Origin of the sequence: Pseudomonas sp. EGD-AK9, from assembly GCF_000465935.2 — a bacterium.
Lineage (GTDB): Bacteria > Pseudomonadota > Gammaproteobacteria > Pseudomonadales > Pseudomonadaceae > Aquipseudomonas.
The window spans coordinates 1-41,199 of sequence record NZ_AVOF01000462.1; the positions used below are offsets into that span (position 1 = coordinate 1).

Genomic DNA, 41,199 nt, shown 5'->3' on the forward strand with positions numbered 1-41,199 from the left:
CCGCCACCGACTGGTCGATCTCGCCGGCCAGACGCTGGATGGCGCCGACCTGGGTCTCGACCAGGGCGCGGCCGCTGACCGTTTCCTGGTTGACGCTCTGCGCGCTGCCCACCGCGGCGGCGCACCTGATGAAGACCAAGGGCATCAGCTGGGTGATAGTCGGCGCCGACCGCATCACCGCCAACGGCGACGTGGCCAACAAGATCGGCACCTATCAGCTGGCGGTCAACGCCATGCACCACGGCGTGCGCTTCATGGTGGTGGCGCCCAGCTCGACCATCGACATGGCGCTGGAAAGCGGCGAGGACATCGTCCTGGAGGAGCGTGACGGCGCCGAGCTGCTGGAGGTCGCCGGGCAGCGGGTGGCGGCGGAGGTGGCGGTGGTCAATCCGGTGTTCGACGTGACGCCTGCCGATCTGATCGATTACATCGTGACCGAGAAGGGTGTGGTCGAGCGCCCGGACAGCGCCAAGATGGCCCAGTTGATGTGTCGCAAGCGTCTGCACTGAGCTGGCTGTGTGGCTTCGCACAAGTTGAGGCGGTGTCGTTCGCGGCGTCCATCGGCGCTCGACCCTCGCCATTCGCGGTGGGCTGGCCCGCCGTCCTCTCGTCCCGCCCTGGGCCGGTTCCGGGGTAGGTGTGCGGCACGCTTTGTGGTAATCTCCGGCAGTTTTCAAGGGGGCTGCTAGCGGCCGCCTTCACTGCATCGAATCGTGGCATAACTCGTTGATTTGTCGTGAGTCGCTGATGGCCTGAGGCCATGGCGACGTACTCCATGGCGTTCAGGAAGAATGACGCGGAGTTTCACCAGAAAAAGGAACCAGGCTTCTCATGGGCGAACTGGCCAAAGAAATCCTCCCGGTCAATATCGAAGACGAGCTGAAACAGTCCTACCTCGACTACGCGATGAGCGTGATCGTCGGGCGTGCACTGCCGGACGCGCGCGACGGCTTGAAGCCGGTGCACCGTCGCGTGCTGTTCGCGATGAGCGAGCTGGGTAACGACTGGAACAAGCCGTACAAGAAGTCCGCCCGTGTGGTCGGTGACGTGATCGGTAAGTACCACCCGCACGGCGACACCGCCGTGTACGACACCATCGTGCGCATGGCCCAGGACTTCTCCCTGCGCTACATGCTGGTGGACGGCCAGGGCAACTTCGGTTCGGTGGACGGCGACAACGCCGCGGCCATGCGTTACACCGAGGTGCGCATGGCCAAGCTGGCGCACGAGCTGCTGGCCGACCTGGACAAGGAAACCGTCGATTGGGTGCCCAACTACGACGGCACCGAACAGATTCCGGCGGTGATGCCGACCAAGGTGCCGAATCTGCTGGTCAATGGCTCGTCCGGTATCGCCGTGGGCATGGCCACCAACATCCCGCCGCACAACCTCGGTGAAGTGATCGACGGCTGCCTGGCGCTGATCGACAACGCCGACCTGACCGTCGACGACCTGATGCAGTACATCCCGGGTCCCGACTTTCCCACCGCCGGCATCATCAATGGCCGCGCCGGTATCATCGAGGCCTATCGCACCGGTCGCGGGCGCATCTATATCCGCGCCCGCGTCGAGGTCGAGGACATCGACAAGGTCGGCGGCCGCCAGCAGCTGGTGGTCACCGAGCTGCCGTACCAGCTGAACAAGGCGCGTCTGATCGAGAAGATCGCCGAGCTGGTCAAAGAGAAGAAGATCGAAGGCATCACCGAGCTGCGCGACGAGTCCGACAAGGACGGCATGCGCGTGGTGATCGAGCTGCGTCGTGGCGAAGTGCCGGACGTGGTGCTGAACAACCTGTACGCCCAGACCCAGATGCAGAGCGTGTTCGGCATCAACGTGGTGGCGCTGGTCGACGGCCAGCCGAAGACGCTGAACCTCAAGGACATGCTCGAGGTGTTCGTCCGTCACCGCCGCGAAGTGGTGACCCGGCGTACCGTCTACGAGCTGCGCAAGGCGCGCGAGCGCGGTCATATCCTCGAAGGCCAGGCGGTCGCCCTGTCCAACATCGACCCGGTGATCGAGCTGATCAAGGCCTCGCCGACCCCGGCCGAAGCCAAGGAGCGCCTGATCGCCACCGCTTGGGAATCGTCTGCCGTGGAGGCCATGGTCGAGCGCGCCGGCGCCGACTCCTGCCGCCCGGAAGGCCTGGATGCGCAATACGGCCTGCGCGACGGCAAGTACTACCTGTCGCCGGAGCAGGCCCAGGCCATCCTCGAGCTGCGCCTGCACCGCCTGACCGGCCTGGAGCATGAGAAGCTGCTGGCCGAGTACCAGGAAATCCTCCAGCTGATCGGCGAGCTGATCCACATCCTGACCAGCCCCGAGCGGCTGATGGAAGTGATTCGCGAGGAGCTGGAGAAGGTCAAGGCCGAGTTCGGCGACGCCCGCCGTACCGAAATCGTCGCTTCGCGCATGGATCTGACCATCGCCGACCTGATCACCGAAGAAGAGCGCGTGGTCACCATCTCCCACGGCGGCTACGCCAAGAGCCAGCCGCTGGCCGCCTACGAGGCGCAGCGCCGCGGCGGCAAGGGCAAGTCGGCCACCGGGGTGAAGGACGAGGACTACGTCGAACACCTGCTGGTCGCCAACAGCCACGCCACCCTGCTGCTGTTCTCCAGCAAGGGCAAGGTCTACTGGCTGCGCACCTTCGAGATTCCCGAGGCGTCGCGTACCGCGCGCGGTCGTCCGCTGGTCAACCTGTTGCCGCTGGACGAGGGCGAGCGCATCACCGCGATGCTGCAGATCGACCTGGAAGCCCTGCAGCAGAGCGCCGGCGCCGACGAAGACCTGGACGACGAAGGCGTGCTGATCGAAGGCGAAGTGGTCGAGGCCGAAGCGCCTGCCGCCGAGCCGGCCGAAGACGGCGAGACCGAACTGGCCAACGACGAGCCGACCGGCGCCTACATCTTTATGGCCACCGCCTTCGGTACCGTGAAGAAGACCCCGCTGGTGCAGTTCAGCCGTCCGCGCAGCGCCGGTCTGATCGCGCTGAAGCTGGAGGAGGGCGACACCCTGATCGCCGCGGCCATCACCGACGGCGCCAAGGAAGTCATGCTGTTCTCCGACGGCGGCAAGGTCATCCGCTTCCAGGAAAAACACGTGCGTATCATGGGCCGTATTTCCCGTGGCGTGCGCGGCATGCGCCTGCCGGAAGGTCAGCGTCTGATCTCCATGCTGATCCCCGAAGCCGGCGCGCAGATCCTCACCGCCTCCGAGCGCGGTTATGGCAAGCGTACCCACCTGGGCGACTTCCCCCGTCGCGGTCGCGGCGGCCAGGGCGTGATCGCCATGGTCAGCAACGAGCGTAACGGCAAGCTGGTCGGCGCCATCCAGGTGCAGGACGGCGAGGAAATCATGCTGATCTCCGACCAAGGTACCCTGGTGCGTACCCGCGTCGACGAGGTCTCCAGCTCCGGCCGCAACACCCAGGGCGTGACCCTGATCAAGCTGGCCAAGGACGAGACCCTGGTCGGCCTGGAGCGGGTGCAGGAACCGACCGTTGTCGAGGACGAGGAGCTGGTCGAAGGCGAGGAGGGCGCCGAAGTCGCCGAATCCGCCGAGGCGCCGGTCGCCGACGCCGAGGACGGCAGCGAGGAGTGAAGTCGGGCTCCGTGGGGGCTTTAGCCGCGATTGTCGCCGCTGAAGCGCACCCACAGGCGCGGTGACAGTGTGGACATGCCATCGCCTGGTGGTGGCGTTCTGTGAATCTGAGAGAGACAGACGTGAGCAAGCGAGCTTTTAACTTCTGCGCCGGCCCGGCCGCGCTGCCGACCGCCGTACTGGAACGCGCCCAGGCCGAGATGCTCGACTGGCAGGGCAAGGGCCTGTCGGTGATGGAAATGAGCCACCGCAGCGACGAGTACGTGGCCATCGCCAGCCAGGCCGAACAGGACCTGCGCGACCTGCTCGCCGTGCCCAACGACTACAAGGTGCTGTTCCTTCAGGGCGGCGCCAGCCAGCAGTTCGCCGAGATTCCGCTGAACCTGCTGCCGGAAGACGGCGTGGCCGATTACGTCGAGACCGGCATCTGGTCGAAGAAGGCCATCGAGGAAGCGCGTCGCTACGGGCGCATCAACGTCGCCGCCAGCGCCAAGGCGCACGACTACTTCGCCATCCCGGGGCAGAACGACTGGCAGCTGTCGAAAGATGCCGCCTACGTGCACTACTGCAGCAACGAGACCATCGGCGGCCTGCAGTTCGACTGGGTGCCGCAGACCGGCGATACCCCGCTGGTGGCGGACATGTCCTCGGACATCCTCTCGCGCCCGCTCGACGTCTCGCAGTTCGGTCTGATCTACGCCGGCGCGCAGAAGAACATCGGCCCCAGTGGCCTGGTGGTGGTGATAGTGCGCGAGGACCTGCTCGGCCGCGCCCGCTCCAGCTGCCCGACCATGCTCGACTACAAGGTCTCGGCCGACAACGGCTCGATGTACAACACCCCGGCCACCTATTCCTGGTACCTGTCCGGCCTGGTGTTCCAGTGGCTCAAGGAGCAGGGCGGCGTCGAGGCCATGGAGCGTATCAACCGCGCCAAGAAGGACCTGCTGTACAAGGCCATCGACGGCAGCGATTTCTACAGCAACCCCATCGCCCACAACGCCCGTTCCTGGATGAACGTGCCGTTCCGCCTGGCCGACGAGAAGCTGGACAAGGTCTTCCTCGCCGGCGCCGACGCGCGCGGCCTGCTCAATCTCAAGGGCCATCGCTCGGTGGGCGGCATGCGTGCCTCCATCTACAACGCGGTCGGGATGGATGCGGTCGAGGCGCTGGTGGCCTATATGGCCGAGTTCGAGAAGGAGCATGGCTGAGATGTCCGAGCAGGAACTGCAGGCCCTGCGCCTGCGCATCGACAACCTCGACGAGCGCATCCTCGAGCTGATCAGCGACCGCGCGCGCTGCGCCGAAGAAGTGGCGCGGGTGAAGATGAAGGAGCTCAAGGAAGGCGAGTCGCCGGTGTTCTACCGCCCCGAGCGCGAGGCCCAGGTGCTCAAGCGCATCATGGAGCGCAACCAGGGCCCGCTGGGCAACGAGGAAATGGCGCGGCTGTTCCGCGAGATCATGTCCTCCTGCCTGGCCCTGGAGAACCCGCTGAAAGTCGCCTATCTCGGTCCCGAAGGCACCTTCAGTCAGGCCGCGGCGATGAAGCACTTCGGTCACGCGGTGATCAGCGTGCCGATGGCGGCCATCGACGAGGTGTTCCGCGAAGTGGCCGCCGGTGCGGTGAACTTCGGCGTGGTGCCGGTGGAGAACTCCACCGAGGGTGCGATCAACCACACCCTGGACAGTTTCCTCGAGCACGACATGGTGATCTGCGGCGAAGTCGAGCTGCGCATCCACCATCACCTGCTGGTCGGCGAGACCACCAAGACCGACAAGATCACCCGTATCTATTCCCACGCCCAGTCCCTGGCGCAGTGCCGCAAGTGGCTGGATGCGCACTACCCGAATGTCGAGCGCGTGGCGGTCTCCAGCAACGCCGACGCCGCCAAGCGGGTCAAGAGCGAGTGGAACAGCGCGGCCATCGCCGGCGACATGGCGGCCAATCTGTATGGCCTGACCAAGCTGGCCGAGAAGATCGAGGACCGTCCGGACAACTCCACGCGCTTTCTCATCATCGGCAGCCAGGAAGTGCCGCCGACCGGCGACGACAAGACCTCGATCATCGTCTCCATGCGCAACAAGCCGGGTGCGCTGCACGAGCTCCTGGTGCCGTTCCACAATAACGGCATCGACCTGACCCGCATCGAGACTCGTCCTTCGCGCAGTGGCAAGTGGACCTACGTGTTCTTCATCGATTTCGTCGGTCACCACCGCGACCCGCTGATCAAGGACGTGCTGGAGAAGATCGGCCAGGAGGCCGTGGCGCTCAAGGTGCTGGGCTCCTATCCGAAGGCGGTGCTGTAACCCCGCGCCCTCGTAGGAGCGGCTTTGGCCGCGATGTTCGCGACTGAAGTCGCTCCTGCGAGGCCTGTGGCGCTCGGTCGAGACAATGAGGTTTGTGATGAGTTGCGATTTCCTAGCCCTGGCCCAGCCGGGCGTGCAGAAGCTGTCCCCCTATGTGCCGGGCAAGCCGGTCGACGAGCTGGCCCGCGAGCTGGGTCTGGATCCGGCCGGTATCGTCAAGCTGGCCAGCAACGAGAACCCGCTCGGCCCCAGCGCCAAGGTGCTGGCGGCGATCCGTGCCGAACTGGACGAGCTGACCCGTTATCCGGATGGCAATGGCTTCACCCTCAAGACCGCGCTGGCCGCCCGCTACGGCGTGGGCGCGGCGCAGGTCACCCTGGGCAACGGCTCCAACGACATTCTCGAGCTGGTCGCCCGCGCCTACCTGGCGCCGGGGCTTAACGCCGTGTTCAGCGACTACGCCTTCGCCGTCTACCCCATCGCCACCCAGGCGGTCGGTGCGCAGGGCAAGGTGGTGCCGGCCAGGGACTACGGCCACGACCTGGACGCCATGCTCGCGGCCATCGACGCCAATACCCGCGTGGTGTTCATCGCCAACCCCAACAACCCGACCGGCACCTGGTTCGGCCCGGCGGCGCTGGAGGCTTTCCTGGCCAAGGTGCCGGAGTCGGTGCTGGTGGTGCTGGACGAGGCCTATATCGAATACGCCGAAGGCGATGAGCTGCCGGATGGCCTCGATTACCTGGCCCGCTACCCGAACTTGCTGGTTTCACGCACCTTCTCCAAGGCCTATGGCCTGGCGGCGTTGCGCGTGGGCTATGCGATCAGCTCGCCGGCCATCGCCGATGTGCTCAACCGCGTGCGCCAGCCGTTCAACGTCAACAGCCTCGCGCTGGCCGCCGCCTGCGCGGCGCTCGCCGATGCCGAGTACCTGGCCGAGAGCCGTCGCCTCAACGACACCGGCATGCAGCAGCTGCAGGACGGCCTGCGCGCGCTGGGTCTGAGCTGGATTCCCAGCAAAGGCAACTTTATTGCCGTCGACTTCGGTCGCGACGCCGCGGCGATCAACCAGGCGCTGCTGCGCGAGGGCGTGATAGTGCGGCCGATGGCCGGCTATCGCATGCCCCATTTCCTGCGCGTATCCATCGGCCTGCCGCAGGAGAACGCGCGCTTCCTCGAGGCCCTGGCCAAGGTGTTGTCGGCGTGACTGTCACCGCAGTGCAATCGAGCGCCTCTAAGATCGGCCGCCTGGTGGTGGTCGGCCTCGGCCTGATTGGCGGCTCCTTCGCCAAGGGCCTGCGCGAGCGTGGCCTGTGCCGCGAGGTGGTGGGCGTCGATCTGGATGCCGAGTCGCGGCGCCTGGCGGTGCAGCTGGGCGTGGTCGATCGCTGCGAGACCGATCTGGCCGCCGCCTGTCAGGGCGCCGATGTGATCCAGCTGGCGGTGCCTATCCTGGCCATGGAGAAGCTGCTGGCCGAGCTGGCCAAGCTCGATCTCGGCGATGCGGTGCTGACCGACGTCGGCAGTGCCAAGGGCAATGTGCTGCGCGCCGCGCGCTTGGCCTTCGCCGGCAAGAAGGTGCGGCTGGTGCCGGGCCATCCCATCGCCGGCTCCGAGCAGAGCGGGGTGGAGGCGGCCAAGGCGACGCTGTTCCGCCGCCACAAGGTCATCCTGACGCCTTGCGAGCACAGCGACGAGGCGGCCCTGGCGCTGGTGGAAGGCCTGTGGCGCGAGCTGGGTGCGGATGTCGAGTCGATGGAGGTGGAGCACCACGATCAGGTGCTCGCCGCCACCAGCCACCTGCCGCACCTGCTGGCCTTCACTCTGGTCGACTCGCTGGCCAAGCGCAGCGAGAACCTGGAGATTTTCCGTTACGCCGCCGGCGGCTTTCGCGACTTCACGCGGATCGCCGGCAGCGATCCGGTGATGTGGCACGATATCTTCCTCGCCAACCGCGAGGCCGTGCTGCGCACCCTGGACACCTTTCGCGACGACCTCGACGCCCTGCGCGACGCGGTCGACGCCGGGGATGGGCATCAACTGCTGGGCGTGTTCACCCGCGCCCGTGTGGCCCGCGAACATTTCAGCAAAATTCTGGCCCGCAGGGCCTATGTGGACGCTATGCACTCGACCGATCTGATTTTCCTGGCAAAACCCGGTAGCAGCCTGTCCGGACGCATTCGCGTCCCTGGTGACAAGTCCATCTCGCACCGCTCGATCATGCTCGGCTCGCTGGCCGAAGGCACCACCGAGGTCGAGGGCTTCCTCGAAGGCGAAGACGCCCTGGCCACCCTGCAGGCCTTCCGCGACATGGGCGTGGTGATCGAAGGCCCGCACCACGGTCGGGTGACCATTCATGGTGTCGGCCTCAATGGCCTGAAGGCGCCGGCCGGCCCGCTGTACATGGGTAACTCCGGCACCTCCATGCGCCTGCTCTCCGGCCTGCTCGCCGCGCAGCCGTTCGACACCACCCTGACCGGCGACGCCTCGCTGTCCAAGCGTCCGATGAACCGCGTGGCCAAGCCGCTGCGTGAAATGGGCGCGGTGATCGAGACCGGCCCGGAAGGGCGTCCGCCGCTGACCATCAAGGGCGGCCAGCGCCTGACCGGCATGGACTACGAGATGCCGATGGCCAGCGCCCAGGTCAAGTCCTGCCTGCTGCTGGCCGGCCTGTACGCCGCCGGCAAGACCTCGGTGACCGAGCCGGCGCCGACCCGCGACCACACCGAGCGCATGCTGCGCGGCTTCGGCTACCCGGTCAGCGTGGAGGGCAGCACCGCCACCGTCGAATCCGGGCACAAGCTCAGCGCCACCCGTATCGAAGTGCCGGCCGATATTTCCTCGGCGGCCTTCTTCCTGGTGGCGGCGAGCATTGCCGAAGGTTCCGAGCTGGTGCTCGAGCACGTCGGCATCAACCCGACCCGCACCGGGGTGATCGACATCCTCAAGCTGATGGGCGGCGATATCAGCCTGGAGAACCAGCGCGAGGTGGGCGGCGAGCCGGTGGCCGATATCCGCGTGCGTTCGGCCAAGCTCAAGGGCATCGATATTCCCGAAGACCTGGTGCCGCTGGCCATCGATGAATTCCCGGTGCTGTTCGTCGCTGCCGCCGCTGCCTCCGGCCGCACCGTGCTGCGCGGCGCCGAGGAGCTGCGGGTCAAGGAGTCCGACCGTATCCAGGTCATGGCTGACGGTCTGGTCGCCCTGGGCGTGAAGGCCGAGCCGACTCCGGACGGCATCGTCATCGAAGGTGGCGCCATCGGCGGCGGCGAAGTCTGGGCGCACGGCGACCACCGTATCGCCATGTCCTTCAGCGTCGCCTCGCTGCGCGCCAGCGCGCCGATCCGCATTCACGACTGTGCCAACGTCGCCACCTCCTTCCCCAACTTCCTCGCCCTGGCGGCCGAAGTCGGCATCCAGGTGGCCGAAGAGGGCAAGGCATGAACGCCCCGGTGATCACAGTCGACGGGCCGAGCGGTTCCGGCAAGGGCACGCTTTGTGCGCTGCTGGCCAAGCAGCTGGGCTGGAACCTGCTCGACTCCGGTGCGCTGTACCGCCTGCTGGCCTTCGCCGCCGGCAACCACGGCATCGACCTGACCAACGAGGAGGCGCTCAAGCAACTGGCCGCCCACCTCGACGTGCAGTTCACCGGCAAACGCATCGTCCTCGAAGGCGAGGAGGTGACCGACGCCATCCGCAACGAACAGATAGGCGCCGGCGCGTCCATGGTCGCTTCGCTGCCGGCGGTGCGCGAGGCGCTGCTGCAGCGCCAGCGCGCCTTCCAGGAGGCGCCGGGGCTGGTGGCCGATGGCCGCGACATGGGCACCGTGGTATTTCCCGATGCGCCGCTGAAGGTCTTCCTCACCGCCAGCGCCGAGGAGCGTGCGCGTCGCCGCTACTTGCAGTTGAAGGCCAAGGGCGATGATGTTAATCTCGCGAGTCTTCTCGACGAGATTCGGGCGCGCGACGAGCGCGATACCCAGCGCGCGGTGGCGCCGCTCAAGCCGGCTGCCGACGCAATCCTGCTGGATTCCACCGAGCTGTCCATCGAGCAAGTGTTAGAGCGCATTCTGCGCGAGGTCGCCGATCGCGATCTCGCCGGGTAAGAGCCACAGCTGCCTAAGCTGACCGGCTCGCAAGGAGGCATGCGGGAGACCAGTCCTAGTCCCGCAGGCCTCTTTTTACATGAACGAACCCACATTGTCTGGAGTGTGGTTTGGGCGAATCCCCGCCCTTGACAACAGGAATCAACATGAGCGAAAGCTTTGCAGAACTTTTTGAAGAAAGCCTGAAATCCCTCGACATGCAGCCGGGCGCCATCATCACCGGCATCGTCGTCGACATCGACGGTGACTGGGTTACCGTCCATGCCGGTCTGAAGTCCGAGGGCGTCATCCCGCTCGACCAGTTCTTCAACGAACAAGGCGAGCTGACCATCAAGGTCGGTGACGAAGTCCACGTTGCGCTGGACGCGGTTGAAGATGGCTTCGGTGAAACCAAGCTGTCCCGCGAGAAAGCCAAGCGCGCTGAGTCCTGGCTGGTTCTGGAAGCTGCGTTCAACGCTGAAGAAGTGGTCAAGGGCGTTATCAACGGTAAGGTCAAAGGCGGCTTCACCGTTGACGTCAACGGCATCCGCGCGTTCCTGCCGGGTTCCCTGGTCGATGTCCGTCCGGTGCGTGATACCACTCACCTGGAAGGCAAAGAGCTCGAGTTCAAGGTCATCAAGCTGGACCAGAAGCGCAACAACGTTGTCGTTTCCCGCCGCAGCGTGCTGGAAGCCGAGAACAGCGCCGAGCGCGAAGCCCTGCTGGAATCCCTGCAGGAAGGTCAGCAGGTCAAAGGTATCGTCAAGAACCTCACCGACTACGGCGCCTTCGTGGACCTGGGCGGCGTAGACGGCCTGCTGCACATCACCGACATGGCCTGGAAGCGCATCAAGCACCCGTCCGAGATCGTCAACGTTGGCGACGAGATCGACGTCAAGGTCCTGAAGTACGACCGCGAGCGCAACCGTGTCTCCCTGGGTCTGAAGCAGCTGGGCGAAGATCCGTGGGTTGCCATCAAGGCCCGTTACCCGGAAAACACCCGCGTCATGGCCCGCGTCACCAACCTCACCGACTACGGCTGCTTCGCTGAGCTGGAAGAAGGCGTTGAAGGTCTGGTGCACGTGTCCGAAATGGACTGGACCAACAAGAACATCCACCCGTCGAAAGTCGTTAACGTCGGCGACGAAGTGGAAGTCATGGTTCTGGACATCGACGAAGAGCGTCGTCGTATCTCCCTGGGTATCAAGCAGTGCAAGACCAACCCGTGGGAAGACTTCTCCGGTCAGTTCAACAAGGGTGACAAGATCTCCGGCACCATCAAGTCGATCACCGATTTCGGTATCTTCATTGGTCTGGACGGCGGTATCGACGGCCTGGTTCACCTGTCCGACATCTCCTGGAACGAAGCCGGCGAAGAAGCCGTGCGTCGCTTCAAGAAGGGCGACGAGCTGGAAACCGTCATCCTGTCGGTTGACCCGGAGCGCGAGCGCATCTCCCTGGGCATCAAGCAGCTGGAAGACGATCCGTTCAGCAACTACGTTTCCATCAACGACAAGGGCACCATCGTTCGTGGCGTCGTGAAGGAAGTGGATGCCAAGGGCGCCATCATCGACCTGGGCAACGAGATCGAAGCTACCCTGAAAGCCTCCGAAATCAGCCGTGACCGCGTTGAAGACGCGCGCAACGTCCTGAAGGAAGGCGACGAAGTCGAAGCCAAGATCATCAGCGTCGACCGCAAGTCCCGCGTTATCAGCCTGTCCATCAAGTCGAAAGACGTCGAGGACGAGAAGGACGCGATGAAGGAACTGCGTAACAAGCAAGACGTTGAAAGCACCGGCCCGACCACCATCGGTGATCTGATCCGTGCTCAGATGGAAAACCAGAACTAAGTTCGGGTAATTCATAAAAAAAGGGCGGCCCTCGGGTCGCCCTTTTTGTTTCTCGCCTTCCTGAATCTCGCCGCTGTCGGGATGGATTTATCCGCGAACCTTGCGCGCGAGGCTCTACGGCTGTGGGGCGGGGCGGAAGCATTTTCCGTCGATCTGCGTACAAAGGTGCGGTAGATGCCCGATGCCGTCATGGCCCGCGCGGCGTTGCCGGGCAAGGGCTTGCGCGCATGCGCTCGGCGATATAAGGCGATCACTCCCCAGATTGCGCTAACACCTTGTTTTTTAGGCTGTTCAAATGCTGATCAGCATGCTAAAACCACTCTATCGAGTGATCTAGCCGCTTGAAAAAGAAGGGAAAACCATGACCAAGTCGGAGTTGATCGAAAGAATTGTCACCCACCAAGGTCAGCTGTCCTCCAAGGATGTCGAGCTGGCTATCAAGACCATGCTGGAACAAATGTCCCAGGCACTGGCCACTGGCGACCGCATCGAAATTCGCGGCTTCGGCAGTTTCTCCCTCCACTACCGCGCCCCGCGCGTGGGCCGCAACCCGAAAACCGGCCAGTCGGTACGCCTGGACGGCAAGTTCGTACCGCATTTCAAGCCGGGCAAAGAGCTGCGCGATCGGGTGAACGAAGACGAGTAGTATCGCTCGGCGAGGTCGTTCGCTGACCGACCAGCCCAGTGGCGTCAAACCTTCGTCTTGCTTGCGAAAAAATAAAAAGCATGCAAAATGTGCGGGCTATCACATCGCCACATAACTGGCATCGTCTTTGATTCGTCGGCACCTCCTCTGCCGAACTAAGTGATCCGCACCTTGGGGCTGAGTCCCTGTAGTTTTCGTCAGCGTTAAGGGATTGACTCGTGCGGTACCCCAACATTCTTCATCATGGCGCCGTTTCCGGCGTGACGGGCTCCTGTCACCAGTTGCAGATGGATGCCGAGCACGCGCTTCTGGTCGATTGTGGCTTGTTTCAGGGGGCTGAGACCTCGCCCGAAGGTCGGGCCGGGGCCGGTCGTCTCGATATCGATTTCTCCCTGGCGGGTATCAGGGCGCTGATCGCCACTCATGTGCATATCGATCACGTCGGGCGTATTCCCTATCTGCTGGCCGCAGGATTCAAGGGCCCCATCCTCTGCAGCGAACCTTCGGCGAAACTCCTGCCTATCATGCTGGAGGACGCCTTCAAGCTCGGCTTCAGTCGCGATCAGGCCAAGGTGGAGCGTTACCTCAAGCTGATCGAACAACGCATCGTTGCCTTGCCATACAAAACCTGGTTCAACCTGGTCGATAGCGCTCAGCTGGCAGCGCGGATTCGCCTGCAGCGCGCCGGCCACATCCTCGGCTCGGCCTATGTCGAAGTAGACCTGCACTACCCCCTGACGGGCGAGCGCAAGCGCGTGGTGTTCTCCGGCGACCTCGGTGCGCCCCTCGCACCGATACTGCCGGCGCTGAAGGCGCCCCAGCGTGCCGATATCCTGGTCATCGAGAGCACCTACGGCGATCGTTTGCACGAAGACCGCCGCAATCGCCGCAAGCGTCTCGAGCAGGTGCTCGAGCAGGCCCTGGCCGATCAGGGCAGCGTGCTGATCCCGGCCTTCAGCATCGGCCGTACCCAGGAGCTGCTCTACGAACTGGAAGAGATCCTGCATCGCAGGGCGTCCAGCAAGCGGGCGCCTGTGAATGGCATCGATTGGCACAATCTACCCATCATCCTCGACTCGCCCCTGGCGAGCCGTTTCACCCGCGTCTACCGGGAGCTCGAACCCTTTTGGGATGCCGAAGCGCTGGCACGAGTCAGAAGTGGGCGTAAGCCGCTGGCCTTCGACAACCTGCTAACGGTGGACAGTCACCAGGCTCACCTGGCCATGGTCAACCGCCTAGCCCAAACGGCCCAGCCGGCCATCGTCATCGCCGGCAACGGCATGTGCTCCAGTGGCCGGATCGTCAACTACCTCAAGGCCATGCTCGGCGATGTCCGGCATAATGTGTTGTTCGTCGGCTACCAGGCCGAGGGTACGCCAGGCAGGCAGATCCAACGCTTCGGGCCGAAGAGAGGGGGCGTGGAAATTGACGGACAGCGCTATGACATTCGGGCGCAAGTCCATACCATAGGCGGTTATTCAGCTCATGCCGACCAGAATGGATTGGTCGGATTTGTTACCCGGATGCGCCATTGGCCGTCAGAGGTGCGGATTGTGCATGGGGAGGCCGGGGCTAAAGCCAGCTTGGCCAAGCTCTTGAGAGAGCGATACAGGGAGGTTATGCAAAATAGTGAAATTGTGATTGTCGGGTCAGCTAATGACGGGCTGTGAGAATGAGATTCTACAAGTGAAGTTGTACTACTAAATGAGTTTAAAAGTTCTCTCTGTCTTTGGTACTCGCCCCGAAGCAATCAAAATGGCTCCCTTGGTTTTGGCGCTTCAGGCCGACCCGCGTTTCGATGCTAAAGTTTGTGTTACCGGGCAGCATCGTCAGATGCTCGATCAAGTACTGAGCCTGTTTGAGTTGAAGCCGGATTATGATCTGGAGGTCATGCAGTCTGGCCAAGATTTGACAGATATCACCGTGGCCATCTTGTGTGGTATGAAGGAGGTTTTTGCCAACTACAAACCGGATGTTGTGCTGGTGCATGGTGATACCTCAACCACTTTTGCAGCGAGTTTGGCTGCGTACTACCAGCAAATCCCGGTAGCTCATATAGAAGCAGGTTTGCGTACGGGAAATATTTATTCGCCTTGGCCCGAAGAAGGCAACCGCAAATTGACGGGCGTCTTGGCCTCGATCCATTTTGCACCTACCGATGCGGCTCGCCTGAACCTGCTTAAGGAAGGAATTGATGCCGCTAGTATCGTTGTTACCGGCAATACGGTAGTCGATGCACTATTGCAGGTGGTGGGTTGCCTCGATCAGGATGTTTCGCTGCAGCAGGCACTCAGTCAGCAATTTTCCTATCTGGATCCTCGCCGGCGCCTGGTGCTGGTAACAGGTCATAGACGTGAGAGTTTTGGCGATGGCTTTGAGCGCATTTGTCAGGCTCTAGCCGTTACCGCCAAGGCGTTTCCTGATGTCGATATCGTTTACCCCGTTCACCTCAATCCCAATGTGCGCGAGCCGGTCAATAGGCTTCTATCCGGGATCGACAATATTCATCTGATCGAGCCGTTGGACTACCTCCCGTTTGTCTATCTTATGAGTCGTTCTTACCTGATTCTCACCGACTCCGGTGGGATCCAGGAGGAGGCCCCGTCGCTAGGTAAGCCTGTGCTGGTGATGCGCGACGTCACTGAGCGACCGGAGGCGCTGGCTGCAGGAACCGTGCGACTGGTTGGTGCAGACACCTCCGCCATCGTCAGTAATTTACGGACACTGCTTACGGATAAAGCGGCTTATCAATCCATGGCCTATGCACACAATCCTTACGGGGACGGTGAGGCGTGTGCACGAATCATTGATTCACTCAGTGCCATGGTTAAGGGATCATAAATGACCTTTGGCACTATCTCTGTTGTTGGCCTGGGCTACATAGGTTTGCCTACTGCGGCGGTTTTTGCGTCGCGGAAAAGAACCGTAATCGGCGTAGATGTGAATCGGCGAACCGTTGAGACTATTAATCGTGGCGACGTTCATATTGTCGAGCCCGATCTCGACATGCTGGTGCATGCTGCAGTTACCGAGGGCTATCTGAAGGCAACGGTCGTGCCCGAGCCGGCGGATGCATTCCTCATCGCAGTCCCTACGCCCTTCAAGGCCGATCACGAGCCGGATCTCTCCTATATCGAAGCGGCAAGTAGGGCAATTGCAGCGGTGCTCAAGAAGGGCGATCTGGTCGTGCTCGAATCGACCTCTCCTGTGGGTGCTACTGAGCAGATGGCCGCCTGGCTTGCCGAAGTCCGCCCGGATCTGACGTTTCCGCAAACGGCCGGTCCCGACTCCGATATCCGCATCGCCCATTGCCCCGAACGAGTCCTTCCAGGTCATGTGCTGCGCGAGCTGGTGAACAACGATCGAGTGATCGGCGGCATGACGCCTCGTTGCTCGGATGTGGCGGCCAGTCTTTACAAGTTGGTTGTAAAGGGTGAATGCATCATCACCGATGTACGCACAGCTGAATTATGCAAGCTGACAGAGAACAGTTTTCGCGATGTGAACATCGCCTTCGCCAACGAGCTGTCGATCATCTGCGACAAGCTGGACGTGGATGTCTGGGAGCTCATCCGCTTGGCTAATCGACACCCTCGGGTAAATGTCCTGCAGCCTGGGCCCGGGGTGGGTGGGCACTGCATTGCGGTAGATCCCTGGTTTATCGTTAGCCAGGCCCCAGATGAAGCGCGCCTGATCCGTACCGCCAGGGAGGTTAACGACAGCAAGCCCGTGTGGGTTTGCGGCAAGGTCGAGTTGCTGGTCGATGAACTGGCTCAGCGTACCGCGAAGGCCAGGCACGAGTTCAAGATTGCCTGCTTCGGGCTGGCGTTCAAGGCCAATATCGACGATCTCAGGGAGAGCCCGGCGCTCGGGATTACGCTCGAAATCGCTGCACGCTACCCGGGGCAAGTGATGGCCGTTGAGCCACATATCGACTCAGCCCCTGCCGCCCTGGTCGAGGCTGGCGTCGATCTGGTCGATTTTTCCACGGCAGCCAGCGCGGACGTTCTGGTTTTTCTGGTGGATCACGCGGTTTTTGATGATGAGTCGCTCTTGCTGCATGGCTATCAGCGGGTTCTGGATACTCGTGGCTCTATGGCCGTGTCTGCAAGTCGGAAATGAGCCAGGTTTACTGCTCATAAATATATTTTGATAGGAGTCATTCTTAATGAAGCAGCAACTTCTTGGTCGCTTGAACGAGCGCACCGCTAGCATCGGTATTGTCGGTTTGGGTTACGTCGGGTTGCCGTTGGTACTTCGTTACGCAGAAGTTGGGTATAGAGTGGTTGGTTTCGATATCGATCAGTCCAAGATCGACTGCATCGCCCAAGGCAAGAGTTATATCGAGCACATCCCCGCTGAGGCGATTGCGCGCGCCGTTGGGCGGGGTTTCGAGGCGACGACCGACTTTGCACGTGCCGCCGATGTCGATGCTCTGATCCTTTGTGTGCCCACACCGCTCAACAAATATCGTGAGCCGGATCTGAGTTTCGTGCTGGATACCACTGATTCGCTGGTACCCCATCTCCGTGCCGGTCAGGTCGTGTCCCTGGAAAGCACCACTTACCCAGGCACTACCGATGAAGAATTGCTGCCGCGTATCGAATCGCGCGGCTTCAAGGTGGGCCAGGATGTGTTTCTGGTCTACTCGCCCGAGCGTGAAGATCCGGGCAATCCGAATTTCACCACACGCACCATTCCCAAGGTCTGTGGCGGTCATACCCCGGCGTGCCAGGAAGTGGGTATGGCGCTCTATGGGCAGGTCATCGACCGCGTGGTGCCGGTTTCCAGCACCCGTGCTGCGGAAATGACCAAGCTGCTTGAGAACATTCACCGCGCGGTCAATATCGGTCTGGTCAACGAAATGAAGATCGTTGCCGACAAGATGGGCATCGACATCCACGAGGTGATTCGTGCAGCCGCGACCAAGCCCTTCGGCTTCGTCCCCTACTACCCGGGACCTGGTCTGGGCGGTCACTGCATTCCCATTGACCCGTTCTACCTGACCTGGAAGGCGCGCGAGTATGGTCTGCACACCCGCTTCATCGAACTGGCTGGCGAGGTCAACTCGGCCATGCCGGATTACGTGGTCGGCAAACTCGCCTCTGCGCTCAACCAGCGTAAGAAATCGGTGAACGGCAGTCGCGTACTGGTACTCGGGATCGCTTACAAGAAGAACGTCGATGACATGCGCGAGTCGCCCTCGGTCTTCATTATGGAGCGCCTGCGTGATCTGGGAGCGGACGTGCAGTACAGCGACTCCCATGTGCCGGTATTCCCGAAGATGCGCGAACATCATTTCGAACTCAGCAGCGTTGAACTGACTGCCGAGAGCGTCGCCGGTTATGACTGCGTGCTGGTCGCCACCGACCACGACAGTGTCGACTACCAGATGCTCAAGACTCATGCGCAACTGATCGTGGATTCGCGAGGGCGCTACCTGGAGCCGGCGGAAAACGTAGTCAAGGCCTGATCGATGTTCGTGAGCCCGCTTTCTCTATGGGTAGCGGGCGTTATTGTGTAAAACCAGAGACTTTTCAATGGCGAGTCAGGATATAAGCAGGCAGCTCGATAAGTTACGCAGTTCCTTTCGCAAGGAGTTGCGCGAGTCGGTAAATGACATTCGGCTGGATGCGTTATACCAACAGCTGCTGATGCAGCATGTTTTCCAGCGGCCCGAACCTTTGGCGGCGATGACCAGTTGGTCTATCGCGCCCGAATTCGCCTGGTGGCTATTCCAGCATGTCGTTACCACTCGTCCCGAAAAGATCATTGAACTGGGCTCTGGTACCTCCACGCTGGTGATTGCGGCGGCATTGAAGCGGATGGGGGGCGGGCGGTTTCTGTCGTTCGAGCACGACCATGCATACCTCGAGAAGACCCGCGCCCTGTTGCAGCTCTGTGATCTGCAGGATCACGTTGAGTTGCTTTACGCGCCTCTCGAGGAGATCCAGCTCGATGGCCAGGCCTACCGCTGGTACGACCTTCCCTATGACCTGATCGATCATATGATCGGGTGCGGGGGGCTCGATCTGCTGCTTGTCGATGGTCCGCCTGCCGCGACCAACCATCACGCCCGCTATCCCGCCATACCCCACCTGCGCGACTACTGCAACGAGTTCACGCTGGTGTTGCTCGACGACGCGGGTCGTGAAGAGGAGCAGCAGATTCTCGGCCGCTGGGGCGAGCTTCTCGGGGGGGAATGCTCGCATCAGATGCTCAGCAATGTACGCCATGGCCCTGCCCTGTTCCATTTTGCGAAGAAGCCAATGTCTCTGAACGGTTGTGAAGAAGCCTCCATGAATACTGTGGGTGAATGGGCGGGGCAAGAGATAGAGCGGCGTGTGAAAAGCGTGCTGCAAGGCGTGCAGCAAGACCAGAACGACGAGCTGGTGCAGTCTTTGCTCGACTCGTTCTTTCGTCTTAGGGAGCGCAGCCTTGAGGAACTGAAGGTAAAAGCTGCTGAAGCGAGTGTGCAGTGCAAGAGCTTTGAGAGAGAGGTCGTGTCGCTCAAGCAGCAGCTCGCTGATGAAAAGCTGCGTCTGTCCGAGCAGAACCAGCTTCTGGAGGCTGCGTTGCAGGCTGCGGACAAGGGGCAGGAGACTCTCGGGACACAGAGGCAGATCAACGACAAGCTGGCGCAGGAGCTGAAGGACGCGAAGCAGCAGGTTGATGCGATCACCCATGAGCGCAATGCCCTGAGAGCCGAAGTGATGGAGTTGGCCAGGCAGCATAAGCTCGTCTACAAGTCCCTGGTCTACCAGCTTGGCATGGCGTTCTACCGGCAGACTCGCAGCGTTGCCGGATGGGCGAAGATGCCCCTCGCGATTCAGCGGGTCATGCGTCGTCATGCCGGCAGCGGCAACCCGGACGTGGTCGAGTACCAGGCGTATGCCTCGCAGCGCTTCAAGGGGGCGGAGAAGGCGAGGGCTGCCGAGGATTCGCGAGGGGCGAATGCTTTTGATCTCGCGACTTGCTCCGTGGCACTGCAGAAAGTCGTCCGAGGTGTGAAGAAAAATTCCGTGCTCTGGGTTGCCTCGCAGATCGCCGACGAGCGGGGTTATCAAGCCGCACTGCAGTTCGCTGAAGATAGTGTCGATGACATCCAGCGGCCCGGACTAAACATTCTGCGCGCGAATGCCTGCCTGCATTCGGAGAAGGACTGGCTCGGGTACTTCAACGCCTACCTGGCTCCCTTTCAACTGGCACCCGTCAGCCTGTCAGCGGCTGCCGGCCCGCGCTTTTCCCGTTTGTGCGTGATCGAGCCACTGGCCCCGGTCGAGGGGCCGCTGATCAGCGTAATCATGCCGGCATTCAATGCCGAGGCCACCTTGAGGCATGCCGCTCAGTCGATTCTGGATCAGACCTGGCGCAACCTGCAGCTGATCATCGTCGATGACTGCAGCTCGGACGCTACCTGGGAGATCGCGCAGCAGATTGCCGCGCAGGACTCGCGCGTGCTGGCGCTACGCAACGCCGCCAATGTCGGGCCCTATGTGTCCAAGAATCTGGCCCTGCGCCTGGCCAAAGGCGACTACATCACAGGGCAGGATGCCGATGACTGGTCGCATCCGCAGCGTTTGGAGCGGGATATGGCTACGATTCTGCTCAGTAATGGGCAAGTACTTGCTACGCTCTCCGATATGGTAAGAATGAATTCTGAGGGCGAGTTCAGTTGGTTTTCGCGAATTGGGCCGTTCTCAAAAGATGGTGCCTGCAGGGTTGCATCTATATCTCTGTTGATTGACTCTGGCTATTTGCGTGATGTGCTAGGCGGTTGGGATAGTGTGCGCTTTGGAGCGGATAGTGAGTTGATCGCTCGCGCCGAGAAAGTGATGGGTGAGCAATTTAGGCGCGTGAGTCATGTCGGCATGTTCTGCCTTGATCTGGATACTAATCTAACAAACAATCCGGAGTTTGGAGTTTCCAAGACTAATGGAGTTTCGCCAGCGCGCAAGAAATTTAAGGAGGCGTTTGTGCAATGGCATGCTGGGGTAAATAAGGAGAGTGCCATGCTGCCCTTTCCGCATGTGGAACGGAAATTTATGGCGCCGGAGGCAATGCTCGTGCCCTTAAGCGATGTGCAGAAAAATATTGCCTGCCATCAAGCACTGCTTGATGAATAAGCCTTATACGAGTTTGACAAGAAATGGGATTCAGTAAGGAAATTCAGGGCATGCGGGCCATCGCGGTGATGGCCGTGATTCTCGCTCACCTCAGTATCAGTTGGTTGCCCGGTGGTTTTGTTGGGGTCGATGTATTTTTTGTTATCAGCGGCTACCTGATTACCGGGCTTTTGCTGCGCGAGCATGACGCCACCGGGGATATCAGCCTCTCCGATTTCTACCGGCGTCGAATCCGCCGGCTGTTTCCGTCGATGCTGGTGACCTGCCTGTTCACGGTGCTGGGCGGCTTTCTGATATTTTCCCAGGAGCGCTTCGAACTGCTGCTCGATTCAACGCTGGCGGCGTTCTTCAGCGTTTCCAATTTCTATTTCTGGTCGCAGGTTGGCTATTTCGATACCGAGTCTTCGGTCAAGCCGCTGTTGCATACTTGGTCGCTGGGTGTAGAAGAGCAGTTTTACCTGGTTTGGCCGTTGCTGATACTGTGTATGCTGCGTTATTACGGTAGGCGCAGCGTCATCACTGCGCTTATCGTATTGAGCATCTTGTCTTTCGGGCTTAATGCACTGTTCATGTCCTATGATGTTGGCGATCGTCTGGCGGACGCGAACGGATGGCGCTCGGGTTTTCTCGATGGCAACTCGACGGCGTTCTATCTGATGCCGTTCCGTATCTTCGAGTTTGGCCTAGGCGCGCTGCTGGTGTTCATGCGGCCGCGGTTGCTGATGGCCAGGCCCATCGTTGCCGATGTCATCACCTTGGGCGCTTTGATGGGCCTATGCTTTCTGATGGCATCTCTCACCGAGCGCAGTGTTTTTCCTTATTACAACGCTCTGTGGGTGGCTCTTCTTTCCGCTCTTATCATTGCCTTTGCCGGCAAGTCGAGAGTGGCGGGTTTGCTCCTGGCTAACCCCGTGATGGTTTTCATCGGCGGGATCAGCTACTCACTGTATCTGGTGCACTGGCCGCTGATTGTTTACTACAAGGCATTGTTTGGCGAACTGGATAGCGTTGCTGTCGGGGTATTGCTGATTGCGATGTTCGTTCTGGGATATGCACTGAATACCTTGGTCGAGAATCGCTTCCGTCAGGTGCCTGCTCGTGATTCGGCTTCCGGGGTGGCGGCCTTGGTTTCTCGTGGAGCCATATTCCTTGCCTTGGTCGTTTCAGTCGTTGCAGTGTTGCTGCTCAAGAATGTCGATGGCCGAGTGCCTGAGCATCGTGTCGCGCTGAGCAACGCGGAGTGGCGGAAACTCGAACGCCAACAGTACTGTTCCGATAGCTTGAAAGGGTTTCCCAAGCCTATTTTTACTTGTCAGAATGATCGCGGTTCCAAGCATACGGTTGTCGTTTGGGGCGATAGTCATGCGTTGCATTTGGTGGCGGGTATTTCCGAGGCATTCCCGGAATCTAACATTGCAGTTGCTTACCTCAGTGGTTGCATCTCGCAAAGTGGGTTTAAAGGTTTGGTTCGAAAGTTTCCGTCGCAAAAATTGACGGATGAGTGTGTCGAACGGAACAAGGCATTTCTGCGCTGGGCCAAGAATTACAAAGGCGATGTTGTAGTTTATATATCAAATGCCAAGCGAAACAAGCCGGAGCAGGTTTCGACAATTAATAATCTGCATGTGGCTCGGCTTGAGCAGTATGGGCATGTTGCCTATGTTCTCGGGGATTTCATTCGTCCCGGCGTGGAGCTTGCGCAATGCTATTCGGTGCCGAACTACCTGCTTACCGACAGCATGCTTCGCGCACGCTGTAAATCCGATGAGCGTGCCATCAGGGCGGAACTCCGCTATAGCGAGAAATTGGCCGCGCTGTCGAAAAACTATATTCCGGTACACACCGTTCAGTGTGCCGAGGGGGTGTGCGAGTTCTCTGATGATAAGGGGCGTATCAGTTTCAGGGATACGCATCACTTATCGCCGCCGGGAGCGATTTACTGGGTGAGCAGACTCAAAGAAGCCGGTGCTCCGCTATAAATGCTCAAGCTAGATGGGCTGTGGCACCAGCGGCACAGCCCTGTCGCCTTGCAGGGCGTATGCCCAGGTGAGTGACAACTTAATTTGCCCTTTATCTGCGGATGACGGCAGCGGGTCTTTGCAACGAGTTATGGATCGGTGTTGATAAAACCTCAAATTATGCGTTTTTTGAGCTGGGCCTGGGTCGCTTCCGGTGCTCTGCTTCCTGTCTTGTGGAGGCCGGCGCGAGACACCTACTTGTTCCTGCCGATCAATGGGGCTGGCCTTGGCCATGTCAGTCGCGCCCTTGCAGTGGCAAAGGAACTTCGCAGGCAGAAGCCGGAGGCCCGCATCGTCTTTCTGACCACCAGCATCGCGGTACATCTGGTCTATCGAGAAGGCTTCGTTTGTCATCACGTGCCTCCTGCTAGTCTGTTGGGCGGTAGCACCGTCGCCTGGAATCGCCTGTTTTATCGCTCTGTCGCAGACGCACTGACGACTCATCGTGTCTCCACGCTGGTATTCGATGGCAGTGCGCCTTATATCGGCCTGCAGCGGGTGATGCGGCGCTTTCGGGCGATACGTCTTGTGTGGATCAAGCGCGGTCTCTACAAGGCGTCTATTGATCAGCGTCGGATGAACGAGCAGTTGGCCCTGTTTGACAGGGTCATAGTGCCAGCAGAGTTTGGCGAGGCTGGGGATGGGAAGGCGGAACGGTCGGAGGTTTCCGTCGTTGCGCCCATAATCGGCATGGCGCGTGGTGCTCTGCTGTCTCCTGACGAGGTGTGCACTCGCTTGCGTCTGGATCCGCTTCGCCCTCGTATATATGTGCAGTTGGGCGCGGGCAATATCAACGGTATCGCCGACTTGCAGGGTCGCGTGGTGCTGGCATTGCGTCGGGAGGGCTATCAGGTCGTGGTTGGTCAGTCTCCTATCGCGTTGCGGCCCGAGCGGTGCGATGAGGCTGATCGAGAAATTGTCGACTATCCCAATAGCCGTTACTTCGCTGGCTTCGATTTCGCAGTGCTGGCTGCCGGGTACAACTCGGTGTGCGAGGCGGTAGGCCTCAATCTGCCGGCCATTTTCCTGCCGAATCAAGCGACTCAGGCCGATGATCAAGTGCTGCGAGCAGCTTTAGCGTCCGCCATGGGGCCCTGTGAGTGCATCAGCGACTTTTCCGAGGCGGCATTGCTGGGGGCGGTTTCCAGGCTGCGCCAACGCATCCGGTCTGGAGAGATCTTTGCCGCTGTCGAGACGAATGGCGCCGAGGAAGCGGCCCGGCTGGTGATTGGCTGATGTTCGGCAGCGAATCCTTGCGTTTCAGGCAGGCAATCTTGGAGTGGCGATGCTAAGCGGTTTGCAGTCTGCAGTGCGTTGGCTGATGAGCCTGAGCCGGCGCCTGATCGGTGTTGTGCCTGGGTACACTCTGTTCAGCGTGGCGGCGACTCTTTTCAGTCAACTTGCCTTGTTGCTGGCATTCGTGCTGCCGCTCAAGGTCATCCTGCTGCTGGGGGCCGACGGGATTCCGCGTTATTTCCCTGATCAGTTCAAGGTTTTTGACCGGCAGTCGCTGATTCTGGCGTTAAGTGGCCTGGCGATGCTGCTGTTTCTGGTTCATCTGCTTGCCGAGCGCCTGATTGGCCAATGCATCGTCGCCGGGTCAGGCAAGCTGCTGTCGCGCAGTCGCAAGATGGTATTGTTCGAGAATCAGGATGAGATGGCCGCCAAGGCCTACCAGCGGTTTTCCCGCGGCCTAGCCAGCCTGGTTTTCCTGCTTTTCTTCATCCCTCTGCTGTTCTGGTTGAACTCCTACTTGGCGTGGGTATTCATCGCTTACCTGCTCGTTTCTGTGGCTGGATCCTTGCTGCTTGCTGCGCTGCTGCCGACCTTTCAGGCGCGCTTGACGAATGCTGGCGGCCAGATCGCCGCTCTGCTCGCAGGCGTCGGCTTTCTGCTGTGCTTCGGTTACATGGTTGCGGAGTTTCTCTGGCTGCAGGCCCCCAGCGTTCTCGTCGCGGTGGTCTGCCTTTTGCTGTTGCGGCAACTGTTCAGACATTCCGTCAGCTTCGTCAACGATGCGCTCGCTCTGGTCGAAAGGCGACGTCAGCTATCGGCACTGTTCTTTCATGGTCAGCGCTTGATCGAGGCGCCGCGGCACGGCTTCGACGGTGTGTGGTCACTAATCGAGTCGGCTACGCGAGATGAGTGGTTGCGCAGGGCGCTTGGCGATGTCACCTCCCGCTCCCTGGTCATCAAGGCTGTACGCTGGTTGCAGCTGGGGGTGGCCGACGTGGTGGCCTACCGTGTCGTGGCCTGTGAGGATGGGAAAGAGGACTGCTTTCTGGTCAAGGTCTACGAGAACAACCGTAGTGCGATGGCCAAGCATGAGGCCACTTTGCTGGTGGGGCAGGCAAACCTGCCGACTCTGGGGCTTCTCGGCGTGACGGATGTTGGGGGACGCTTTCATTGTCACGTGTTTGCGCTGGATAGCGCTCGCCAGGCGCTTGGCAAGAAATGGCCCGTTCGCTGTGAGGTCGCCCGCTCTGCCTTGCTCGCCTGTGCGCCGAACGAGGAGCTGAAGGCGCTTTATCGGCGCTCGAAGGCCTGCCTGGTACAGCGTATGGAGCGAGATGTACTGAGGCGCATGCGCTGCCTTCTGGACAGTCCAGCACAGCTTGAGGAGCTACTGCGTTTCGAGGAGTCTTTCGACCGGATACGCGAGCTGATCGGTGGACTTCCCATGGTTATCGTGAATCCGGATATTCGTCGTGGGCTGGTGATGCTGGACGACTACAGTCGGGTGCTGGTCTGTCACTGGGCGCGTTGGTCGCTTGAACCGATCGGCAGTGGTTGGCCCATCGACGAACGTGCGATGAAGGTGTTGGCGGAGGCCCATGAGGCAGCAGCAGCCCAGCGTTCGGATATGGCAGGGGTTAGGGTAGCTCAGTTGAAATTGGCGGCCCTGCTTTTTGCTTTCGAAAGAAGTTGTAAACAGCAGGACTACCATGGCGCAGCCGACTTGCTGGGGCGGATTAACAAAGCGTTTGCGGATAGTGTGGCTGATTAGTATTTTAGTTGGAGGGGTGGTCATTGCGTAATGTGTTCATATTGTGTACTGGGCGTTGTGGATCGGTAACCTTTATTGAGGCCTGCCGTCATGTGGATAACTATTCCGCTGCGCACGAGAGCCTTAGTCATGCGGTTGGGGCGGCTCGTTTTGCTTACCCGGCCGGGCATATTGAGGCGGATAATCGTCTTTCCTGGGTGCTTGGGCGATTGGAGCGGGCATACGGCGACGATGCTTTTTATGTTCATCTAACTCGCGACACCATGGCGACTGCACGCTCATTCTTGAAACGCTATGATTCCGGCATCATGCAGGCCTACAGGAGTTCCATACTCATGGGGGCGCTCAAGAAAAGTGCAGATGTCGATCCACTCGATTTTTGTGTTGATTACTGCGAGACGGTAAATTCCAATATCGAGGCCTTTCTCAAGAACAAAACGCATAAGATGAATTTTGCTCTGGAGCGTGCAGCCGCTGATTTTGCTGATTTTTGGGAGCGGATTGGGGCCAGGGGCGATCTTGAAAGCGCGCTGGGGCAATGGCAGGTCAGGCATAATGCATCGGTTTGAGGTGGAACTTGTCTACTAACCTGCGTTGGCATGGTAGTCATCTGTCATTGGAGGATCGCTGCCGCTTGATGCGCCAGAGACCTTTGACCGTCTGGTTCACAGGCCTGAGCGGGGCAGGTAAGTCAACCCTTGCATTCGCTTTGGAGCGACGCCTGGTTGCCGATGGGGGAGCCGCTTTTGTTCTGGACGGTGACAATGTCAGGCATGGCCTCTGTTCCGACCTGAACTTTTCCGCAGAGGCGCGCAGCGAAAATATTCGTCGAGTGGCCGAAGTGGCCAAGCTTTTTAATGATGCTGGGCTTGTATCCATTTGCTCTCTGATATCTCCATTGCTTCGTGATCGCGAATTGGCAAGGAATATTATTGGGGCGGGACGGTATCTAGAGGTTTATGTCTCTACACCGATTGCCGAATGTGAGAGGCGTGATGTTAAGGGGCTGTATGCCAAGGCAAGGGCCGGGGCGTTGAAGGATTTCACCGGGGTTGACATGTCGTACGAGGTTCCGCCCAGACCGGACTGTCAGGTTGATACCTCGTGCATGAGCATTGACGCATGTGCCGATGTGATTTTTAAGGCTGTTTTGGAGCGACAGGGTAGGTTGGACGCTTGACTGAAGTGCGAAAGTTGCGCTGTTGGCCAATACTCATTGTCGAGTGGCTAATTTGCTCTCATGGTCATTGCGACGGCGCATTAGATAATTCTTGGTGAGCTGTTCGGTAGGGTGGTTAGCATGGTCGCTGATGGGGCTTTTTAATTGGATGAGCTTTCGTGAACAGTATGGTCGGAAGTAAAGCGTCTGCAGTGCACATGCTGGTCTGGAACGACTTTCTCAATGACGCCAGAGTGCTCAAGGAAGCTGAAACGCTGCATGCGGCAGATTATCGAGTGGTTGTGCATGCTGTGCATGTACCAGGTAGAACACCGGAGCATGAGTGCTTGATTGACGGGCTCGAAGTGCGCCGCGCCGCTTTGATGCCATGGCGTACGGCAGGCGTCACAGGTCGCGATAATCGACAAAGGCCTCTTGTTCAGGTTCTTTCGCGGCTTGGTTGGCATGTAATAGTTTTATGGAGGTTGCTGTTCGCGCGAGCCGATGTCATTCACGCCCATGACGTCAATGTACTGCCTACGGCCTGGTTGGCGGCGAAACTGAGCGGTGCGAAGTTGGTGTACGACGCCCATGAAATCAGTACCAGTCGCGAAGGCTATTCCAGCTTTCGAAAGCTTGTGGCGATAGTGGAGCGTGCCCTGATGCCGCGGGCTGAAGGTACCATCACCACCACGGAGGCGCGTGCCAAGTTCTTTGCCCGAGCCTACGGCATCGCCCGTCCGCTGGTGTTGCAGAATCGGCCCCGCGAGCAGCAACCTCAAGCCTCGGAACGAATCCGGCGGGAACTGGGGCTGAGCGAGTCCTGGCCCATCGTGCTCTATCAGGGCGGGGTGCAACAGGGAAGGGGGCTTGAACGCCTGGTTCGGGTTGCCGCCCAGGTACCTGAGGCCTACTTCGTCTTTATCGGCGGCGGGCGCCTGGATGCCAGTCTGAGGCAGATTGCAAAAGAGCTGCAGCTTGAGGATCGGGTGCACTTCATCCCGACGGTCGCCCTGGCCGATCTGCCGTCTTATACGGCCTCGGCCGATATCGGTGTGCAGCCCATCGAAAACACCTGTCTCAATCACTACACGACCGACTCCAACAAGCTGTTCGAGTATGTGCAGGCGGCACTGCCGGTGATCGCCTCCGATCTGCCAGAGATCCGCCGCATCGTGCGCCAGCACGATCTTGGCTTGTTGGTGCCTGCGGGGAACAGCGAGGCTTTGGCCGACGCGCTGAGGCGAATGGTCTCGGATGCCGGGTTGCGCCAGCACCATACGGTGCGGGCTCGCGCGGCGGCGGCTGCGCTGAGCTGGGAGATGCAGGAGCATCTGCTGATCGATCTGTATCGTCGCGTCTTGGGCTAGCAACTTTTCTGCAATCTTTCGGACAGGGTTCGTTAAGCTTGCGCGCTTGCGAACCTGAAGCCCCTGGATCATTAGCAAAAAAGAGATTGAGCGCGCATGAGGAGTGGAGTCGTCATGGTGAGGGATAGTGACGTCATGCTTTGGCAGGCAGGCGCCGACTGCTGCGTTAGCTCGGGTCTGTATGTCTAAACGAATACTGCTGTTGACCTTCTTCTATCCACCCGATCTATCGGCGGGCTCCTTCCGTGCACGTGCTCTGGTTGATGCTCTTCGACGCCACGCCGGCGCGGATATACAGATCGACGTGCTGACGACCCAGCCCAATCGCTATGCCAGTCATGCAACCGAAGTGGTCTCCTCCGAGGAATCGCCCGGCTTGTATGTCCGGCGCGTGCACCTACCGCAGATGCGCGAGGGCTTCGTCGGTCAAGCCGTCTCGTTCTGGCGCTATGCGAGGCGGGTGCGCCGTTTGACCGCTGCTTGCGACTATGACCTGGTGCTGGCCACCTCGTCGCGGCTGATGACCGCCGTATTGGGCGCCTGGGCCGCCTACCGCCGCAAGACGCACCTCTATCTGGATATCAGGGACATCTTCGTCGAGAACCTGAGGGTGCTCTTTCCGGCCTTGCTGGCCATGCCTCTGGGCTGGATCTTCGGTGCGCTCGAACGCTGGGCGATAGGGCGTGCACAGCGAGTGAACCTGGTTTCGCAAGGTTTTCTCGGGTACTTCCAGCCGCGCTATCCCGCGCTGCGTTTTCCCGTGTTCTCCAACGGCGTGGATGAGGCTTTCGTAAGGTTCGCAGCGTGCATGGAGAAGGCCGGTGCGCGCCCGGTTGCCGGCCCGCTTCAGGTGCTGTATGCCGGCAATCTCGGCGACGGGCAGGGAATGCACCTGATTCTGCCGGAGTTGGCCCGGCGCCTGCGCGGGCGTGCGCATTTTCGTGTCGTGGGAGCAGGGGGGCGTCTTGAACCACTACGCGAGGCGCTGCGGTCGATGGCTCTGGATAATGTCGAGCTGCTTCCCCCCGTGCCGAGGGAGCAGTTGTTGGAGTTCTATCGCGAAGCCGATGTGCTCTTTCTGCACCTGAACGATTACCCTGCCTTCAAGCGAGTGCTGCCGTCGAAACTGTTCGAGTACGCTGCAACCGGAAAGCCCATATGGGCGGGGGTGGCGGGGTATGCCGCGGAGTTCATTGGCGCCGAGGTCGCCAATGCCTCGGTATTCCCTCCCTGCGACTTGGAGGCTGCACTTGAGCGTTTCGAGCAGCTGCCTATCGGCTTTACCGACCGCTCGGCTTTTGTCCAGCGCTATGGCCGTGAGCGAATCATGAATGAGATGGCGCAGGATATTCTGCAACTGTTGGAGCCGGCCTGATGCAGGTGTTGGTTACTGGAGCCGGTGGTCTGGTCGGCATGGCTGTTCTGGGTCGCCTGGAACACGAGCAAGGTATGCAGGCGATTGCAGGCGTGCGCGTGCTGGCGCCCGGCAATGGCGAATGCGAGCAGCGGATGCTGGGCGATCTGGCCGAGGGGCGAGTCGCTGCCGGGGCGCTGCGTGGGGTCGAGGTGGTGGTGCACACGGCCGCTCGGGTGCATGTGATGGAGGAGAGCGAGCAGGATCCGCTGGCGGCATTCAGGGCGGTCAACGTTGAGGGGACGCGGGCCTTGCTCAAGGCCGCGGCCCAGGCCGGGGTACGACGCTTTGTCTTGGTCAGTTCGATCAAGGTCAATGGCGAGGTCAGTCTGCCGGGCAGGCCTTTCTCCGAACAGGACGCGGCGAATCCCCAGGATGCTTATGCCCGTTCCAAGTGGGAGGCGGAGCAGCTTGTGCAGGCATTCTGCGAGCAGCACGGCATGGAGTGGGTGGTGGTTCGTCCTCCACTGGTTTATGGGCCGGGGGTCAAAGCTAATTTTCAGCGGTTGATGCGGACTCTCGGGCGCGGCTTGCCACTGCCGATTGGCGCATTGCGCAACCGGCGCAGTTTGGTTGCGCTGGATAATTTGGTCGACTTGCTGGTGACCTGTCTGACTCATCCGCGCGCTGTCAATCAAACATTCTTGGTTAGCGATGATGACGATCTATCGGTTGTCGCGTTGGCCGAGCGCCTGGCACGACTGCTGGGTTCGCGCTCATGGCTGTTACCGATTCCGGCTACATATCTGCGCGCTGCCCTGCGTTTGATCGGGCGTGCCGGCGTCGCGCAGCGTTTGTGTGGCGAGTTGCGAGTTGATATCGAGAAAACTCGAGCGCTGCTTGATTGGCACCCGCCAGTGACTGTTGACGAAGGGCTGGCTCGAACTGTTACGCACTATCTGGAGCACCGGCATTGATGATTCTTGGTGTGTTGCTGGCGACTCTTCTATTGTCCTGGGGGTTGACCTTTGGAGTGCGCCATTACGCGCTGGCGCGGAGCTTGCTGGATGTGCCCAATGCCCGAAGTTCCCATTCGATCCCGACGCCACGTGGTGGGGGGGTGGCCATCGTGCTGGCTTTCCTTGCCGGGTTACCGGCACTGGTTGTCCTTGGAGCGTTAGATTCGTCGCTGATGTGGGGGTTGCTGGGGGGCGGCGGCTGGATTGCGCTGCTGGGCTTTCTCGACGATCACGGGCATATCGCCGCACGTTGGCGCCTGCTCGGGCATTTTGGCGGCGCTGCTTGGGCGTTGTTCTGGCTTGGCGGTATGCCGCCGATCGAACTGCTGGGGGAGCGCCTTGAGTTGAGTTGGGGCGGCTATGTGCTGGCTGCAGTCGGGTTGGTCTGGCTGTTGAATCTCTACAACTTCATGGATGGCATTGACGGTATTGCCGGCGTTGAGGCGATCAGCGTCTGTTTGGGTGGGGCGCTGCTTTATTGGTTGGGCGGTCACGTCTCTTTGGTCTGGCCCCTGCTATTGCTGGCGCTCTCCGTGTTGGGTTTTTTGTACTGGAATTATCCACCGGCACGTATCTTCATGGGGGATGCGGGCAGTGGCTTTCTTGGAATAATCCTGGGCATTCTCGCGCTGCAAGCTGCCTGGACAATGCCTGAACTTTTCTGGGGTTGGCTGATCCTGCTTGGTGTGTTCGTGGTCGATGCCACCTACACGTTGTTGCATCGTATGCTTCGGGGGGAGCGTGTCTATGAGGCGCATCGGAGCCATGCTTATCAATTCGCTTCACGTCGTTTGGGTGGCCATTTGCCGGTGACCCTGGCTACGGTTGTGCTTAATTTGCTGTGGCTGTTGCCTGTGGCGGTGTTGGTCGTCACGGGGTGGCTTGAGGGCATTCTGGGTTTGTTTCTCGCCTATGTTCCGCTGTTGTTGCTGGCTAGGTGGTTTCGTGCTGGGGCGTTGGAGTAATTCCTATTGCATCGGGCTGAAGCTCGGCTTGTGTTGTAAGCTTGTGCGACATTGCCGGCCGGCGTGTAGGGGATGATGGCGAGGAACGGATGACAGATAAGCTGCGTAGCACCTTGGTGAGGCTTCCGCGCCGTTATAAGCGGTTACTGCAAGTGGTCGTGGACATTGTGCTGGTCTGGGGCGCGTTGTGGTTGTCTTTCATCGTGCGGTTGGGGTTCGACAAGCGAGTCGATCCTTTGGGGGATCATTTCTGGTTGTTTGCTGTGGCTCCGGTGATCGCGATTCCGCTGTTCATCCGTTTGGGCATGTATCGTGCGGTAATGCGTTATTTCGGCAATGACGCGCTGATCGCCATACTCAAGGCAGTCACAGTTTCTGCGCTCGTGCTCGCTCTCGTGGTGTATTGGCACCGCGACCCGCCAGCAGTCGTGCCTCGTTCGCTGGTATTCAACTATTGGTGGTTGAGCCTGGTAATGATTGGTGGGCTGCGTCTGTTGATGCGCCACTACTTTATGGGGGATTGGTACGTCGCCGCGCGGCAGATGCCCTTTATCAATGCCCGCCATGTACCGTTGCTGCCTAAAGTTGCCATTTACGGCGCCGGCGCGGCCGGCAATCAACTGGTTGCCGCCCTGCGCATGGGGCGCTCCATGCAGCCGGTGGCGTTCGTCGATGACGACGACAACATCGCCACGCGAATAATCGCCGGCCTGCAGGTCTACAAACCCAAACACATCCAGCAGATGATCGAGGAGACCGGGGCGCAGGAAATCCTGCTGGCGGTACCCTCGCTGTCGCGGGCTCGGCGCCGTGAAATCCTCGAGTGCCTGGAGGGCTTTCCGCTGCATGTCCGCACGGTGCCCGGGTTCATGGACCTGGCAAGCGGGCGGGTGAAGGTCGACGACTTGCAGGAGGTCGATATCGCCGACTTGCTCGGACGCGATCCGGTGCCGCCGAATCAGGCGTTGCTGGAACACTGCATCCGCGACCAGGTGGTGATGGTGACCGGGGCCGGTGGCTCGATTGGTTCCGAGCTGTGCCGGCAGATCGTCGCCAGCGGCCCCAGGGTGCTGGTGCTGTTTGAGCATTCGGAATACAACCTCTACAGCATTCACTCCGAACTGGAGCAGCGTATTCGGCGTGAATACCTGTCTTTGCAGCTGGTGCCCATCCTGGGCTCGGTGCGTAATCCCGGGCGTTTGCTGGATGTGATGCGGACCTGGCGCGTGGCGACGGTTTACCACGCGGCGGCCTACAAGCATGTGCCGATGGTCGAGCACAACATCGCCGAGGGAGTGCTTAACAATGTGATGGGCACCCTGTACGCCGCCCAGGCCGCGATTCAGGCCGGTGTCGAGCATTTCGTGCTGATTTCCACGGACAAGGCGGTGCGGCCGACCAACGTGATGGGCAGCAGCAAGCGTCTGGCGGAGATGATCCTGCAGGCGCTCAGCCGCGAATCGGCTCCCGTGCTGTTCGGCGAGGACGGGGTGCACCGGGTCAACAAGACGCGTTTCAACATGGTGCGTTTCGGCAATGTGCTGGGCTCGTCCGGTTCGGTGATCCCGCGCTTCCATGAGCAGATCCGTCGCGGTGGGCCGGTGACCGTGACCCATCCCAACATTACCCGCTACTTCATGACCATCCCGGAGGCGGCCCAATTGGTGATCCAGGCTGGGGCCATGGGGCAGGGCGGCGATGTGTTCGTGCTGGATATGGGGCAGCCGGTGAAGATTCTCGATCTGGCCGAGAAGATGATTCACCTGAGCGGCCTGAGTGTCCGTTCGGAGCGCAGCCCGCATGGCGATATCGCCATCGAGTTCACCGGTTTGCGGCCTGGCGAGAAGCTCTACGAAGAGCTGTTGATCGGCGACAACGTCAGCGAAACCGAGCATCCGATGATCATGCGGGCCAACGAGGAAATGTTGCCGTGGGATGTCTACAAGCGGGTGTTGCAGGAGTTGCTGGGCGCCGTGGAGCGCGATGACTACGACCGCGTGCGGCAACTGCTGCGCGAAACGGTGAGTGGTTACCGACCCGAGGGGGAGATCGTCGACTGGATTCATCAGCAGCGGCGTTCCGACTCCTGATTTGACAGACGGGTATCAGCGTCTAGTTTTTAGTCCGTGGACTGAGGAAGTCCCATTCAGATGAACTAATGACAAGGACGATAATCATGCTGAAAGCCCGTCTTTCTTCCCTGCTGTTCGCTGTTCTCGCTTCTCTCTCCCTGGCTGCCGTGGCCGCCGAAACGCCGAAATCCGAAAGCGCCAAGCCGGCTGCCGTGCAGGTGGCGCAGGTGGCCGTGGTCAACCTGAACACCGCCGATGCGGATACCCTGCAGCGCGAGCTGGCGGGTATCGGCGAGACCAAGGCCAAGGCGATCGTGGCGTACCGTGAGGAACACGGTAACTTCGCGTCGGTCGACGAGTTGCTGGAGGTCAAGGGGATTGGCCAGGCGACGCTGGAGAAGAATCGCGACAAGTTGAGTGTGAACTGACGCCTGGCGGCGTTGCCATTTGGGCCGGTCCTTGACCGGCCTTTTTGCTTTTAGGGGGCGTATTTTGTCGGCGCCAGGCCTTGGCTCTCGAGTGCTACCAGTGCGCACGGCGCACCCTAGGCTAGGTGTCCACAGGCAATAAAGAACCCAGCGGTTAGGCTGGGTTCTCGAATTTGGCTCCGCGACCTGGACTCGACGGCGCCAGCCGAACGCGCTTTAGCGCGGCCCCGAAGGGGTGAGCGCAGCGAATAACCTGGGACAGGGTCCCTGGCGAGAGTCCACAGGCAATAAAAAACCCAGCGGTTAGGCTGGGCTCTCAAATTTGGCTCCGCGACCTGGACTCGAACCAGGGACCCAATGATTAACAGTCATTTGCTCTACCGACTGAGCTATCGCGGAACAATGGCGCGTATGTTACTGATTAAAAAAGAGAAGTCAACACTTTGCACTGACTTCTAGGTGGCCAGGATTCGGGGCGTTCAGCGTTGGTGTCGTGGGAAGGGCTTTAGTCGCGACAGATTGCGGCTACGACTGCATGGATGCAGGAGGTAGAGTGACGCAGGACGCCAAAGCCGAAAGCCGCTCCTACAGTTGCGTTGTTGTGCGGCGCATAAAAACGCCGGCTTCGAGCCGGCGTTTTTGTTTATCGCAGAGGCTTACAGCACGGCATGAATCGCGCGGGTGACGCTGTCCAGGTTGCCTTTGTTCAGCGCGGCGACGCAGATGCGGCCGGTGCCGACGGCGTAGATGCCGAACTCGTTCTTCAGTCGCTCGACCTGCTCCACGGTGAGGCCGGAGTAGGAGAACATGCCGCGTTGCTCGGCGACGAAGCCGAAGTCGCGCTTGGCGCCCAGGGCGGCCAGTTGCTCGACCATGGCCAGGCGCATGCCGCGGATGCGCTCGCGCATTTCGCCCAGCTCGGCTTCCCACATGGCGCGCAGCTCGGGGCTGTTGAGCACGCTGGCGACCACGGTGGCGCCGTGGGTCGGCGGGTTGGAGTAGTTGGTGCGGATCACGCGCTTGAGCTGCGACAGCACGCGCCCGGCTTCTTCCTGGCTGCTGGTGACGATGGAAAGCGCGCCGACGCGCTCGCCGTACAGCGAGAAGGACTTGGAGAAGGAGCTGGAAACGAAGAACTCCATGCCGGATTCGGCGAACAGGCGTACCGCTTCGGCGTCCTGTTCGATGCCGTCGCCGAAGCCCTGGTAGGCGATGTCGAGGAAGGGCACATGCTCGCGCTCGCGCAGCACTTCCAGCACGGCCTTCCAGTCGTCCAGCTGCAGGTCGACGCCGGTCGGGTTGTGGCAGCAGGCGTGCAGCACGACGATGGAGCGCGCCGGCAGGTTGCGCAGGTCTTCGAGCAGGCCGCCGCGGTTGACGCCGTTGCTGAAGGCGTCGTAGTAGCGGTAGTTCTGCACCGGGAAACCGGCGGATTCGAACAGCGCGCGGTGGTTTTCCCAGCTCGGGTCGCTGATGGCCACTACCGAGTCGGGCAGCAGGCGCTTGAGGAAGTCGGCGCCGATCTTCAGCGCGCCGGTGCCGCCGAGGGCCTGGGTGGTGATCACGCGGCCGCCTTCGAGCAGGGCGGAATTGGCGCCGAACAGCAGTTTCTGCACCGCCTGGTCGTAGGCGGCGATGCCTTCGATCGGCAGGTAGCCGCGCGGTGCGTGGGCCTCGATGCGCGCCTTCTCGGCCTCGGCTACGGCGCGAAGCAGCGGAATTCGCCCCTCCTCGTTGTAGTAGACGCCCACGCCGAGGTTGACCTTGGTGGTGCGGGTGTCAGCGTTGAACGCTTCGTTGAGGCCCAGGATGGGATCGCGCGGAGCCATTTCGACGGCGGAGAAGAGACTCATGATGGATGCGGCAGCTCGAAGGTGAGGGTGGGAGGCCAGGCGACCCCGAAAACTCGCGCTAGGGGGTCGCGTAAACGGGGCGCTAGTATAGCGACCCTGAGTCTAGGGGGCGACAGCGCAAACGCCTGAATTAAGGGCTTTCGCCAGGTAATTCGAGCGGGTTTGTCCATCGCCCGCAGTTAGCAGCTTTGACGTAGTCTGTCAGGGCGCGTCACAGCCGTTTGTCGAGGTCAGTCATGACGGAATTTCAACTGGTAACCCGCTTCAAGCCGGCCGGCGATCAGCCGGAGGCGATCCGGCAGATGGTCGAAGGCCTGGAGGCGGGCCTGTCGCACCAGACCCTGCTCGGCGTGACCGGTTCGGGCAAGACCTTTTCCATCGCCAACGTGATCGCCCAGGTGCAGCGCCCGACCCTGGTGCTGGCGCCGAACAAGACCCTGGCGGCGCAGCTGTACGGCGAGTTCAAGGCGTTCTTCCCGAACAATGCGGTGGAGTATTTCGTCTCCTACTACGACTACTACCAGCCGGAAGCCTATGTGCCGTCGTCCGACACCTTCATCGAGAAGGATGCCTCGATCAACGACCATATCGAGCAGATGCGCCTGTCGGCGACCAAGGCGCTGATCGAGCGGCCGGACGTGATAGTGGTCTGCACCGTCTCCTCGATCTACGGCCTGGGCAGCCCCGAGGAGTACCTGAAGATGGTGCTGCACCTCGACCGCGGCGACAAAATGGATCAGCGCGACCTGCTGCGCCGCCTGGCCGAGCTGCAGTACACGCGCAACGACCTGGATTTCGCCCGCGCCAGCTTCCGCGTGCGTGGCGACGTGATCGACGTGTTCCCCGCCGAATCCGAGCTGGAGGCGATCCGCGTCGAGCTGTTCGACGATGAAGTCGAGAGCATCAGCGCCTTCGACCCGCTGACCGGCGAGGTGATCAAGAAGCTGCCGCGCTTCACCTTCTACCCCAAGAGCCACTACGTCACCCCGCGCGAGACGCTGCTCGGTGCGGTAGAGAACATCAAGGTCGAGCTCAAGCAGCGTCTGGACTACCTGCGCGGTGCGGGCAAGCTGGTGGAGGCGCAGCGCCTGGAGCAGCGTACCCGTTTCGATCTGGAGATGATCCTCGAGCTGGGCTACTGCAACGGCATCGAGAACTACTCGCGCTACCTCTCCGGGCGCGGTCCCGGCGAGCCGCCGCCGACCCTGTACGACTACCTGCCGGACGAGGCGCTGCTGGTGATCGACGAGTCCCACGTCTCGGTGCCGCAGGTCGGTGCCATGTACAAGGGCGACCGTTCGCGCAAGGAAACCCTGGTGGAGTACGGCTTCCGCCTGCCGTCGGCGCTGGACAACCGGCCGATGCGCTTCGAGGAGTGGGAGGCGGCCAGCCCGCAGACCATCTTCGTTTCGGCCACGCCCGGGCCTTACGAGGCCGAGCATGCCGGGCGCGTGGTCGAGCAGGTGGTGCGCCCCACCGGTCTGGTCGACCCCGAGGTGGAGGTGCGCCCGGCGCGTACCCAGGTCGACGACCTGCTGTCGGAAATCCGCCTGCGCGTGGCGGTCGAGGAGCGGGTGCTGGTCACCACCCTGACCAAGCGTATGGCCGAGGACCTCACCGACTACCTGGGCGATCACGACGTCAAGGTGCGCTACCTGCACTCGGACATCGATACCGTGGAGCGGGTGGAGATCATCCGCGACCTGCGTCTCGGCGCCTTCGACGTGCTGGTCGGCATCAACCTGCTGCGCGAGGGCCTGGACATGCCCGAGGTGGCGCTGGTGGCGATTCTCGATGCGGACAAGGAAGGCTTCCTGCGCAGCGAGCGCTCGCTGATCCAGACCATCGGCCGCGCCGCACGCAACCTCAACGGCAAGGCGATTCTCTATGCCGATCGCATCACTGGCTCGATGGAGCGCGCCATCGGCGAGACCGAGCGGCGCCGCGACAAGCAGATCGCCTTCAACGCCGCCCATGGCATCGTGCCCAAGGGGGTTAAGAAGGACGTCCAGGACATTCTCGAAGGCGCCACCGTGCCCGGCGCGCGCAGCAACAAGCGCAAGGGCATGGCCAAGGCGGCGGAGGAGAGCGCCCGTTACGAGAGCGAACTGCGTTCGCCGAGCGAGATCGCCAAGCGCATCCGCCAGCTGGAGGAGAAGATGTACCAGCTGGCCCGCGACCTGGAATTCGAGGCCGCGGCGCAACTGCGCGACGAGATCCACAAGCTGCGCGAGCGCCTGCTGCAGGTGTAGCCCGGATGCAATCCGGGGTGGATGTTAAGGCGGGAGATTTCCCCGGATTGCATCCGGGCTACGTGAGCCGTTATCGCCGGCCAAAGATGATCAGCATCACCCCGCCCAGGGTGATCGCGCAGGCCAGCAGCGCCAGCAGGCTCAACTGTTCGCCCAGCAACAGGTAACCCAGCAGCAGCGCCACCACGGGGTTGACGAAGGCGAAGGTGGCCACCAGGCTCGGGCGCACCTCGCGCAGCAGCCAGAAGTAGGCCGGGTACACGCCCAGGCTCACCGGCAGCACCAGGTAGGCCAGCCACAGCCAGGCCTGGCTAGAGGTGGCGGCCAGCTGCAGGCCTCGCCAGTCGCCGTGCCAGAGGCCGAACAGGCCGAGCAGCAGGGCGCCGATCAGCATCTGCAGGCTCAGCCCCAGCCAGCTGGAGCGAAACGCCGGGCGGCCGCGCAGCAGCCACACGCCGCAGGCCCAGATCAGCGTCGCCGCCACCACCAGGGCGCCGGCCAGCCATTGTTCGGCGCTGGCCGCGCTGCCCAGGGCGTTGTTCATCAGCAGCACGATGCCGCCGCAGGCCAGCGCCAGGCCGGCCAGCACCCAGAGCGGCGGGCGTTCGCCGAGCAGCCATTCCAGCGCCACGCTCCACAGCGGCAGGGTGGTGTAGAGCATCGCCAGCATGCCGGTGGGCAGGTACTGGTTGGCGTAGATCAGCGCGCCCTGGCCGACCGCGATCAGCGACAGGCCGCCGATCAGCACGCCGCCCCAGTCGCTGCGCTGCAGGCGCAGTTGCCCGCTCAGCGCCACCCACAGCAGCGCCAGGCCGCCGGCCAGGGCGAAGCGCAGGCAGCCGATGACGAAGGGCGGCAGCTCGCGCAGGAGGAAATGGTTGGCCAGGTAGGTGGTGCCCCAGCCGATGTAGATGGTGGCGAAGGCACCGATCAGCAGCAGGGCGCGGGAGGTTTTGAGCATGCAATACCGCAACGAAAAAACGCGCCGCAGTGGGCGCGTGGGGTCAGTGAGCGCCGCCGCCTGTGGCGCCGGCCGGCAGGCGGCGGGTCAGTAGCATGGCGAGCATGCTCAGGCCCAGGGCGATGCCGATGAAATGAAAGGCGTCATTGTAGGCCATGATCGCCGCCTGCTGGTGGGCGATTTCGCTGAGCTTGGCCAGCGCCGCCTGCTCGCTGCCGAGCGTCTGGGTCAGCAGTTGCAGGCGCTCGTCCAGCTGCGCATTGGTCGGTACCAGGGCTTCGCGCAGGTAGTCGAAATAGAACTTGGCGCGGGCATCCAGCAGGGTCGCGAGCAGGGCGATGCCGATGGCGCCGCCGAGGTTGCGCAGGATGTTGAACAGGCTCGAGGCCGAGCCGGCGTCCTGTGGCAGCACGTAGGCGGTGGCGATCAGCGACAGGGTCACCATCACCAGCGGCTGGCCGAGCGCGCGGATGAGCTGGATGTGCTGGAACTGTTCGCCGGCGAAGTTCGGCTCGAGCACCCCCGAGGCGAAACTGGCCGCACCGAACAGGCCGAAGCCCAGGGCGCACAGCCACTTCGGCGAGATGAATGTCATCAGCTTGGGCACCAGCGGAATCAGCAGCAGCTGCGGCAGGCCCATCCACATGATCACCTCGCCGATCTGCAGCGCGTTGTAGTCCTGGATCTGCGCCAGGTACAGCGGCAGCACGTAGATCGAACCGTACAGGCCCACGCCCAGGCCGAGGCTGGCGATGCTGGCCAGGGCGAAGTTGCGCTCGCGCAGCACGCCGAGGTTTATCAGCGGGTTGGGTTTCGACAGCTGCAGGATGACGAACAGCGCCAGGCTGATCAGGGCGATGCTGCCCAGGCCCTGGATCAGGCTCGACTCCAGCCAGTCCTTGCGGTGGCCTTCCTCGAGAATCACCTGCAGGCAGCCCAGGCCCAGGCCGAGGGTGAGGATCCCGGCGTAGTCGGTGGTGCGCAGCAGCGGCCAGTACGGCGCCTTCTTCTCCAGGCCGTAGAGCAGCCCGGCGATCATCAGCAGGCCTGGCGGCACGTTGATATAGAAGATGTACTGCCAGCCCCAGTTCTCGGTCAGCCAGCCGCCCAGTGTGGGTCCGATGGACGGGGCGAAGGTGGCGGTGATGGCGAACAGCGCCATGCCCTTGGCGCGGTGGTGCTCGGGTAGCTTGATAAGGGTCAGGGTGAAGGCCAGCGGGATCAGTGCGCCGCCGGTGAAGCCCTGCAGGGCGCGGAAGACGATCATGCTCTCCAGGTTCCAGGCCATCGAGCACAACAGCGAGGAGGCGAGAAAACCCAGCGACACCCACAGCGCCAGGCGCCGCGCCGAGAGCAGCTGCACCAGCCAGGCGGTCAGCGGAATCATGATGATCTCGGCGACCAGGTAGGAGGTGGAGATCCACGAGCCTTCCTCGAGGGTGGCAGCCAGCGCGCCCTGGATGTCCTTGAGCGAGGCGTTGGTGATCTGGATATCCAGCACCGCCATGAAGGCGCCGAGCATGGCGCTCATCACCGCGATCCAGTCGCGCCGGCTGGGCTCCGCCGTCGGGCGCAACAGGGCATCAGCCGCCATGCTGGGCGTCGTCGCGGATGTCGACATGCACCTCGACCGACATGCCGGGGCGGATCAGCCCCTGCAGCGGGTGGTCGGCGGCGAAGGTCAGCTTGACCGGGATGCGCTGCACCACCTTGGTGAAGTTGCCGGTGGCATTGTCCGGCGGCAGCAGGCTGAACTGCGCGCCGGAGGCGGCGAACAGGCTGTCGATGCGGCCCTCGATGGGGGTGTCGGGGTAGCTGTCGAACACCAGCTCGGCGCGCTGGCCGGGGCGCATGCGGCCGATCTGGGTTTCCTTGAAGTTGGCCTGCACCCAGATGTCGCGATCCGGCACCAGCGACAGCAGGTAGCTGCCGCTCTGCACCACCTGACCTTCGCGCGCCGCACGCTGGCCGACGAAGCCGCCGATGGGCGCGTGGATCCGGGTGCGGGCGAGATCCAGCTCGGCCTGTTCCAGGTCTGCGCCGGCGGCGAGGATCAGTGCGTCGAGGCGTTTCACCTCGGCCTCCAGCGCCGCGGTCTGCTGGCGCTGCGCCTGCAGGTCGGCGGCGGCC

29 protein-coding genes, 1 tRNA gene and 2 pseudogenes are annotated in these 41,199 nt (G+C 61.4%); 26 read left to right on the top strand and 6 right to left on the bottom strand.

Annotated elements, in window-relative coordinates:
• Positions 1-121: pseudogene (locus tag N878_RS29635) on the bottom strand (hypothetical protein); the annotation flags it as partial.
• Between N878_RS29635 and N878_RS18605 the strand changes: the two are divergent.
• From N878_RS18605 to N878_RS18720, 25 genes and pseudogenes are all read left to right on the top strand, one after another.
• A pseudogene (locus N878_RS18605) lies at positions 111-509 on the top strand (S-methyl-5-thioribose-1-phosphate isomerase); the annotation flags it as partial. The pseudogenes N878_RS29635 and N878_RS18605 sit on opposite strands and share 11 nt — an antisense overlap.
• A gap of 322 nt (positions 510-831) precedes the next feature.
• On the top strand, positions 832-3,600 hold the full coding sequence (gyrA, locus tag N878_RS18610; protein WP_021445088.1) for a DNA gyrase subunit A: 2,769 nt from the start codon (positions 832-834) through the stop codon (positions 3,598-3,600).
• 122 nt (positions 3,601-3,722) lie between these two features.
• Positions 3,723-4,808 carry a 3-phosphoserine/phosphohydroxythreonine transaminase gene (serC, locus tag N878_RS18615; RefSeq protein WP_021445089.1) on the top strand — a complete coding sequence of 362 codons (1,086 nt, stop codon included), beginning with the start codon at positions 3,723-3,725 and terminating at the stop codon, positions 4,806-4,808.
• 1 nt (position 4,809) lies between these two features.
• Positions 4,810-5,904 (top strand): prephenate dehydratase, encoded by a 1,095-nt coding sequence (gene pheA / locus N878_RS18620; RefSeq protein ID WP_021445090.1) that lies wholly within the window; start codon positions 4,810-4,812, stop codon positions 5,902-5,904.
• Positions 5,905-6,001: 97 nt separating this feature from the next.
• Positions 6,002-7,111: a histidinol-phosphate transaminase gene (gene hisC, locus N878_RS18625; RefSeq protein WP_021445091.1), complete on the top strand. Its 1,110-nt coding sequence runs from the start codon at positions 6,002-6,004 to the stop codon at positions 7,109-7,111.
• Positions 7,108-9,348, top strand: coding sequence for a bifunctional prephenate dehydrogenase/3-phosphoshikimate 1-carboxyvinyltransferase (locus N878_RS18630; protein WP_021445092.1), 2,241 nt, complete (start codon positions 7,108-7,110; stop codon positions 9,346-9,348). Before hisC ends, N878_RS18630 begins: the two co-directional genes overlap by 4 nt.
• The gene (cmk, locus tag N878_RS18635; RefSeq protein ID WP_021445093.1) at positions 9,345-10,010 is read left to right on the top strand and encodes a (d)CMP kinase; all 666 of its coding nucleotides are present in this window, start codon (positions 9,345-9,347) and stop codon (positions 10,008-10,010) included. The genes N878_RS18630 and cmk overlap by 4 nt, the downstream gene beginning before the upstream one ends.
• Positions 10,011-10,156: 146 nt before the next feature.
• Positions 10,157-11,839: a 30S ribosomal protein S1 gene (gene rpsA, locus N878_RS18640; RefSeq protein ID WP_021445094.1), complete on the top strand. Its 1,683-nt coding sequence runs from the start codon at positions 10,157-10,159 to the stop codon at positions 11,837-11,839.
• 361 nt (positions 11,840-12,200) lie between these two features.
• Entirely contained in the window at positions 12,201-12,485 is a 285-nt protein-coding gene (ihfB, locus tag N878_RS18645; protein ID WP_003243558.1) for an integration host factor subunit beta, read from the top strand.
• A gap of 218 nt (positions 12,486-12,703) precedes the next feature.
• Positions 12,704-14,155, top strand: a complete 1,452-nt coding sequence (locus tag N878_RS18650; RefSeq protein ID WP_031303480.1) for an MBL fold metallo-hydrolase RNA specificity domain-containing protein — start codon at positions 12,704-12,706, stop codon at positions 14,153-14,155.
• Between the two features lie 34 nt (positions 14,156-14,189).
• Entirely contained in the window at positions 14,190-15,326 is a 1,137-nt protein-coding gene (gene wecB / locus N878_RS18655; RefSeq protein ID WP_031303481.1) for a non-hydrolyzing UDP-N-acetylglucosamine 2-epimerase, read from the top strand.
• Entirely contained in the window at positions 15,327-16,607 is a 1,281-nt protein-coding gene (gene wecC / locus N878_RS18660) for a UDP-N-acetyl-D-mannosamine dehydrogenase (RefSeq protein ID WP_021445097.1), read from the top strand.
• Positions 16,608-16,653: 46 nt separating this feature from the next.
• Positions 16,654-17,958 (top strand): nucleotide sugar dehydrogenase, encoded by a 1,305-nt coding sequence (locus N878_RS18665; protein ID WP_031303482.1) that lies wholly within the window; start codon positions 16,654-16,656, stop codon positions 17,956-17,958.
• 67 nt (positions 17,959-18,025) lie between these two features.
• Positions 18,026-20,611 carry a glycosyltransferase gene (locus tag N878_RS18670; RefSeq protein WP_021445100.1) on the top strand — a complete coding sequence of 862 codons (2,586 nt, stop codon included), beginning with the start codon at positions 18,026-18,028 and terminating at the stop codon, positions 20,609-20,611.
• 50 nt (positions 20,612-20,661) lie between these two features.
• The gene (locus tag N878_RS18675; protein ID WP_021445101.1) at positions 20,662-22,590 is read left to right on the top strand and encodes an acyltransferase family protein; all 1,929 of its coding nucleotides are present in this window, start codon (positions 20,662-20,664) and stop codon (positions 22,588-22,590) included.
• 237 nt (positions 22,591-22,827) lie between these two features.
• Positions 22,828-23,865: a glycosyltransferase gene (locus tag N878_RS18680; RefSeq protein WP_156350897.1), complete on the top strand. Its 1,038-nt coding sequence runs from the start codon at positions 22,828-22,830 to the stop codon at positions 23,863-23,865.
• 49 nt (positions 23,866-23,914) lie between these two features.
• Positions 23,915-25,636, top strand: coding sequence for a hypothetical protein (locus tag N878_RS18685; RefSeq protein ID WP_021445103.1), 1,722 nt, complete (start codon positions 23,915-23,917; stop codon positions 25,634-25,636).
• Positions 25,637-25,728: 92 nt separating this feature from the next.
• Entirely contained in the window at positions 25,729-26,205 is a 477-nt protein-coding gene (locus N878_RS18690) for a hypothetical protein (protein WP_218186850.1), read from the top strand.
• An 8-nt stretch (positions 26,206-26,213) separates the two neighbouring features.
• Positions 26,214-26,816 (top strand): adenylyl-sulfate kinase, encoded by a 603-nt coding sequence (cysC, locus tag N878_RS26980; protein ID WP_177342910.1) that lies wholly within the window; start codon positions 26,214-26,216, stop codon positions 26,814-26,816.
• Positions 26,817-27,013: 197 nt separating this feature from the next.
• Complete coding sequence (locus N878_RS18695; RefSeq protein WP_051365825.1) at positions 27,014-28,165, top strand: glycosyltransferase family 4 protein; 1,152 nt, start codon at positions 27,014-27,016, stop codon at positions 28,163-28,165.
• A gap of 202 nt (positions 28,166-28,367) precedes the next feature.
• Positions 28,368-29,540, top strand: a complete 1,173-nt coding sequence (locus N878_RS18700; RefSeq protein ID WP_021445107.1) for a glycosyltransferase family 4 protein — start codon at positions 28,368-28,370, stop codon at positions 29,538-29,540.
• Positions 29,540-30,496, top strand: coding sequence for an SDR family oxidoreductase (locus N878_RS18705; RefSeq protein ID WP_021445108.1), 957 nt, complete (start codon positions 29,540-29,542; stop codon positions 30,494-30,496). The genes N878_RS18700 and N878_RS18705 overlap by 1 nt, the downstream gene beginning before the upstream one ends.
• The gene (locus N878_RS18710) at positions 30,496-31,503 is read left to right on the top strand and encodes a glycosyltransferase family 4 protein (RefSeq protein WP_021445109.1); all 1,008 of its coding nucleotides are present in this window, start codon (positions 30,496-30,498) and stop codon (positions 31,501-31,503) included. The genes N878_RS18705 and N878_RS18710 overlap by 1 nt, the downstream gene beginning before the upstream one ends.
• Before the next feature lie 89 nt (positions 31,504-31,592).
• Positions 31,593-33,593: a nucleoside-diphosphate sugar epimerase/dehydratase gene (locus N878_RS18715; protein WP_031303488.1), complete on the top strand. Its 2,001-nt coding sequence runs from the start codon at positions 31,593-31,595 to the stop codon at positions 33,591-33,593.
• An 86-nt stretch (positions 33,594-33,679) separates the two neighbouring features.
• Complete coding sequence (locus N878_RS18720; RefSeq protein WP_021445111.1) at positions 33,680-34,003, top strand: helix-hairpin-helix domain-containing protein; 324 nt, start codon at positions 33,680-33,682, stop codon at positions 34,001-34,003.
• Between the two features lie 323 nt (positions 34,004-34,326).
• On the opposite strand, the gene N878_RS18725 is transcribed toward N878_RS18720, so the two are convergent.
• Both N878_RS18725 and N878_RS18730 read right to left on the bottom strand, forming a co-directional pair.
• Positions 34,327-34,402 (bottom strand) — tRNA-Asn (locus N878_RS18725).
• A 257-nt stretch (positions 34,403-34,659) separates the two neighbouring features.
• Positions 34,660-35,856, bottom strand: coding sequence for an amino acid aminotransferase (locus tag N878_RS18730; protein WP_021445112.1), 1,197 nt, complete (start codon positions 35,854-35,856; stop codon positions 34,660-34,662).
• 236 nt (positions 35,857-36,092) lie between these two features.
• Between N878_RS18730 and uvrB the strand changes: the two genes are divergently transcribed.
• Entirely contained in the window at positions 36,093-38,108 is a 2,016-nt protein-coding gene (uvrB, locus tag N878_RS18735; protein ID WP_021445113.1) for an excinuclease ABC subunit UvrB, read from the top strand.
• A 70-nt stretch (positions 38,109-38,178) separates the two neighbouring features.
• Here uvrB and N878_RS18740 read toward each other — a convergent pair whose 3' ends face one another.
• The 3 genes from N878_RS18740 to N878_RS18750 form a co-directional block, all read right to left on the bottom strand.
• The gene (locus tag N878_RS18740; RefSeq protein ID WP_021445114.1) at positions 38,179-39,069 is read right to left on the bottom strand and encodes an EamA family transporter; all 891 of its coding nucleotides are present in this window, start codon (positions 39,067-39,069) and stop codon (positions 38,179-38,181) included.
• 43 nt (positions 39,070-39,112) lie between these two features.
• A complete protein-coding gene (locus N878_RS18745; RefSeq protein ID WP_177342911.1) occupies positions 39,113-40,603 on the bottom strand; it encodes an MDR family MFS transporter in 1,491 nt (496 codons plus the stop codon).
• Positions 40,604-40,652: 49 nt separating this feature from the next.
• A partial coding sequence (locus N878_RS18750) for an HlyD family secretion protein (RefSeq protein WP_021445116.1) occupies positions 40,653-41,199 on the bottom strand: 547 nt, incomplete at its 5' end.

Bases quoted from the DNA above. Each gene is read 5' to 3' on its own strand.
- gyrA (WP_021445088.1), top strand. From the start codon at position 832: ATGGGCGAACTGGCCAAAGAAATCCTCCCGGTCAATATCGAAGACGAG.
- N878_RS18715 (WP_031303488.1), top strand. From the start codon at position 31,593: ATGACAGATAAGCTGCGTAGCACCTTGGTGAGGCTTCCGCGCCGTTAT.
- N878_RS18730 (WP_021445112.1), bottom strand. From the start codon at position 35,856: ATGAGTCTCTTCTCCGCCGTCGAAATGGCTCCGCGCGATCCCATCCTG.
- N878_RS18675 (WP_021445101.1), top strand. From the start codon at position 20,662: ATGCGGGCCATCGCGGTGATGGCCGTGATTCTCGCTCACCTCAGTATC.
- ihfB (WP_003243558.1), top strand. From the start codon at position 12,201: ATGACCAAGTCGGAGTTGATCGAAAGAATTGTCACCCACCAAGGTCAG.
- pheA (WP_021445090.1), top strand. From the start codon at position 4,810: ATGTCCGAGCAGGAACTGCAGGCCCTGCGCCTGCGCATCGACAACCTC.
- N878_RS18695 (WP_051365825.1), top strand. From the start codon at position 27,014: ATGCTGGTCTGGAACGACTTTCTCAATGACGCCAGAGTGCTCAAGGAA.
- N878_RS18665 (WP_031303482.1), top strand. From the start codon at position 16,654: ATGAAGCAGCAACTTCTTGGTCGCTTGAACGAGCGCACCGCTAGCATC.
- cmk (WP_021445093.1), top strand. From the start codon at position 9,345: ATGAACGCCCCGGTGATCACAGTCGACGGGCCGAGCGGTTCCGGCAAG.
- wecC (WP_021445097.1), top strand. From the start codon at position 15,327: ATGACCTTTGGCACTATCTCTGTTGTTGGCCTGGGCTACATAGGTTTG.
- hisC (WP_021445091.1), top strand. From the start codon at position 6,002: ATGAGTTGCGATTTCCTAGCCCTGGCCCAGCCGGGCGTGCAGAAGCTG.
- rpsA (WP_021445094.1), top strand. From the start codon at position 10,157: ATGAGCGAAAGCTTTGCAGAACTTTTTGAAGAAAGCCTGAAATCCCTC.
- wecB (WP_031303481.1), top strand. From the start codon at position 14,190: ATGAGTTTAAAAGTTCTCTCTGTCTTTGGTACTCGCCCCGAAGCAATC.
- N878_RS18670 (WP_021445100.1), top strand. From the start codon at position 18,026: ATGGCGAGTCAGGATATAAGCAGGCAGCTCGATAAGTTACGCAGTTCC.
- uvrB (WP_021445113.1), top strand. From the start codon at position 36,093: ATGACGGAATTTCAACTGGTAACCCGCTTCAAGCCGGCCGGCGATCAG.
- N878_RS18710 (WP_021445109.1), top strand. From the start codon at position 30,496: ATGATTCTTGGTGTGTTGCTGGCGACTCTTCTATTGTCCTGGGGGTTG.
- N878_RS18685 (WP_021445103.1), top strand. From the start codon at position 23,915: ATGCTAAGCGGTTTGCAGTCTGCAGTGCGTTGGCTGATGAGCCTGAGC.
- N878_RS18705 (WP_021445108.1), top strand. From the start codon at position 29,540: ATGCAGGTGTTGGTTACTGGAGCCGGTGGTCTGGTCGGCATGGCTGTT.
- N878_RS18740 (WP_021445114.1), bottom strand. From the start codon at position 39,069: ATGCTCAAAACCTCCCGCGCCCTGCTGCTGATCGGTGCCTTCGCCACC.
- N878_RS18720 (WP_021445111.1), top strand. From the start codon at position 33,680: ATGCTGAAAGCCCGTCTTTCTTCCCTGCTGTTCGCTGTTCTCGCTTCT.